This is a genomic window from Methylobacterium segetis, assembly GCF_004348265.1.
GTDB classification, from domain to species: domain Bacteria; phylum Pseudomonadota; class Alphaproteobacteria; order Rhizobiales; family Beijerinckiaceae; genus Methylobacterium; species Methylobacterium segetis.
On sequence record NZ_SMNT01000014.1, the window covers coordinates 1 to 55,079 of the forward strand.

The following is a 55,079-nucleotide window of genomic DNA, read 5'->3' on the forward strand; positions in this document are numbered from 1 at the left end:
CCTCTGGGCCGCCGCGCCGCGGGCGCTGTCCGTGCGCTTCGGCGCCTCGGCCATCGCCTGCGGGGCCGCCTGCCTCTGGCTCGGCGAGCGCGACGGCGGCCTCGCGCGCCGTCTCGAGACCCTGGCGGCCGCAGCGCTCGCGATCGACCTCGCGGGCGATGCCGTCTCGGCCGCCGCGTACCGGCGCGCGGGCGTCGCCCCGGCCCTGTCGGGGCCGGGCGGAACGCTGGAGAAGGTCGTGGGCACCGGCCTCGGCGCGGCGTTGCCGCTCGCCCTCTACGCCGCCTCGCGGCTCGCCGGGAGGTCGCCGCCGCGCCTCGGAACGCTCGCCGCGCTCGCGGTTCTCGGCGGCGGGCTGGCCTTCCGCATCGGAATCCTCAAGGCGGGGGCCGAATCCGCCTCGCGCCCCGACGTCAGCTTCCGCTTCATGCAGCCGGACAACCTCTGAGGGTGGTCTCGATCCAAAACGCCGGGTTCGGCTCTACTTCTCCGTGCAAGGGCCGGGGCAAGGGCCGGGGAGAGACCCTTTGGAGGACGATATGAGCCAGGGCAGACGGGATTTCCTGAAGGCGGCGGCGACGGGGCTGGCCTCCGCCACGGTCGGTGGTACGGCCACCGCCGCGACACGAGCGACGGACAGGCCGGACAGACCCATGAACCCCACGATGCCGCGGGGCCTCACCCTCCTCAACATGCGCCGCGGCCCGGGCTACGGCCTCGGCGTCAAGCTCGAGCGCGGCGTCCTCGACGTGAGCGCGGCCTCCGAGGCCCTCGGGCTGCCGGCCCCCGCCGACATGGACGACCTGCTCCAGAACGGGCGGGGGGCGGAACTCACGTCCCTCGTCGAGGCCGTGGGCAAGGACCGCGAGGCCGTGTTCCTGCTGCGCGAGGAGAAGATCGCCTACGCGCCCCTCGTCACCCGGCCCGAGAAGATCGTGATGATGGGCTTCAACTACCGGCAGCATGCCGAGGAGACCGGCACGCCGATCCCCAAGAACCCGCCGCTCTTCAACAAGTACAACAACGCCCTCAACCACCACGGCGGGACCATCAAGCTGCCGACCGCGGTGGCGCGGGAATTCGACTACGAGACCGAGCTCGTGATCGTGTTCGGCAAGACCTGCCGCGACGTGTCGGAGGAGGAGGCCCTCGACTACGTGGCCGGCTACGCCACCGGCAACGATTTCAGCGCCCGCGACCTGCAGTACCTGACCTCGCAGTTCATGATCGGCAAGACCTCGGACGGCTTCGCCCCGCTCGGCCCCCATCTCGTCTGCGCCGACCTCGTGAAGGACCCGAACAACCTCAAGCTGAAGACCGTGGTCAACGGCGTGACGCGCCAGGACTGGAACACCAACGACATGATCTTCAACTGCCGGCAGCTGATCAGCTTTGCCTCGCGGATCATGACCCTGAAGCCCGGCGACATCTTCTACACGGGCACGCCGCAGGGCGTGATCTTCGGCGAGAAGACGCCCCGCGCCGAGCGCGCCTGGCTGAAGCCCGGGGACGAGGTGGTGAGCAGCCTGGAGGGTCTCGGCGAACTCCGCTTCACCCTGACCTGAGCCGGGCGGTCCCGTCCGGATACGCGCCGGGCGGGGCTATTCCTCGTCGTCCTCGACCTCGTAGGGCCGGTAGGTGCGCAGCGAGCGGCCGTCCGGGAACACCACGGAGCGCTGGCGCAGAACGATGTAGCCCGCCGATTGCGCCTCGCGGATCCGGCGCAGGCGCTCGTCTGCGACGGTGTAGCCGTAGGCGGCCGGGACCGGCCCCGAGGCTGCGTAGGGATAGCGGACGGGGGTCGCTGCGTAGGGAGCGAACCGGGGTGCGCGGGCGACCCGGACCGGCGCGCGGGTCGGGTGCAGCACCCGAACCACGGGCGTCCGCTCGCGGAGCCGCGCCGTCCGGACGGGGCGGTGCGCAGGGGCTCCGACCCGCAGGGCGGCTCGGCTCGGCCCGGCCTTGCGCTGCGCCACGGCCGCCCGGCCCGCGGGCCGGGACGGAGCGGACGGCTCGGCAGCCTTGACCGGATTCTCGGCCTGGGGTGCGGGCGCCGGGGTCGCGGCGCTGCCGCGGGCCGGAGGATCGGTCCAGGGACGGGCCGGCGGCGAGGCCGCCTCCTCGGCCCGGACCGGGAGGATCCCAGCGAGGCCCAGAAGCAGGGCCGCACCGAGTGAGCAACGTGCACCGCGCGGCATGACGACCTCCCGGCTCCCGCGATTCTCGCATCGCGACGCGATCGGGTGCGCCGCACGCAGGGTTCCGCCGCGGCGCAAGGCGAACCTTAGCCAAGCACGGGGGAGCCGTCCACAACCGCGCGTCCCTGCTACCCCGTTTCGCACCGAAACCGCCGATTGCGCGCCCGAGCGACAACAGGACCTGTGCCGCGTCGCGGACAGGCGGCAACTGCACAAATTATCATCTTTTGAAACTGTACAAGTCGAAACACAGAGAGAGAAAGAAGTACTAAGGCGGAAACTCGAATCACTAGTACCATCATATGTTATTGGCGTAGCGGTCCCGCTGCGCCGAAATCCCGCTCGTTAAGGATCGCAAGGTTTCTCGAAAAGGGTGGGGCCGATGGGGCTCGAACAACGAGGATCTGATCCAGGGTAGCCGTGCGTGCTCTGCGGATGCTTGCTAGCATTCCATGCGTGCCTGTGCGTCGAGGGGAGTCGCGACGATGAGCGAGAATTCCATCCGGGTGCGAATCCCCGAATCCAACGCCGCTTTCCTCAACGGTTCGGGGCTCGTCTCGCCCCTCGAGGCCCAGTCGCTCTCGCCCCGGTCCGTGCCCGCAGGTTGCAATCCGCTCCTCGACGGGCTCCTCGCCGAGGCGCCGGTCGGCTGGGCGGACGAGCTGGAGCTCGTTTCCCTGACGCCCGGCGAGACGCTGTTCCCGGCAGGGGCCAGCCCGACCCACATCGTCTTCCCGATGGGCGGCCTGATCTCGCTCCTGGTGCGCAGCGGCCCGGCGGCGAATGCCGAGGTCGAGGTCGCGATGGTCGGCCGTCACGATCTCGTCGGTGCCGCCGCCCTTCTCGGCGCGGAGCCCTCCGCGCACCGGGCCGTCGTCCAGGTCGGGGCGCCGGGCTACCGCGCCTCCGCCGCCTCGGTGCGCCGCCTGATCGAGACGGTGCCGGCGATCCGCTCGCTCCTCCTGCGCTACGTGCGGATGAGCCTGGAGGAGGCCTATCAGCTCGCCGCCTGCAACAGCCGCCACTCGCTGGAGAAGCGCCTGTGCCGCTGGCTGCTCCAGGCCCATCAGCGCCTGGAGAGCGACACGCTGCCCTTCACGCACGATCACATCGCCCAGATGCTCGGGGTGCGCCGGGCGAGCGTCACGGTCGCCCTCCACATCATCGAGGGCGAGCGCCTGATCCGCTCGACCCGCGGCCGGGTCGACCTCCTCGACCGGACGCGCCTGCAGATGGCGGCCTGCGAGTGCTGCGGCGCCATCGCCCAGAACCGCCGCGCCTTCAGCTTCGGCCCCGCGGCCGAGGGGGTGGAGCGGGCCACGCCCGCCTGCGCGACCTGCTGAGGCGGCTCCCGACGCGGACCGGGGGCGCGGTGCCTGCGACCACGCTTCCGCTTGCGCGAAGCGGGACCGCTCCTGACATCGGGCGGGCATGTCCGCCGCCCTCCTCGTCGCCTTCCGCCTCCTCGTCCTCGGCGTCCTCGTCCTGTTCCTGGTCCCGCTCGCGTCCTACGCCCTCTGGTGGACGGCGCGGGGCGGGCGCTCGGCCGACTGGCGGGCGGCGGACTGGTCGAGCAGCGGGCTCCTTCCCTCCGCGCGGAGTTCCCCCGAGGCAATGGTGCGGATCTACGCGGCGCGGGTCGGGCGCTGGCGAGGCATCGTCGCGCACCATTCCTGGATCGTCGTGAAGGAGGCGGGCGCCGGCCGCTACACCCGCTACGACGTCGTCGGCTGGGGCACGCCCCTGCGCACCGACGCCTTCGCCCCGGACGGGCGCTGGTTCGGCAACGCGCCGGAGACGGTGCTGGCCCTCGACGGCGAGGCGGCCGCGCGGGCGATCCCCGCGATCCGCGCCGCGGTCGCCGATTACCCGCACCGCTCGCTCGGCTCCTATCAGGCGTGGCCGGGGCCGAACTCGAACACCTTCGCGGCCCACGTCCTCGCCCGGATCCCGGAAAGCGGCATCACCCTGCCGCCGACCGCGCTCGGGAAGGATTGGACGCCGCCCGGGCGCTACGCCGAACGGACCCCGAGCGGCACCGGCATCCGCCTGAGCCTCGGGGGCTATGCCGGCCTCACCCTGGGCTGGGTCGAGGGCGTCGAGATCAACCTGCTCGGCGCGGTGGCGGGGTTCGATCTGCGCCGCCCGGCCCTGAAGCTGCCGGGCTGGGGGCGTCTCGGCCTGCCCTTCACCCCCTCGTCCTGAGGTGCCGCGAAGCGGTCTCGAAGCGGCCCTTCGTCGGGGTTCCTCCCTCGCTCCGAGGGAATCGGGCGGGAGGGGCGCTGCGGCGCCCCCCCGAGGCCGCCCTCGGACCTGATCCGCGCCTTGCCCCGAGCGGCACCGAATGGCACCTCGCGGGAACCGGGGCCGCGGCCGGAGCTTTCCGCATCCATGCCCGAGACCACTCCCGAACCGGCGCCCGGCCCGACCGCGAGCGCCCTGCGCGTCAGCGTCGACCTCAACCGCTGCCAAGCCTACGCCCAGTGCTGCTACGCGGCGCCGCGCCACTTCCGCATCGAGGGGCGCGAGGCCCTGTACTACGACCCCGCCCCCTCCGCCGCGGACCGGGACGCGATCGAGCAGGCCCGCATCGCCTGCCCGGTCCAGGCGATCCACGTGGAGGACCCGGAGCGGAGCGCGCCATGACGGACGCGGCCTCGTCTGCGCACGCCGTCGTGGTCGGCGCCTCGCTCGCGGGCCTGCGCGGGGCCGAGGCCCTGCGCCGGGCGGGCTTCGCCGGCCGGCTCACCATCGTCGGCGCCGAGCCGCACCCGCCCTACGACCGGCCTCCGCTCTCGAAGCACGTGCTCACCGGCGAGGTGCCGGCCGAGGCGACCCGCCTGCCGGGTCTCCTCGCCCTCGACGCCGAGTGGCGCCTCGGCTGCGCCGCGAGCGGGCTCGACCGGGCAAGCCGCACGCTGCGCCTCGCGGACGGGACCGAGCTTTCCTACGACCGGCTCCTCGTCGCCACCGGAACCCGGGCGCGGCCCTGGCCGAACCCGCACGAGGGGCGGCTCGGCGGCGTCCACACCATCCGCGACCGGGACGACGCGGCTTCGCTCCGCGCCGCCCTCGCGGCCCGGCCGCGCCGGGTCCTCATCATCGGCGGCGGATTCATCGGCTGCGAGGTGGCCTCGGCCTGCCGCAGCCTCGACCTGCCCGTCACCCTGGTCGAGCCCTCGCCGACGCCGCTCGCCCGGGTGCTCGGCACCCATCTCGGCAGCGTGGTGGGCGCGCTGCACGAATCCCGCGGCGTCGACCTGCGCAGCGGCGCCGAGGTCGAGTGGCTGGAGGATGACGGCGCGGGCCGCGTCGCGCGGGCGCATCTCGCGGGCGGCGGCAGCGTCGAGGCGGACATCGTGGTCGTGGCCCTCGGCGCCGTCCGCAACACCGACTGGCTCGCCGGCTCCGGCCTCAGCGCCGATCCGGGCGGCCTCGATTGCGACAAGCGGGGCTACGCCCTCGACGAGGCGGGGCGCCCGGACACGCGCATCGCCGCCGCGGGCGACGTCGCGCGCTTCCCGCACCCGCTCTACGACGGGCGCCGCGTCGCCCTGGAGCATTGGGGCCACGCGGTCGAGCAGGCCGAGCATGCCGGCCGCCTGCTCGCCGGGCACGAGGCGGCGGCGCCCTACGCCGCGCTGCCGACCTTCTGGTCGACGCAAGGGGGCATCAACATCAAGTCGGTCGGGCTGACGCAGGGCGCGGACGGCCTCGCGATCGTGCAGGGCTCCCCCGCCGAGGGCCGCTTCCTCGCGCTCTACGGGCGCGAGGGCCGCTGCATCGCGGCCGTCAGCGTCGATTGCGCCCGCTGGCTCCCGGCCTACGCCGCGATGATCGAGGCCCGCGCGCCCTTCCCGCCGATCCGGCAGGGGACGGACCAGCCCGGTCACCTGCCCGTCCTGCCGCCGGGCTTTCCGGAGAAGCCGCGGCGCTAGGCGCGTCAGGCCGTCCGCAGGAGCAGGGCGATCGCCGCCACCGCCGTCACCCCGAAGGTCGCGATGATGCCGCCGCCGCGGCAGGCGAACTGGCGGGGCGAGTTCTTCGGCGCCAGCATGCCGAACGGGTGCAGCAGGCGCGCGACGAGGAGCACGATGAGGAGGCCGCGCACCAGCGCGAGGCTCCCTCCCGAGGCTTCGAGGAGCGCAATCAGCAGAAGCGCGAAAGGCACGTACTCGGAGAAATTGCCCTGCGAGCGGATGCGCTTCTGCAGCGCGTTGTTGCCCCCGTCGCCGTGCAGCACGTCCGAGCCGAGGCGTCCCGCGACGACCCAGCCGGACAGCCCGACGAAGAGGAGGGCGAGCAGGGCGGCGTAGAAGGCGGTGATGGCCGGGAAGATCACGTCGGGCTCCGGGAAGGCGGTGCGGGAGACGGGCCGAGCGGCCCGCACGCCAACCGGCTCCACCCGCACCGCGTTCCCGCGCCGGCGCCTGACGTGCTCGTGAGGGGGCCGCGCGTCCTCGCCTCGGGCGCAAGCTGCGCCATGTTCAGGTTCGGGCGCGGCGCGGACCGGGCCCGAGCGGGGAATCCTGTCCGATGAACCTCGTGATCTGCCTCGCGGCCCTCGTCTTCCTGATGGCCATCGCCTACCGGGGCTTCAGCGTCATCCTGTTCGCCCCGGTGGCGGCGATGGGGGCGGTGCTCGTCACCGATCCGGCCGCGGTGCCGCCGATCTTCAGCGGCCTCTTCATGGAGAAGATGGTCGGCTTCCTGAAGCTGTACTTCCCCGTCTTCCTGCTCGGCGCCGTGTTCGGCAAGCTCGTGGAGATCTCGGGCTTTGCCCGCTCCATCGTCGGCGCGGTGACGGGGGTGCTCGGCAAGGGCCGCTCGATCATCGCGATCGTCCTCGTGGGCGCGATCCTCACCTATGGCGGCGTCTCGTTGTTCGTCGCGGTCTTCGCGGTCTACCCCTTCGCCGCCGAGCTCTTCCGCCAGAGCCGCATCCCGAAGCGCCTCATCCCCGGCACCATCGCGCTCGGCGCCTTCACCTTCACGATGGACACGCTGCCCGGCACGCCGCAGATCCAGAACATCATCCCCGCCTCCTTCTTCAAGACGGACGCCTACGCCGCCCCCTGGCTCGGGGTGATCGGCGCGATCTTCATCTTCGTGCTCGGCGTCGCCTATCTCGAGTGGCGCCGCCGCGCGGCCGCTGCGGCCGGCGAGGATTACGGCGAGGGCCACGCCAACGAGCCGGAGGCGCGCGACGACACGGCGCCCGTCCATCCGCTGATCGCGCTCCTGCCGCTCCTCATCGTCGGGATCGGCAACCGGCTGCTGCTCTCGGCGATCAACGCCTTCTACGGCGCGGAGGCCAAGGTCGCGCTCTCGCCCGAGATGGCGGCCAATCCGGTCACCGTGCAGGTGAAGACGGTCGCGGCGATCTGGGCGGTCGAGGGCGCGCTGATCCTCGGCATCCTGGCCACCGTCATCCTCGGCTTCCGCAACGTCCGCGCCCGCTTCTCGGAGGGCAGCAAGGCGGCCGTGGCGGGCTCGCTTCTCGCGGGCATGAACACCGCGACCGAGTACGGCTTCGGCGCCGTCATCGCGGCGCTGCCGGGCTTCAAGGCGATCTCGGACGCGCTCTCGGCGATCCCGAACCCGCTCGTCAACGAGGCGGTCACGGTGACGGTGCTGGCCGGCGTCACGGGCTCGGCCTCCGGCGGCCTCTCGATCGCGCTCGGAGCGCTCGCCGACCGCTTCGTTCAGGCCGCTCAAGGCGCCGGCATCCCGCTCGAGGTGCTGCACCGGGTCGCCTCGATGGCGAGCGGGGGCATGGACACGCTGCCCCACAACGGCGCCGTGATCACGCTGCTCGCCGTCACCGGGCTGACGCACCGGCAATCCTACGGCGACATCTTCGCGATCACGCTGATCAAGACCGCTGCGGTGTTCTTCGTGATCGGCGTCTACTACGCCACCGGGATCGTTTGAGGCGGCTCGCCGGTTGACGCCCGCTCCCCGACTTTCCAGACAGGGTCTCGAGACAGGCATGGCCGACCCGACGCTCCTCGACCAGGTGAAGGATCAAAAGAACCGGGCGGACCCCTATCCGCTCTTCGCGCGCCTGCGCGAGAGCCCCGTCTCGCGCCAGCACGACGGCACCTACGTGGCCGCGACCCACGGCGCGATCGCCAGCCTTCTCGGCGACCCGCGCATCAGCTCCGAGACCCTGCCGCCCGCCGACCGGCCGCTGACCGGCAACCCGTTCACCGACTGGCTGGTGAAGCCGATCCGCGACCGCGTGACGGATGCCCACCGGCCCTTCATCTTCCGCGACCCGCCGGACCACGACCGCCTGCGCGGCTGCGTCATGCACCAGTTCAGCTATGAGCGCGTGCAGCGGATGCGCGCCCGCTCGGACAGGCTGGTCGCGGATCTTCTCGACAAGACATGCGGGGCGCGGGAGATCGATATCGTCGACGACCTCGCCTACCCGCTCCCCGTCACGGTGATCTGCGAGCTGTTCGGCATCCCGCGCGAGGACGAGCCGAGATTCCACGGCTGGGCGACGCAGCTCGCCACCGCGCTCGAACCCGACAGCCTGGAGGACGACGAGATCCGGGCGAAGAACAGCCGCTGCTTCGACGAGATCTCCGCCTACATGGCGGACCTGATCAAGGAGAAGCGCCGCCACCCGGGGGACGACATGCTCTCCGGCCTCGCCAACGAGGAGGCGCCGGGCGCGGGGCGGATGAACGATTACGACCTCATCGCCACCTCGATCCTGATGCTGGTGGCGGGCCACGAGACGACGGTGAACCTCATCACCAACGGCACGCTGGCGCTCCTGCGCCACCCCGAGGCGCTGGCGCGGCTCGGAGCCGAGCCGGCCTGGGCGCCCCACGTCGTCGAGGAGATGCTGCGCTACGACCCGCCGGTGCAGTTCCGGACGCGGAAGGCGCTCGCCGACATCGCGATCGCCGGCACCACGATCCCGGAGGGCGCCAACGTCGTCCTGCTGCTCGCCTCCGGCAACCGGGACGAGGCCGTCTTCGCGGATCCGGACCGGTTCGACCCGGACCGCACCGGAACCCGCCATCTCGGCTTCGGCGGCAGCCTGCATTACTGCCTCGGCGCCCCGCTCGCCCGCTTCGAGACGGCGGCCGCGCTGACCGCGCTCGCGCGTCGCCTGAAGAACCCCCGCCTGATCGAGGACCCGCCGCCCTACCGGCCGGGCTCGGCGCTGCGCGGCCCGGAGCACCTCCGGCTGGCGATCGACGGGATCGCCTGAGGGGAGGGGCGCCCCCTCTCCCGTTCGGGAGAGGATCGGGGTTGAGGGATGCCACCACTCCGGAGAGGGCGCACCCCTCGCCCGGTGCGCTGACGCGCTCTCGACCTCTCCCGGACGGGAGAGGTGAGGGCGCTCGTCACTCCGCCGGGACGCGGTGCGGCTCCGGCCCGTGGGCGGCCTCGGCCTCGGGCCGCGTCTCCGCATCGGCCGCCTTGCGCTTGAACAGCCGCATCACGACCACGAAGAAGACGGGCACGAAGAACACCGCGAGCACGGTCGCCGAGATCATGCCGCCCATCACGCCGGTGCCGATCGCCTGCTGGCTCTTCGAGGCGGCGCCCGTCGCGATGGCGAGCGGCACCACGCCGAAGATGAAGGCGAGCGAGGTCATCACGATCGGCCGGAAGCGCAGGGTCGCGGCCTCGATCGTCGCGTCGACGAGGCTCGTGCCGGGCTTCCAGAGATCCTTGGCGAATTCCACGATCAGGATCGCGTTCTTGGCGGACAGGCCGATGATCGTGATCAGCCCGATCTTGAAGTAGACGTCGTTCGGCATGCCGCGCAGGTACACCGCCGCCACCGCGCCGATCACCCCAAGCGGGATCACGAGCAGCACCGAGAACGGGATCGACCAGCTCTCGTAGAGCGCCGCGAGGCACAGGAACACGATCAGGACCGAGAGGGCCAGGAGCAGCGAGGCCTGGCTCCCCGCCTGCTTCTCCTGCAGCGACTGCCCGGTCCAGGTGAAGCCGAACCCCTTCGGCAATTGCGTCGCCAGCCGCTCCATCTCGGCGATCGCCTCGCCCGAGGTGTAGCCCGCCGCCGGCTCGCCCGTGATGCGCACGGACTGGTAGCCGTTGAAGCCGATGATCTGCGCCGGCCCGACGCTCCACTTGAGGTCGGCGAAGGAGGACATCGGCACCATGGTGCCCTGGCTGTTCTTCACCCCGTAATTCAGGAGGTCGGCGGCGTTGAGGCGCTGCAGGTCCTCCGACTGCACGATCACGCGCTGCATCTTGCCCCGGTTCGGGAAGTCGTTGACGTAGACCGAGCCGAGATTGACCTGGATCGTGTCGTTGATGGCGTCGAAGCCGACGCCGAGGGCCGCCGCCTTCTCGCGGTCGATCACGAGCTCGGCCTGCGGCGCGGGCGGCAGGCCCTCGACGTAGACCTTCTGCAGGATGGGGCTCTTCTTCGCGAGCGAGAGGAGCTGCTCCTGCGCCGCCATCAGGGCCGAGTAGCCCTTCTGGGCGCGGTCCTGCAGGCGGAAGGAGAAGCCCGACGCGTTGCCGAGATTGTCGATCGGCGGCGGCTCCAGCGCCTGGATCACCGCGTCCTTGTAGGAGCCCAGCGCCTTGTTGGTGCCCTCGACGAGCTTGGCCGCCGAGCTCTCCGCATTGCGCTCGGCCCAGGGCTTCAGGGTCACGAAGGCCTGGCTCGTCATCTGGCCCTGGCCGGAGAAGGAGAAGCCGTTGACGATCGTCACCGTGGCGACGCCGGGCTGCGCCATCAGGTGCTCCTCGACCGCCTTCACGGCGGCGAGCGTGCGGTTGAAGGACGAGCCCGGCGGCGTCTGGATGTCGACCGTGAAGAAGCCCTGGTCCTCCACCGGCAGGAAGCCCTCGGGCAGGCGCACGAAGGCGTAGGCCACGCCCATCACGAGGGCGAGGTAGACGAGCATCACCCGGCCGGACTTGGCGATGAGGGCGGAGACGCCGCGGCCGTAGCGCGCCGTCTCGCGGTCCACCATCCGGTTGAACCAGCCGAACACGCCGCCCTTGGAATGGCCGTGGCCCTTCTCGATCGGCTTCAGGAGCGTGGCGCAGAGCGCCGGCGTCAGCGAGAGCGCGAGGAAGGCCGAGAAGGCGATCGAGGTTACCATCGCGATCGAGAACTGGCGGTAGATGATGCCGACCGAGCCGGGGAAGAACGCCATCGGGATGAACACGGCGATCAGCACCAGCGTGATGCCGATGATGGCGCCCGTGATCTGGCCCATCGCCTTCCGGGTCGCCTCCTTCGGGGGCAGCCCCTCCTCGTTCATGATGCGCTCGACGTTCTCGACGACGACGATCGCGTCGTCGACGAGGATGCCGATGGCGAGCACCATGCCGAACATGGTGAGCACGTTCACGGAGAAGCCCGCGAGCAGCATCACCGTGCAGGTGCCGAGCAGCGCGATCGGCACCACGATCGTCGGGATCAGCGTGTAGCGGATGTTCTGGAGGAACAGGAACATCACCACGAAGACGAGCACCACCGCCTCGATCAGGGTGTGCAGCACCTTCTCGATCGAGGCCTCGACGGCCGGGGTGATGTCGTAGGGGATGTCCCATTTCAGGTTGTCGGGGAAAAACTGGGACAATTCCTCCATCTTGGCGCGGATCGCCTTGGCCGTCTGGAGCGCGTTGCCGTCGGGCGCGAGCGTCACCGAGATGCCGGCCGCCTCGCCGCCGTTGAGCCGCGTCGTGAACTTGTAATCCTCGCCGCCGAGCTCGATCCGGGCGATGTCGCGCAGCCGCACGTTCGAGCCGTCGGGGTTGGCCCGCAGCACGATCGCGCCGAACGCCTCGGGCTCGGTCATCTGGCCCTTCACGACGATCGGGAAGTTCATCGCGCTCGTGGACGGGCTCGGCTGCGCGCCGACCGCGCCGGAGGCGATCTGCACGTTCTGGTTCTGGATCGCCTTCGTCACGTCGGACGGGTTGAGGGAGAGGCCGCGCAGCTTGTCGGGGTCGATCCAGACGCGAAGGCTGCGCTCGGTCGAGTAGAGGGTGGCCCGGCCGACGCCGGGGATGCGGCGGATCTCGTTGATGACGTTGCGGATCAGGAAGTCGCCGAGGCCGACCTCGTCCATCGAGCCGTCGGTGGAGACGAGCGTGATGATGTTCAGCGTCGCGGCCGAGGCCTCCTCGACCAGGATGCCCTGCTGGCGCACCTCGGCGGGAAGCCGCGCCTCGACGCGCTTCAGGCGGTTCTGCACCTCGACGCCGGCATAGCCCGGATCCGTGCCCGGCTCGAAATTCGCCGTGATCTCGACGACGCCGAAGGAATCGGAGGCCGATTCGAAGCTCTGGATGTTGGCCGCGCCGTTCAGCTCGTCCTCGATGAGGCGCGTCGTGCCCGTGTAGAGATTCTCGACGGACGCGCCCGGATAGGCGGTCGAGAGCGCGATCGAGGGCGGCGCGATGATCGGGTATTGCGCCACCGGCAATTGCGGGATGGCGAGGGCGCCACCCAGGCAGATGAACAGGGCGACGACCCAGGCGAAGATCGGCCGGTCGATGAAGAAGCGAGCCATACGGAATTCTGGACCCTGAGAGGACACGCCGCCGCGCGGGCCATGCGGCCGCGCGGCGGGATGGTGTCGGGCTGCGCGGTCAGCGGACCTGCGCGGCGGGCTGCGCGGGGGCGGCGACGTCCGCCTCGTCGGCGTCGCGGGGCTTCAGCTCGGCCTGGTCGGCGGGCGGGCTGACGTCGACCGGCTTCACCTGCATGCCGGCATTGATCTTCTGGAAGCCGGCGGTCACGACCCGCTCGCCGGGCTTCAGCCCGTCGCGGATCAGCCAGTTCTGGCCGACCACGGGGCCGACCTCGACGGGCTGGAGCATGACCTTGTCCTCGGCCTTCACCACCCAGACCTCGGCCTTGCCGTCGTTGGTGCGCTGGATCGCCTGCTGCGGGACCGCGATCGCGTCCGAGTCGATGCCCTGCTTGATGCGGGCGCGGACATACATGCCGGGGAAGAGCTCGTCGTGCGGGTTCGGGAATTGGACGCGCAGCGTCACCTGGCCGGTGCTCGGGTCGGCGGTCACGTCCGAGAACAGGAGCCGGCCGGCGAGCGGATAGAGGGCGCCGTCGTCCATGATGAGATGGACGTTGGCCGCGTCCTTCTCCAGCCGCGAGAGCTCGCCGCTGGCGAGATCCCGGCGCAGCTTGTTCAATTCGCCCACCGACTGGGTGATGTCGACGTAGATCGGGTCGAGCTGCTGGATCGTGGCGAGCACCCCCGTGGTGCCCTGCTCGATCAGCGTGCCCTCGGTCAGCAGCGCCCGGCCGATCCGTCCCGAGATCGGCGCGCGCACGTCCGTCCAGCTGAGGTTGAGCCGCGCCCGGTCCCGCGTCGCCTTGGCGCCCGCCACCTCGGCCTCGGCCTGCTTCCGGGCGGCGAAGGCGGTGTCGTACTGGGCCTGGCTCGCCGTCTGCTTGGTGAGCAGGGTCTCGAGGCGCTCGGCCTGCTGGATGGTGAGCGTGAGCGCCGCCTCCTGCCGGGCCAGAGCCGCCTCGGCGCTGGCGAGCTCGACCTCGTAGGGCGCGGGGTCGATCTTGTAGAGGATGTCGCCCTCCTTGACCTGGCTGCCCTGCTCGAACAGCCGCTTCACCACGAGGCCGGAGACGCGGGAGCGCACCTCGGCCACCCGCACCGGGGCGACGCGGCCGGGCAGGTCCCGGACGTAGGGGATCGGCTGCGGCGCCACGGTGACGACGCTGACCTCCGGCGGGGGGAGGGGGACGGGAGCGGCCGCCTGCTGCTTCTGGTTGCAAGCGGAGAGGGCGACCAGCACGGCGCCGGCGACGAGCGAGGCCGGCAAGCTCGGCACGGTCCGCGCGCGGCGGACGGGTCGGGGGGAAGACGTCACGATCAACTCGCTCCTGAGACACGGTGCGCGGTCTCGGCCGCGACGGCGCGTTCGCGCTCTGACGGCCGGCACGGCTCGAACGGGCCACGCCCGGACCGCCCGTGGCGACGGGCTGCGTGCGGCGTGGCAAGCGCCGGGCCAGCGGCAGGATGGGACCCGGCGGTGAGGATGCAGGATGGTGCCGCATCGGGCGCGCGGCCGCGCTGAGGGCGGTCCGACTCGCGCCGGAGGCGAGTGTACGCCGGTCGCTCCGGGCGATCCAACGGCGGGCGCTCGCGGGCCGCCCCGTCCGATCTCACGTCCCCGTGAGACCCCGTGGGAGCCCGGACCCGATCAGGCGAATTTCGGAGGCCGATCGAGAAGCGAGGCCGCCGCCGGGGGCAGGGCCGGGGAGGTCCGCGGCGGGTAGGATGCGGCGGGCGACAGGCGCTCCACCACGACCGCGTCCGGAACGAGCCGGCGGTCGTCGCTCGGCGGGTCGTCGGCATCGGCGGAGGAGAGGATCGTGAGGACGTGCCGGTCGGGCGTCCCGACATGGCGCTTGGCGCCGGGGGCTGCCGGCGCCGTGCTGAGCGCGGCGACCGCCTCGGTGCGGGGCATCAGGCCGGCGTAGCGATCGTCGGGCAAGCCGGCCAGGACGACGATGAGCACCGCGAGGAGGGCCGCGAGCAGGCCCATCCGCCCCGACCGGGGGGTGCCGGTCGCGCGGGTGCGGGCCGCCTTCCGGCGCTGCCTGTCGTTCGCGGTTTGAGACATCACGGGGCGGACATAGGGGCAGATGAGGTTGCGCCGCAATCACCTGCGACAACCTGTCAGGCTTAGCCGGGGAACCGTCCGAGCCCGGAAAATCCGTTCTTTTCCCAGGCCCGCCGGAATCTTAACCCTGCTCCCGGCCCAATCGATTCGGCGTGGACTTTCTCCTCCGCGCGCCCTGTCAAGACCGGCGTTGCCCAATTCCCACAGCTTCCGGTCGGTCCGCCCGGCACCGCTTGACCGGCCCCGTCGCCCCGGCCAAGCCTCGCGTGCAGAGTCGGACTGCGCGCAACCGGACCGAGCCGTGCTCCCGCCGGTCACCCCGCGCCGGCCGTCGTCGCAGAAGGACACGACCCATGACGAGGCGCCGCGCCGCCGCTTTCCTCATCGCCAGCGCCCTCGCGGCCGGCGCCGTGACGCTCGCGCCCCGGGGCGCGCAGGCCGGACCGTTCGACAGCGGGCCGCTCGCCGACTTCATGAACATCTTCCGGACGCAGGCGATCCCGCGCGAGACGGTGGCGTGGTCGGGGCCTGAGAAGGCCGGCACGGTCGTGGTCTCCACGAGCCAGCGCCGGCTCTACTACGTGCTCGGGCGCGGCGCGGCGATCCGCTACGGCGTCGGCGTCGGCCGCCAGGGCTTCTCGTGGTCGGGCACCAAGACCGTGACCATGAAGAAGGAATGGCCGGATTGGCGCCCCCCGGCCCAGATGCTCGCCCGCCGGCCGGACCTGCCCCGCTACATGGCCGGCGGCCAGGACAACCCGCTCGGCGCCCGCGCCATGTATCTCGGCTCGTCCCTCTACCGCATCCACGGCTCGAACGAGCCCGAGACGATGGGCGCGGCGGTCTCCTCCGGCTGCATCCGGATGACGAACAAGGACGTCGTCGACCTCTACGACCGCGTGAAGGTCGGCACCAAGGTGATCGTGCGCTGACGAAGCCCCGGCCCGGCGGGGGCGTCCCCGTCCGGGCCGCCCTCACCGTTCGGTCAGCACCACCTCCAGGGCGCGCTCGCCGCGCCAGACCACCGTGCAGGGGCGCGGGGTGAATTCGGGCCCCAGGCCGAGGCTGAACCGGTCGGGGAGGCTTCTGGCGAGCGCGATCGAGATGAAGGCGCGGTCCCGGTTGGTGAGGACGGCCTTGCACCCGAGCGGGCGCGGCCAGAACTTGAGATTGATCCGCGCCTCGATCGGCGGCATCCGCACGATCTCGTCCGTCGATGAAGTCGGGGCGGAAGGCAATTCGGTCGGCCAGTTGGTCGGCAATTCGGTCGGCATGTCGCTCGGCTCGTTTACCTGGGGTTGCGTGAGACTGGCGAGCCGGCGGTAACCCGTTTCCTGCCGGGATCGCTCGAATGCGACGCATCGGCCGGGAAGCATTTTCTCAGGGGCGGAAGGAACCGGGTGGAAGGAACCGGGCGGAAGGAAGCGGGCGCCATCGACGGAGCGACACGGATCTCCGGTCCGCGCGAGGGCGCTTGCCGGATCGAGAATCGGGCGCGTTGCGCGGGGGTGGCGGAGCCTGTCCTAGCGGGCGAGCCCCGGGAATAGCGCCTGCAGGCTCGCCACCATCATCTCCATCGCGACCGCGGCGAGGATCATCCCCATGAGCCGGCGGGTGATGGCGGTGGCATTCGGGGTCAGGTGGCGCCCGACGAAGGGCGCCGAGAGCAGCGCCGCGGTCAGCAGCGCGAGGAACGCCCCGAGGCCCGCCGCGAGTTCGGCGATCCGGCCCTGCGCGCGCGCCGTCTGCGCGAACACGATCAGGGTCGCGATCGTGCCCGGGCCGACGAGGAGCGGCACCGTGAGGGGATAGAGGGCGACGCTCGCCGGATCGAGATCCTCCGCCGTCTCGTGCGGCGTGGCGGCGTGGGCGTGGCTCGCCGTGCCCTGCAGCATCGAGAGCGCGATGAGGAGGACGAGCAGGCCGCCCGCCAGCCGGAAATGATCGACGTCGATCCCGAACAGGTCGAGGATCGGCCGGCCGGCCAGGACCGCGATCAGGCAGCCGGTCGCGGTCCCGATAGCGGCCAGGAGCGCCACCCGCCGCTGCGCCTGCGCCGACGCCCCCTCCGTGAGCGACAGGAACACGGGCACGTTCGCGATCGGGTTCATGATCGCGAAGAGCGCGGCGAAGACCTTGGTCACGAAGGCGAGATCGAACCCCATCGCTGCCCGTCCCCCTGCCGATCGGATCGGCTCCCGCCGCGCTCCGGCGGCGTGCCACGGCAAACCTCGCATGGCGGGCGGTCAGAACGACAGCCTCATCCCGCCGACGACGTTGCGCGGCGCGCCCGCGAACACGGACCCGTTGGTGTTGGCGAGCACGGCGGCGCCGTTCTGCAGGCCGGTCGCGGCGCTGATCGAGTTCGCGAGGTTCTGCGCCGAGGCCACGTAGGTCCGGTCGAAGAGGTTGCGCACCTCGACGAACAGGTTCAGCCGCTTCGCGTAGCCGACGAGATCCGTGGCGTAGTGCAGGTTCAGGTTGACGAGGCTGTAGCCCGGCGCCCGCAGCAGGTTGGCGTTGTCGATGAAGAAATCGTCCTGGAACACCGTCTCGACATAGGCGCCGAGCCCGGCGAGCGGGCCGGTCGTGTGCTCGTAGCCGACCCGGGCGAGGAGCTGGTTGGCCGGCACGCCGGGGATGCGGTTGCCGGCCCGGTCGAAGCGGGCGGTGCGGACGCCCGCGCTCAATTGCTCGACGTAGCGCGTGTAGAGCTGGTCGTCGTAGGTGTAGGCGGCGGTCGCGCTCCAGCCCGGCGCGAAGGCCCAGGTCGCCCCGACCTCGACGCCGCGGTGCTCGGAGGCCGGCGCGTTGAAGGTGAAGTTGAGAAGGCCCGCACCGGGCGACTGGGTGATCAGCTCGTTGCGGAAGAACTCGTAGAACCCCGTCACGCTGAGGCGGAGGGTCTCGGTCGGCGTCCAGTCGACGCCGAGGTCGAAGCCGAGATTCTCCTGCGTCCTCAATTGCAGGTTGCTGCCCGGCACGCCGGCCGGCGTGACGAACAGGTTGGCCGCGGACGGTGTGCTGTAGCCCGTCGCGACCCTTCCCCGGATCTGCCACGCCTCGCTCGGCCGGTAGAGCAGGGCGAGTTCCGGCGCGACGTTGAGGAAGCTCCGGTCCACGTCGGCGATCGCCCGCGTCGAGCCGGCCGCGCTGTAGGTGAAGGTCGTGTTGCGTCCCGTGATGGTCGTGGTCTCGGCGCTGATCCCGGCCACGGCGATGACGCGGTCGCTCAGCTGCACCTCGGCTCGGGCGCGGCCGCCGAGATTGGCCTGCACCGTGTCCTGGTCGGCGATCAGGGCGCCGAGCGCCGGCCCGGCCCCGAGCACCCGGTTGTAGGTCCGGCTGAGACTGTCGAGCGTGTTGTAGGCGAGCGCCACGTAGCCGGTGGCGGGCAGGCCGAACAGGTCGCCCCGGCGGGTCACGTCGGTGAGGAAGTTGAACCCCGGGAAGTCGCCGCGCGTGGACGTGGTGTAGAAGGGCTGGTTGATGTTGCGGTCGTCGAAGACGAGCTGCGTGCGCCAGGTCGTGAAGGCGTCGAGGTCGTGCTCCCAGCGCGCGCCGACGAGGGTGCGGCGATCATCGCGCAGGAAGGCGCCCTGGTCGGCCGTCACCGGCACCGTGGCGCCGAAGCGGCCATTCGCCAGCAGGTTGAAGGTGGTGCAGCCCGGTGCCGCATTGGCCGCCGTGAGGCAGCCGCGCTGGAAGGGGTTGAGGGCGAACTGGTTGAGCGAGGTCCGGCCCGGCAGCAGCGTGAAGAGCGTGTTGTTGATGATCTTCAGGGTGAAGCGGTTGTCGGGCGTCGGCGTGTAGGTGCCGAGGAAGTTCACGGTCTGCGTGTCGAAGGAATTGTGGCTGATGAAGCCGTTGCCGCGCGTGTCGCTGGCGAACAGGCTGTACTCGAACGGGCCGCTCACCCCGCCGATCGTGGTGTAGGTGTTGAGGTAGCCGAAGCTGCCGGCATCGACGCCGGCCTCGATGCCGTTGATCTCGGCGCCCCGCCGCGTGACGAAGTTCAGGGCGCCGCCGGTCGCGAAATTGCCGAAGAAGGGCGATTGCGGCCCGCGGAACACGTCGATGCGGTTGTAGGCGCGCGGGTCGGTCAGGTCGAAGCGCGAGGAGCCGTCCGCCTGCGTGACGGGGAAGCCGTCCTCCAGCACCACCATGTTGCGGGAGACGCCGGTCGCGCGGGCGTTGTTGCCGCGGATCGAGACGACGACGTCGCGGGGGCCGTTGCCCTGGCGCACGGTCACGCCGGGGCTGTTGCGCAGGATGTCGGCCACGGTCGTCGCCGCGCGGTTGTCGATCACGCCCTCGCGCCCGATGCTGGTGACGACCTCGCCCACGGGCCTGTCGAGGGGCGTCGGGGCCGCGGCGAGAAGAGGCGTGCCGGCGGGCTGGCCGGCGGCCGGGCCCGGGCCGCGGCCCTCGCCGGCGACGGAGAGCTCCTCCAGGGTGACGGTCTCGCCGGCCTTCTGGGCCTGGGCCGCGGAGAGGGCGAGGGGGCCGGCGGCGAGGAGGGCCAGCGGGGGGGTGCCGAGGATCCGGCGACGAAGCGAGGGCATCGGGAAGGCTCATCGAGGGAGTGCGGCCGCGCGGGGCTGCAGCGGCCAGGGCTGTCGGGGATCGGCGATCGCGGGCGCGCGGGGACGCGGCCCGCGCGTCAGCCGGCAAGGCGGGCGCGCAGGGCCTGCACGCCGAGGTCGGCGAGGAGCATGGCGAGGATGACGAGCCCCGTGAGCGGGAACAGCGCGCCGAGGCCGAGAACGAGCCCCGTCACGGTCACCGCGACGCGCCGGTCGCGCGGCCAGGGCGGCACGCCGAGGCGCCCGGCCGGGCGGCGCTTCCACCACATCACCGCGGCCGTGACGGCGAGGAGCAGCGTGGCGAGGCAGAAGGCGAGCATCGCGAACTGGTTGGCGCGGCCCCAATGCTCGCCCTTGTGGATGCCGATCCCGTACTGGATCGCCCGCGCGACGCCGCCGAGATCGCCGAACCGCACGTCGACGAGCGGCCGGCCGGTATACTGGTCGAGGGAGATCATCCGCTGGCGGGTGACGTCGTGCGGGTAGGCGGCCGCCGCGAACACGCCCCGGTCGCCCACCGGCAGCGACACCTCGAAGCCGCGCGGCATCCCGAGCTCCCTGAGGATCGCCACGGCCCGGCCGAGGCCGATGGCGGGCGCGGCCGAGGGCTCGGAGGCCGGGACGGGCGCGTCCTGCATCGCCCATCCGGCCGTCGTCAGCATCTCCCGCATCGGCAGGTCCGAGACGGCCTTGTCCGCCCAGAGGGCACGGGGCTGGCCGAGGCCCGCCTCGTTCGACCACGTGCGCAGCTGCTGCCCCCACCAGATCGACCAGGGCAGGCCGGTGGCGGCCAGGAACAGGAGGCCGGCCCCGGCGACGAAGCCCGTGACCGCGTGGAGATCGCGCCACCAGACCCGCCGGCGCGGCGTCTGCCGGAGCGTGACGACCCCCCCGCTCTGCCGGCGCGGCCACCACAGGTAGGTGCCGGTCACGACGAGGATGATGGCGAAGCCCGCCACGACCTCGATCACGCCGTTCGCGACCGGCCCGAAATAGGCGAGGCTGTGCAGCCGGCGCACCACCGTCAGGGCCTCGTCGTCGCGCGGGACGCGGTCGAGCACGTCGCCGGTGTAGGGATCGAGATAGACGAGGGTCTTGCCGGCGCCCTCGGCCATCGTCACCACCGCCGAGCCCGCCGGATCGGCGGGGTCGGTCAGGGCGACCGGCGTCGCGCCCGGCACGGCCTCGGAGGCGTTGAAGAGCAGCCGGTCCGGGCTGAGGGGCGGGGTGGCCCGCGGCGCCACGACCGTCCGGTGGGCGAACAGGGTGGCGTTGATCTCGTCCTTGAACAGGTAGAGCGAGCCGGTGACCGAGAGCAGGATCAGGAACGGCAGGCAGAGCAGCCCGGCGTAGAAGTGCCAGCGCCAGACGGCGCGGTAGACCGCGTCGCCCGACGGGCGCGCGGCGGAGACGGCCTGGAACGCGAGAGCGTCGCCGTCGAGGGAGCGTGACATGGGAGGGGTCCGGGTCTGAGCGATCGGGAGGGCTGATCGGTCAGAGGGTGGGCGGACCTCGCGGGCTGACGGACGGGTCGGGCGGCGCGCGCGCGCGGATCAGGTCGGCGGCGCGCCAGGGGGCCGGGGCCGCAATGCCGGGCGACCACAGCACCGCCGCGAAGGCGGAGGCCCCCGGCGGCAGAAGCTCCGCTGCCTGGGCGAGGGTGCAGCAGGCGTGCGGGTGGCAGAGCGCGGCCCCGCCCTCGGGCGAGCCCGAGCCGTCATGCGCGCAGATCGCATCGGTGAGCGCGGCGGGGGGAAGGGGGGCGAGGCCGCCCAGGAAGGCCTGCAGCAGCAGCGCGTAGAGCGCGATCACCCCGATGATCGCGCGACCCCGAGCCGTCAGAGGCAGGTTCCCACGCATGTCCCGTTCTTAGGGAGCCGGCCTCCGGCCCGTCAACGCGAGGGCGGAAACCGGCATGTCGATAACCGGCCCGCGCCCGGCAAAGGCTTGAGCCTGTTGCACAAAAGCCCGCCCGGATCGGTCCGGTGCCGTACGCGCCCGCCCGCCCGGACCCCGCCGGTCGCGTTGCCGCGCCGCGCTGCGGCGTCGGGCTTCCCGAATCGGGGCCGGGACATCCGGCGACGCGGCGGGAGGCCGCGATCCGGCCGATCCTCATGCGATCCTTATAAGAACGCCCCCCTCTCCCTCTCGAACCCTAACGCGGTTCCCCTCCACTATCCCGGCAGGCCGAGGCCGCCGGCGCGTGGCCCGGTCGACCCGGCGGACCGGACACGGGACGCACCATGCTCGACATCGTCTTCATCGCCGGCGGCCTCGCCTTCTTCGCCCTCGCCGCCGGCTACGCCTCGCTCTGCGAGCGCCTCTGAGGCCCCCTCCATGACCCTCGATCTCGCCCTCGGCGCCCTCGTGACGGCCGGGCTCCTCGTCTACCTCACCTACGCCCTCGTCCGCCCCGAGCGGTTCTGAGCGGCCGGACGGATCTCCCCCATGACCCTCAATGGCTGGATGCAGATCGCGCTCTACGGCGCGCTCGTGCTGGCGCTCGTGAAGCCGCTCGGTCTGTACATGACCCGCGTCTTCAACGGCGAGCGCACCTTGCTCTCGCCCCTGCTCGCCCCCGTCGAGCGCGGGCTCTACCGCGCCTCGGGCATCGACTCCGCCCAGGAGCAGACCTGGCTCGGCTACGCGGGCGCGATGATCGTCTTCAACCTCCTCGGCTTCGTGCTGCTCTACGCCCTCCTGCGCCTGCAGGCGGTGCTGCCGCTCAACCCGGCCGATCAGGCGGCGGTGGCGCCGGACCTCGCCTTCAACACCGCGACGAGCTTCGTCACCAACACCAACTGGCAATCCTACGGCGGCGAGACCACGCTCTCGTACCTGTCGCAGATGCTGGGGCTGACCCACCAGAACTTCGTCTCGGCGGCGTCGGGCATCGCGGTCGCGGTGGCGCTGATCCGCGGCTTCTCGCGCGCCTCGTCGCGCACGCTCGGCTCGTTCTGGGTCGATCTGACCCGCGCGACCCTCTACGTCCTGCTGCCGGCCTGCATGGTCCTCACCCTGGTCCTGGTCTCGCAGGGGATGCCGCAGACGCTCCGGCCGTCCGTCGAGGCGATCACGCTGGAAGGCGCCCGGCAGACCATCGCGGTCGGCCCCGTGGCGAGCCAGGTCGCGATCAAGATGCTCGGCACCAACGGCGGCGGCTTCTTCAACGCCAACGCCGCGCACCCGTTCGAGAACCCGACGGCGCTCTCGAACCTCCTGCAGATGGTCGCGATCTTCGCCATCGGCGCCGCGCTCACCAACGTGTTCGGCCGCATGGTCGGGGACGAGCGCCAGGGCTGGGCGATCCTCGCCGCCATGGGCGTGCTGTTCGTCGCCGGCGTCGCCGTCACCTACTGGGCCGAGGCGAATGCCCACGGCGTCCTCGCGCAGCTCGGCCTGACCGGGGGCAACATGGAGGGCAAGGAGGTCCGCTTCGGGATCGCCGCCTCCGCGCTCTTCGCGGTGATCACCACGGCCGCCTCCTGCGGCGCGGTGAACGCCATGCACGATTCCTTCACGGCGCTCGGCGGCCTCGTGCCGCTCCTCAACATGCAGCTCGGCGAGGTCATCGTCGGCGGCGTCGGCGCCGGCCTCTACGGCATGCTGGTCTTCGTCGTGGTCGCGATCTTCGTCGCCGGCCTGATGGTCGGGCGCACCCCGGAATATCTCGGCAAGAAGATCGAGGCGCGCGAGGTGAAGATGGCCATGCTCGGCATCCTCTGCCTGCCGCTGATGATGCTGGGCTTCACCGCGCTCGCCACCGTGCTGCCGGCGGGCCTCGCCGGGCCCGCGAATGCCGGCCCGCACGGCTTCTCGGAGATCCTCTACGCCTACAGCTCGGCCGCCGCCAACAACGGCTCGGCCTTCGGCGGCCTCACCGCGAACACGCCGTTCTACAACGCCACGCTCGCCGTCGCGATGCTGGTCGGGCGCTTCTTCGTGAAGATCCCGGTGCTCGCCATCGCCGGCTCGCTCGCGCGGAAGCCGACGCTGCCCGCCTCCGCCGGCACCTTCCCGACCCATGGCGGCCTGTTCGTGGGCCTCCTCGTCGGCGTGGTCCTGATCATCGGCGGGCTGACCTTCTTCCCGTCCCTGGCGCTCGGCCCCCTCGTCGAGCATTTCGCGGGCGCGGCGGGCCAGACGTTCGCGGCGGGCGGCTGAGCATGCGCCACGCCGTTCATCCCCGCCGTCACGGGCTGCCGCAGCGACCGCGCCTGCGCGGGGCGCCGCCCGCGCGCCTCTCCGACCTGATCCTGGCCCTCGTCGGCGTGTGGCTCCTCGGCGCCCTCGCCCTGATGGCCGCGGCCGCCGCCCTGACAAGCCGCGCGCCGACGCCCTGACACCCGACGGCCCGGCCCCGGCCCCGGGTCTCCCACCCCACCGGACATCGAACCATGTCGCGTCAGACCCGATCCCTGTTCAGCGCCGCCCTTCTCGGGCCGGCCCTCCTCGGCTCCGTCCGGAAGCTCGATCCGCGCAGCCTGATCCGCAACCCGGTCCTGTTCGTCGTCGAGGTCGTGGCGGCGCTGACCACCGTCCTGTTCGTCCGCGACCTGATCGCGGGCGGGGCCGACCTCGCGTTCTCCGGCCAGATCATCCTCTGGCTCTGGTTCACCCTGCTCTTCGCCAATTTCGCCGAGGCGCTGGCGGAGGGCCGCGGCAAGGCACAGGCGGAGGCGCTGCGCCGCACGCGGACCGAGATGACGGCCAAGCGCCTCACGGGCCGGGATCCGGGCCCTTCCGGCCGCGCCTACGAGACCGTCCCGGGCACGAGCCTGCGGGTCGGCGACGTGGTGCTGGTCGAGGCCGGCGACCTGATCCCCTCCGACGGCGAGGTGATCGCGGGCGTCGCCTCCGTCAACGAGGCGGCCATCACCGGCGAATCCGCCCCCGTCATCCGGGAATCGGGCGGCGACCGCTCGGCCGTGACCGGCGGCACGCAGGTGCTCTCGGACGAGATCCGGGTGCGGATCACGGCCGCCCCCGGCTCGACCTTCGTCGACCGCATGATCGCGCTCGTCGAGGGCGCCTCCCGCCAGAAGACCCCGAACGAGATCGCGCTCAACATCCTGCTCGCCGGGCTCACCCTGGTGTTCGTCTTCGCGGTGGCCTCGATCCCGAGCTTCGCGAGCTACGCCGGCGGGGCGATCCCGGTCATCCTCCTCGTCGCGCTGTTCGTGACGCTCATCCCCACCACGATCGGCGCGCTGCTCTCGGCCATCGGCATCGCCGGCATGGACCGCCTCGTGCGCTTCAACGTGCTCGCGATGTCGGGCCGCGCGGTCGAGGCGGCGGGCGACGTCGACACGCTGCTGCTCGACAAGACGGGCACGATCACGCTCGGCAACCGGCAGGCGACCGAGTTCCGCCCCGTGCGGGGCGTCCCGGAGCTGGACCTCGCCGATGCCGCGCAGCTCGCGTCGCTCGCCGACGAGACGCCGGAGGGCCGCTCCATCGTCGTGCTCGCCAAGGAGGCCTACGGCCTGCGCGCCCGCGACATGGCCGGGCTGAACGCCACCTTCGTGCCCTTCAGCGCCCAGTCGCGGATGTCGGGCGTCGACCTCGACGGGTCCTCGATCCGCAAGGGCGCGGTCGAGGCCGTCATCGCCTCCGTGACGGGCTGGCCCGCCGCCACGCGCGGCTCGGGCGCGGCGCTCGCCTACCGCCCGGCCGCCGAGCCCGAGGCGTCGGGCGAGATCCGGGCCATCGCGGAGGCGATCGCCAGGGCCGGCGGCACGCCGCTGGCGGTGGCCCGGGACGGCCGCCTGCTCGGCGTGGTCCATCTCAAGGACATCGTGAAGGGCGGCATCCGGGAGCGCTTCGCGGAATTGCGCCGCATGGGCATCCGCACCGTCATGATCACGGGCGACAATCCCGTCGCGGCCGCGGCCATCGCGGCGGAGGCGGGCGTCGACGACTTCCTCGCCCAGGCCACCCCGGAGGACAAGCTCGCCCTGATCCGCGGCGAGCAGGCCCAGGGCAAGCTCGTCGCCATGTGCGGCGACGGCACCAACGACGCGCCGGCGCTGGCCCAGGCCGATGTGGGCGTCGCCATGAACACGGGCACCGTGGCCGCGCGCGAGGCCGGCAACATGGTCGACCTCGATTCCGACCCGACGAAGCTCATCGAGATCGTCGGCATCGGCAAGCAGCTCCTGATGACCCGCGGGGCGCTGACGACCTTCTCGATCGCCAACGACGTGGCGAAGTACTTCGCGGTCCTTCCGGCGATGTTCCTGACGCTCTACCCGCAGCTCCAGGCGCTCAACGTCATGGGGCTCGCCTCGCCCCAGAGCGCGATCCTGTCGGCCGTCATCTTCAACGCGCTGATCATCGTGGCGCTGATCCCGCTGGCGCTCCGGGGCGTGGCCTACCGCGCGGTGGGCGCGGCCGCGCTCCTGCGGCGCAACCTCCTGATCTACGGCCTCGGCGGCGTCCTCGCGCCCTTCGCCGGCATCAAGCTCATCGACATGGCCCTCACCGCCCTGCACCTCGCCTGAGACCCGCCCGAGCATCCCCGTCCCGAGCATTCCCGTCATGAGGAGACCCGCCATGCCGAGCCAGTTCCGCCCCGCCCTCGTCCTGCTCGTCGCCCTGACGGCGCTCACGGGCCTCGCCTACCCCCTCGCCATGACCGGCCTCGCCGGGGCGATCTTTCCGGCCCGAGCCGCGGGCAGCCTGATCGAGCGCGACGGCAGGATCGTCGGCTCGCGCCTGATCGGGCAGGCCTTCACGGGCGCCGGCTATTTCCACGGCCGCCCCTCCGCCACGACGGCGCCCGACCCGGCCGATGCGGGCCGGACCGTCCCGTCCCCCTACAACGCGGCGAATTCCGCGGGCTCGAATCTCGGGCCGACGAGCGCGTCCCTCGCCGAGCGGGTGAAGGCGGACCTCGCGGCGCTGGGAGCCGAGACTCCGGGCCGGCCGATCCCTGTCGACCTCGTGACCACGAGCGGCTCGGGGCTCGACCCCGACATCTCGCCGGACGCCGCCCTGTTCCAGGTCCCCCGCGTCGCGCGGGCCCGCAACCTGCCCGAGGACAGGCTCCGCGCGCTGGTGGCCGGTCAGGTCGAGGGCCGCACCCTCGGCCTCCTCGGCGAGCCGCGCGTCAACGTGCTCGCGCTCAATCTCGCCCTCGACGATCTCGCTGGCCGCTGACCGCTTCGGTTAGGATCCGGCATGCCCGAGCCCGGCCGCGACCCGACCCGCCCCTCGCCCGACGCGCTGCTCGAAGCGGCGCGCCGGGAGGAGCGGCGGCGCGGCCGGCTCAAGGTCTTCCTCGGCGCGGCGCCGGGCGTGGGCAAGACCTACGAGATGCTGACGGTCGGCCGCGCCAGGCTGAAGGCCGGCACCGACGTCGTCGTCGGCGTGGTCGAGACGCACGGCCGGGCCGAGACCGAGGCGCTGCTGGAGGGCTTTACGGTGATCCCGAGGGCCTGCGTGCCCTATCACGGCACGGTGCTGGAGGAGATGGACCTCGACGCCCTGCTGGCCCGCCGGCCGCGGCTCGCCCTCGTCGACGAGCTCGCCCACACCAACGCCCCGGGCTCGCGCCACCCCAAGCGCTACCAGGACGTGGAGGAACTGCTCGACGCCGGCATCGACGTGCTGACCACGCTCAACATCCAGCACGTCGAGAGCCTCAACGACGTCGTCGCCTCGATCACCCGGATCCGGGTGCGCGAGACGGTGCCGGACGGGGTCCTCGACCGGGCCGACGACATCGAGGTGGTGGACCTCAACCCCGACGACCTGATCCAGCGCCTGATGGACGGCAAGGTCTACGTGCCCGAGAACGCGGAGCGAGCGCTCAAGCACTACTTCTCCCGCGGCAACCTGACGGCGCTGCGCGAACTCGCCCTGCGCCGCACCGCCGACCGGGTCGACGACGAACTCCTCAGCCACATGCGGGCGAACGCGATCGCCGGCCCCTGGGCGGCCGGCGAGCGGGTGCTCGTCTGCGTCAGCGAGGACCCGCGCGCGGGCGGCCTCGTGCGCTACGCCAAGCGGCTGGCTGACCGCCTGCACGCCCCCTGGACGGCGCTCTCGATCGAGGGCGCGCGCGCCGCCTCCTTCAGCGAGGCGGAGCGCGACCGCCTCGCCGAGGCGCTGCGGCTCGCCGACCGGCTCGGGGGCGACGCCGTCACCCTGCCGGGCGGCCGGCGCATCGCCGACGACATCCTGGCCTATGCCCGCTCGGCCAACGTCAACCACATCGTGGTCGGCAAGGCGACGCGCTCCTGGGCGTTCGAGCTCGTCAACGGCTCGGTGGTGCACGACCTCGTGCGCCGGAGCGGGAGCATCAGCGTCCACGTGGTGGCGGGCGAGGCGGCCCCGGCCGAGAGCCTCCCGCGCCGCGCGGTCGCCACGGCGAGCCCCGCCCCGTTCGCCGCGGGACCCTACGGCCTCGCGCTCATCGCGACCGCGACCGGGCTCGGGGCGGCCCTCCTGGCGGCCCCCTATGCCGGCATCGAGAATGCCGACCTGTTCCTGCTCACCGCCGTCGTGGCGGTCGCGGTCCGCTGGGGCCTCGGGCCCTCGCTCGCCGCGGTCGTGGCCGCCTCGCTCTCCTACAACTTCTTCTTCCTGCCGCCCGTCTACACCTTCACGATCGCCGACCCGACCAACATCGCCGCCTTCCTGCTCTTCACCCTCGTGGCCGTGCTGGTCTCGAACCTCGCCGCCCGCTCGCGGCGGACGGCTCTGATCAGCCAGTCCCGCGCGCGCTCCACCGAGCGGCTCTACGGCTTCTCCCGCAAGCTGTCCGGCTGCGGCTCCCTCGACGACGTGCTCTGGGCGACCTCCGCCCAGGTCGCTGCCATGCTGAAGGTCCGGGTCGTGCTCCTGCTGCCGGAGGGGCCGGCCGTCACGGTGCGGGCCGGCTACCCGCCCGAGGACCGGCTCGACGCGGCCGACCTCGCCGCGGCCCAATGGGCCTTCGACAACGACCGCCCGGCCGGGCGCGGCGCCGACACGCTGCCCGGCGCCAGGCGCCTGGTCCTCCCCCTGCGCACGGGCCGCGGGACGCTCGGCGTGATCGGCCTCGACGCGGACGGGACCGGCCCGATCCTCACCCCCGAGGGGCGGCGCCTGCTCGACGCGCTCTCCGACCAGGGCGCCCTCGCGATCGAGCGGGTCCGCCTCGTGGAGGATCTCGACCGGGCCGAGCGCGCCGCCGAGACCGACCGCCTGGCCCGTGCCCTCCTGACCTCGATCAGCCACGACCTGCGCACGCCGCTGGCCTCGGTGCTCGGCGCGGCCACCACCCTGCGCGACCTCGACGCGGCGCTGCCGCCGGACGCCCAGGCCGAGCTTCTGGCGACCATCATCGCGGAATCGGAGCGGCTGAACCGCTTCATCGCCAACCTCCTCGACATGACCCGCCTGGAGGCCGGGGCGGTGGCGCCGAACCTCGCGCCCCAGGACGTGGCCGAGACGGTCGACACGGCGCTGCGCCGCGTGGAAAGAGTGCTGGCCGGCCACCGCCTCGCCGTCGAGGTCGCACCCGGCCTGCCGACGCTCCGGCTCGATCCCGTCCTGGTCGAGCAGGTCCTCGTCAACCTCCTCGACAACGCCGCCAAATACGCGCCGGAGGGCTCGACCGTGACGGTGCGCGCCCAGGCCGAGGGAGGCCGCGTGCGCATCGAGATCCTGGACGAGGGCGAGGGCCTGCCGGACGAGGATGTCGAGCGGGTCTTCGACAAGTTCTACCGCGCCCGCAAGGGCGACCGCGTCCGGGCCGGGACGGGGCTCGGCCTCGCCATCGCCCGCGGCTTCGTGGAGGCGATGGGCGGGGCCCTGACCGCCGCCAACCGCCGCGACCGGAGCGGCGCCGTCTTCACCGTGAGCCTGCCGGTGCCGGGCCGGACCGCGCCGAGGGACATCGCCGCATGAGACCGTCCATCCTCGTCATCGAGGACGATCCGCCGATCCGCAAGCTCCTGCGGATGGGGCTCGCCACGCAGGGCTACGCCATCCTGGAGGCGCCGGACGGCCGGAGCGCCCTCGACCTCCTGGCGCGGGAGAGCGTGGAACTCGTCATCCTCGATCTCGGCCTGCCGGACATGCGCGGGCACGACCTCCTCCGCGCGATCCGGGCGAGCCATCCGGGACTTCCGGTGGTGGTCCTGTCGAGCCGCGACGACGAGCCCGGCAAGGTCGAGGCGCTCGACCACGGCGCGGACGATTACGTCACCAAGCCCTTCGGCATGGCCGAATTGCTGGCGCGCCTGCGCGCGGCCCTGCGCCACCAGCTCGCCGCGCAGGGGGAGCGCCCGGTCTTCGGGGTCGACCGCCTCAGCGTCGACCTCGTCCGGCGCATCGTGCGGGTCGACGGCGCCGAGGTGAAGCTGACGCCCCGCGAGTACGACTTCCTGCGGGTGCTCGTCCTGAACGCCGGCAAGGTGATGACCCACGCGCAGCTGATGCACGCGGTCTCGACCTCCTCCGACCCGCAATACCTGCGCGTCTACATGCGCCAGCTCCGGCAGAAGCTGGAGGCCGACCCGGAGCGCCCGCGCATCCTGCTCACCGAGACCGGGATCGGCTACCGCCTGCGGGCGCCCGACGACGAGCCGGCGCACGGGCCGCGCGCGTCCGGCGAGGCCGCGCCGCCGCCCGCGGAGAGCGGCGCCTGATGGCGGGCGAGCCACCGGTGCCGTCCGACGCGGCGAGTCTCGGCCGCATCCTCGCGCCGGACGGCGTGCTGCACGGGCTGCGCGCGGCGGGCAAGGCCGCCCTCCTCGGCGACCTCGCGCGGCGCGCCGCGCGGGCCCTCCCGATCGACGGGGCCGAACTCCTCGCCGCCCTCCTGCGGCGCGAGGATCTCGGCTCGACGGGCGTCGGCGACGGGGTGGCGCTGCCCCATGCGCGGCTGGAGGCGCTCGCGCGGCCCTTCGGCATCCTGGCGCGCCTGCGCGAGCCGATCGCCTTCGACGCGATCGACGAGGCTCCGGTCGACCTCGTCTGCCTGCTGCTGCTGCCGGCGGATGCGGGCGGCGAGCACCCGAACGCGCTGGCCTGCATCGCGCGCCGGCTGCGCGAGCCCGGCATCGCCGCCGCCCTGCGCGGCGCGCGCGACGCGGCCACCCTCCGGGCCGCGCTGTGCGGCCGGCCCTGAGCGGGAGCGCGGATCGCCGATCCCCGGCCTCGGCCCCGGTTCGGCCCGCCGGCCGGGCACCCTGGACAGCATTTCGAACGGGCTGGCAGCGCATCGCCGCGGCCGATCCTGCGTATTCCGATCAGATCCGGCCGCCGGGTGCAGTCGGACGCAAGCATTTGGATGCCTGAGACGGTCGATCAACTGGCAGCATTAACGGTTCCCTAGTTCCTCCCCGCGGAAGATCACGGCCGCTCGCGGGTCCGCGGCCGGGAAGACGTTTGAGATGCAGGGAACATCGATCGAAACGGCGGAGCACCCCGCATCCGAGGCGGAGCGTGGCCGCCTCGCCTCGCTGGCGCGCTGCCGGATCGCCGGCACGCCTCCGGAGGCCGCCTTCGACCGCCTCGCCGATCTCGCCGCCGACCTGTTCGGGACGCCGCTCTGCGCGATCTCGTTCCTCGACGCCGAGCACCAATGGGTGAAGGCCGGCATCGGCTTCGGCGGGCTCGCCGACTTTCCCAGGGCGGACGGGCTCTGCGCCACCGCGCTCGCGGGCGAGGGCGTGCTCGTCGTGCCCGACGCCGCCGCCGACCCGCGCTTCCGCGACCTTCCGGCGGTGCGCGGCCCCCTCGGCATCCGCTTCTACGCCGGCGTCCCCCTGGTGACGCGCCGCGGCCACCGCCTCGGCGTGCTCTGCGTCGCCGACCGGGTGCCGCGCCGCGCGCCGAGCGCGAAGGCCCGCGCCCGCCTCGCCCGGATCGGCAGCCTCGTCATGGAGGCGGTGGCCCAGCGTGGCCGGACGATGGCGCGGCGGGACGCGAACGGCTTCGTCGCCGCCACGGCCTGGGCGCTCATCACCACGGACGGGGCCGGGACGATCACCTTCGCCAACGCCGCCTGCGAGCGGCTTCTCGGCTACGGCCCGGGCGAACTCCTCGGGCGGGATGTCGGGATCATCGTGCCGGTGCGCCTGCGCGGCCACCATGCGGCGGGGCTCAAGGGCGTCGCCTCCGGGCGCGCCCCGCGGCTCGACGGCAAGACCGTCGAGGTGACGGCCCTCTGCCGGGACGGGAGCGAGATCCCGGTCGAGCTGTCGCTGACCCTCTGGGGCTCGGGCGACACGCTCGGCGTCGGCGCCGTGCTGCGCGACATCTCCGAGCGCCGCCGCCGCGACGCCCGCCTCCTGCGCCTCGCCCACCAGGACCCGCGCACCGGCCTGCCGAACCGGGCCCGCCTCACCGACGACCTCGCCGCCCACCTCGCCGAGGGCCGCCCGGCCGCCCTGCTCGCCATCGCCGTCGAGGGCCTGCGCGGCATCGGCGACGGGTTCGGCCAAGCGGTCGGCGACGCGCTGGTCGAGGCCCTGGTGGTGCGCCTCACCGGCCGGCTCCCGGCCGAGGCGCTGCTCGCCCGGACCGGCGAGGACGAGCTCGCCGTGCTGCTGCCCGGGCAGGACGACGCGGCCGCCGCGCGCGCGCTCGCCGAGGGCCTGATCCCCGCCGTCACGGACCCGCTCAGCCTCGGCGAGCACGTGCTGCATGTCGGCGCCCGCGTCGCCCTCGCCCACGCCCCCGCCCACGGCACCGACGCGGAGGAGCTGATGGCGAGCCTCGACCTCGCCCTCGACGGGGCGCGGCGGGAGCCGGCCGGCCGCGTCCGCGCCTACGAACCGGCGATGCGCGAGCGGGCCGCCGAGCGGCGCGCCCTCCAGGACGCCCTGCGCGGCGCGCTCCTCGCCGGGGAGATCGTGCTCGCCTACCAGCCGCAGATCGACCTCGCCACGGGCGCGATCCGCGGCGTCGAGGCGCTGATCCGCTGGCAGCACCCGGAGCGGGGCCTGCTGCCGCCCGCCGATTTCCTGCCGGCGATCGAGTCGAGCGCGCTCGCCCTGCGCTTCGGCTGGTGGACCATCGACGAGGCCTGCCGGCAGGCGGCCGCGTGGCGCGCGGCCGGCCTGCCGGACGTCACGGTGGCCGTGAACCTGTTCTCGGAGCAGGTCCGGGCCGGAACCCTGGCCGACGTGGTGCTCGAGGCCCTGGCCCGGCACGGCCTGCCCCCCGCGGCCCTCGAGATCGAGCTGACGGAGGTGATCGCGCTCCTCGACGACGCGGGCACCCGCGCGGCCCTGAGCCGCCTGCACGCGCACGGGGTCGGCATCGCCCTCGACGATTTCGGCACGGGCTACGCCTCGCTCTCGACCCTCAAGCTCTTCCCCCTCACCAAGCTCAAGATCGACCGCGGCTTCGTGCGCGACATCCTGGCCGACCCGCACGACGCGGCGATCGTGCGGGCGGTGCTGGAGATCGGCCGCGGCCTCGACCTCTCCGTCGTCGCCGAGGGGATCGAGACCCCGGAGCAGGAGGCCGCCCTCGTCGGCATGGGCTGCGCCTGCGGGCAGGGCTACCTCTACGGCCGGGCGGTCGGGGCCGAGGAGATCGCCCGCCGCCTCGCCCGGCCCGGCGCCCTCCGCCCGCAGACCCGCGTCGCCTGAGGCCCGCCGCGCCCGAATCCCGTGCGAAGGCGCGCGGATCGCCGCGGGCGCGTTGAGAGATTCCCGCTCCGATTGTATGGGCGGAGCCGGCCCGCCCTCCCGATTCCGGGCCCGGAGGTCGGCCCGCCATGTTCTCACCCCGCTTGTTCTCACCCCGCTTGCCCACACCCTCCTTGCCCGCGCCGCGCGTGCTCGCGAGCACGGACGCCGGTCCGCCTCCCGCGCCAGAAGCCGGCCCGCGCCCCGCCAGGCCGGCCTGACCCCGGGCGGCCGCGCGAGGCACGTCCCGGCAACCCGCCCTTCGACACGAGCCGCCCAGTGCCCATGCCCGGCGACAGGCCAGAGGATCCGCCCCGACCGGGCTCGTTTGTCCCCGGGCGGGCGTGTCCCCAACAGCGGACATTTCTCCAAGAGCGGGCGCCGCCCCGAGGGCGGGCCCGCGCCCTGCGCGCCGGCACGATCCTGGCCGTCATCCTGGCCCTCGCGGGCGCCCGGGCCGACGCATCGCCCGCGCCCGCCGACCTCTCGGGCGCGGTCTCGGCCTATCGGCGCTACGTGCTCGCCCAGGCCGACGAGTTCCTCGCCCGCACGGTGCGCCTCGCGGACGCGGTCAAGGCGGGGCGGCTGGCCGAGGCGCAGGGCCTCTACGCGCCGGCCCGCCAGCCCTACGAGCGGATCGAGCCCGTCGCCCTGATGGTACCCGAGCTCGCCCGCAGCCTGGACATGCGCGCCGACGCCTTCGAGCTGAAGGACCGCGACCCCGCCTTCATCGGCTTCCACCGGCTGGAGCGCGGGCTCTTCCTCGACCGCAGCACCGCCGGCCTGAACCCCGTCGCCGAGCGCCTCGTGGCCGATGCCGCGGAGCTGCGCGAGCGCGTCGCCGACCTCGCGATCCCGCCCGTGCGCATGGTCGGCGGGGCGGCGACGCTGATCGAGGAGATCGCCGCCACCAAGATCAGCGGCGAGGAGGAGCGCTACAGCCGCACCGACCTGTTCGACCTTGCCGGGAACCTGGAGGGCGCGCAGGCCATCTTCGCCCTGCTGCGCCCGCACCTCGCCGGGCGCGACCCCGCCTTCGTCGACCGGGCCGAGCGCGCCTTCAGCCGGATCGCGGGCCAGCTCGCCCGCCACCGGACGCCGGAGGGCGGCTTCGTCAGCTTCGACCGCCTGACCGACCGGGACCGGAACGCGCTCAAGGGTCCGGTGACGGTGCTGGCCGAGGAATTGGCGACCCTGCGCGGGCGCCTGGGGCTCGATTGATGGCGGGCCTGCCCATCCCCGCACCCGTCCGCATCGCGGCAGGCGGAGACGCGCCACCTCTCCCGTCCGGGAGAGGCCGAACCAGGACCGCGCGAACCGGAGACGAGACATGAGCGGGCAGGGAAGGGGCGGGTCCGGCCCGTCGCGGCGCGGGCTCATCGGGGCGCTCGGCGCGGCGGGCGCGCTGGCGCTGCCGGCGCGGGCGAGCGAGGGCCTGCCGCCGCAAGCCCCCCGCGGCGAGACGATGCCGGACGCGCGCAGCGACGGCACCCGCGACGCGCAGGCCTTCTACGGCTCCCATCAGGCCGGCATCGTCACGCCCCAGCCCGCGAGCGTGCTCTACGCCGCCTTCGACGTGCTGGCCGAGAACCGGGGCGAGCTCGCCCGCCTCCTCCAGATCCTCACCGAGCGCCTCGCCTTCCTGACCGAGGGCGGCCCGGTCCCCGAGATCGACCCGCGCCTGCCGGCCCCGGATTCGGGCCTGCTCGGCCCCGTCGTCTTCCCCGACAACCTGACGGCCACGCTCTCGGTCGGCGCCAGCCTGTTCGATTACCGCTTCGGCCTCGCGCGGCTCCGGCCCCGGCGCCTCGGCCAGATGGAGCGCTTCCCCAACGACGCCCTCGACGCCAGCCAGTGCCACGGCGACCTGATGCTGCAGCTCTGCGCCAACACCGCCGAGACCAACATCCACGCCCTGCGCGACGTGCTCAAGCACCTGCCGGGCCTCGCCACGGTGCGCTGGAAGATCGAGGGCTTCCTGCCCCCGCACGTGGTCAAGTCGATGGGCGCCGACACGGTGCGCAACCTGCTCGGCTTCAAGGACGGCACGGCCAACCTCGACGCCCGCAACGCCGAATTGATGGAGCGCTACGTCTGGGTGCGGGCAGGGGGGCCGGAGCCGGCCTGGGCGGCGGGGGGCAGCTACCAGGTGGTGCGGGTGATCCGCACCCTGGTCGAGCGCTGGGACCGCACGCCCTTGCGCGAGCAGGAGACGATCATCGGCCGCCACAAGGCGAGCGGCGCCCCACTGGGCCGCACCGACGAGCGGGCCGCGCCCGATTACGAGGCGGACCCCGACGGCGCCCGCATCGCGCTCGCCGCCCATATCCGCCGGGCGAACCCCCGCAGCGCCGAGACCCGGGCGAGCCTGATCCTGCGGCGCAGCTACAATTATTCCCGCGGCCTCACCCCGGCGGGCCAGCTCGACATGGGCCTCCTCTTCGCCTGCTATCAGGCGGACCTGACCGCGGGCTTCCTCGCGATCCAGACCCGGCTCAGCGGCGAGCAGCTGGAGGAGTACATCCGCCCGATCGGCGGCGGCTACTTCTTCGCGCTGCCCGGCGTGCCGGAACCCGGCGGCTGGCTCGGGCAGGGCCTGCTGGAGGGGGCCTGAGGGGGCCGCCCAAGAGACGCCAGGAATGCCCCGCGGAGGGCGCAGGCCCCCCGCGGGACGGGAGGGCCTACTTCGCCTTCTCGGAGATGCCCTTGAAGCCGGCCTCGTAGATGCCGCCGATGATCTCCTGGGCCTTGGCGTCCGGGGCGCCCTTGGCCTGGAACGAGCCCGTCCAGGTCAGCTTCGAGCCCGAGCCCTCCGGGGCGACGCTGAGCGTCGACCGGTAGCCGGAGACGGGCAGGGGGCTCTCCACGATGGTGTAGGTGTAGGCCATGCCCGTGTCGTCGCGGGACTGCTCCTCCTCGACGATGGTGCCGCCGCCCTTCAGGCTGAGGGTGCGCACCTTCTTGCCGCCCGTCTCGGAGAGGGCGCATTTCTCCACCGCCGGGTGCCAGTCGCCGATGCCGCAGAACTGGCCGATCGTCTTCCAGACGGTGGCGGGCGGCGCGGCGACGGTCGCGGTCTTGGTCACGTCGAGCGCCAGGGCCGGCGTGGCGGACAGGGCCGCGACGGCAACCGTCGCGAGCAGGAACTTCCTCGTCATCGTGTTTCCTCTCCTCTGGCGGACCCTTGCGTCAGGTCTCGCTCGCTGCGCACGAGGCCGGGCCGGTGGATCATCATGCCGTGAGCGGATGACCCGGCCGGTTGACAGCGTCGTTCACGCGTGGATCGTTAATGTCTGAAGGGAATGCCGGTCAATGGCGACGTCGATCAAGCACGGGATATTGAGGCTGGACGACCAGCTCTGCTTCGCCCTCTACGCCGCGACGAACGCGGTGGTGCGCGCCTACCGGCCGCTGCTCGCCGAAGTCGGGCTCACCTACCCGCAATATCTCGTGATGCTGGCCCTCTGGCAGGACGGCGTGACCCCGGTCCACGAGCTCGCCGCGCGGCTTCAGCTCGGGCCGAGCGCGATCACGCCGCTGGTCGACCGACTCGAGGCGGCCGGCCTCGTCACCCGGGCCCGCGCCGCGGACCGGCGCCTCGTCCTCGTCGCGCTGACGGAGGCCGGGCGCGCGCTGGAGGACAGGGCCGCCACCGTGCAGGGGGCCGTGGTCTGCCGCACCGGCCTCGCCGAGGGGGACCTCGCCGCCCTGCGGCAGGAGCTGAAGGATCTCACCGACCGCATCGCCACCTCGGGCGCGGTGCCCCGGAACGAGCCGCCCTGACGGCTCGTCGCGGCCCGCAACGACGGCCCGCGCGACAGGTCCGCCAACGGACCGAACAGGAGGAGACGACCATGACCGAGGTGATCACCGACATCCCGGAGCAGCTGACGGGCGGCGTGCCCCGGGAGGCCAGCCTCTACGAGCGGCTCGGCGGGGTCTACGGCATCGCCGCCGCCGTCGACAACCTCGTCGACCGGCTCTACGTGAACGGCGCGGCCAATGCCAACCCGAAGGTGGCCGAGTTCCACGCCCAGAACGGGCATGCCGGCTTCAAGTTCCTGGTCACGGCTTGGAGCGTGGAGCAGACCGGCGGGCCGAAATGCTACCCCGGCCGGGACATGCGCGAGAGCCACGCCCACCTGACCGTGAGCCCCCGCGAGTTCGACATCGTCGCGACCGAGATCCGGACCTCGCTCTACCAGCTGAACGTCCCCGACCGCGAGTTCAACGAGTTCATGGACATCATCGAGAGCTACCGCTCGATGGTGGTCCACCCGAGCCACCAGGGCGCCTGAGGCCGGGCGCCGGGATGGGGGGTTGTCGGCGGGGGGGGGGGGCGCCCCGGCCGAGTGCCTGGCCTACCCTGCCGCTGCCGGCCGCGCGGCAACCCGGTCGGGATGCCGCCTCAGCCGTGTCAGCCCCGTAGCCGGGAGGCTGCGGGGCTTCGCGGGAGCTTCCCGTCTTTGCGGAGGTTCAGCCGGGACGGCTGCTCGCCCGATCCTAGTGGAAGAAGGTGCCGTCGCTCACCGGGGTGCGACCCTCGACGGCCCCGTATTCCAGGTAATGCCCGAGCGGGTTGATGCCGGCTGCGGCCACATCCTGGTTCGCCGCGAGGTAGCCGCGGGTGTCGAACTCGGCCGAGGGATCGCGGCCCTCCTTCCAGCCATAGGTCAGGTAGTGCTCCAGCGGATTGATGCCGGCCGCCCTCACGTCGGCATAGGCGTTGAGATACCCTTCCGTGTCGAAGAACGCGTTCGGATCGCGCCCTTCCTTCCAGCCGAACGTGGCGAAATGCGCCTCCGCATCGAGACCCGACGCCGCCACATCCGGGTTGTGGCTGAGATAGAACAGGTCGTCCACGAGCGCGTTGCCGTCGCCTTGCACGACGGTGCGATCGGCGAACTCGAACACCTCGACGTTCTTCACGGTGTCCGTGCCGCTCGACCCGCCGACGACGGCGAGGGTGCCCCGCGCATCGATCGTTGCGCTGGCGAGGGTGAAGTCGAACACGGCGGTGTCGCGTCCGGGACCACCATCGAGGATGTCGTCGCCGGGGCCGCCGGTCATCCGATCGTCGCCGAAATCGCCGAACAGCGTGTCATTGCCGGCGCGGCCCAGGAGCGTGTCGTTCCCGAGGTCGCCGTCGACGAGGTCGTTGCCGGCACCGCCATCGACGAGGTCGTCGTCGTCGCCGCCCGCCACGAAGTCGTTCCCGTCCTCGCCGAAGACCTGATCGCGACCCGCTTCGCCGACGAGGAAGTCACGGCCGGTCCCGCCGTAGAGGATGTCGTCACCTGGATTGCCCGCGGCGTAGTCGTCGCCCGCCTGGCCGTAGATCGTGTCGTTGCCGGCCTCGCCGATGATCTGATCGTTGCCGTCCCGACCGTAGATCGTATCGTCGCCTGGCCCGCCCGCGATGTAATCGAGGTCGTTCCCGCCGGTGATCGTGTCGTTTCCACCCTGACCGTCGATCCGGTTGAAGCCGCCCGGATCCGTGATCGTGTCGTTGCCCAGAAGACCGAGGATGATGTCGTCGTCGTTGGTGCCGGTGAGCGTGTTGGGACCGTCCGTGCCCGAGATCGTCGCCATGTGAGCGTCTCCCTAAGCTGCGCATCTCGCATTCAGCCGATGTGCCAACCGGGCGCGCAGGGGAACGTATCCTTAACAAGGATTAAACCGTGAACTTTTCTGAAGCCGATCGCCAAGCTTGAAGCCCGGGACTACACCTGTGCTGAGGCAATTCTGCATTCGCACGCGGCACTCGGCCGCAGGGAGTGGATTTCTACTTGGATGAGCCGACGAGGCCCGGCCCCGAGCCGGGGCGGCCTCACCTGTCCCGGCGGCGTGCGGCGGCCAAGCTGAACCCGGAGGCCCTCGGCGGCCCCGTGCCGGGGCGCGCCGGCCTCGAAGGCAGGGACCCATAGGGCCGCCTCTTTTCAAGCCGGGCGATTGCTCCTACGGCATCTCCCTCCACGGCCGCCCGCCGCACCGGACGAGGCCGGGTCTCGCGCCCGCGCTCCGCTCCCGCACCTCGCCCTCCTCAGCCTCCGCATGATCCGGTTCGTGATGCAGTCCTGGCCCCTCATCGAGACGCCGATCCCCGGCCCTTGGCGCTCCCGCACCGTCCTGACCCGCGGCCGCACCGCCCGGACCCGCGGCCGCACCGCCCCGGCGGGCCGCCCCGCGGCGGCGCGCGCCGGGGGCGCCTGAGCGTGCGGGCCGGGCAGGGGGAGGGGGCATCGTGATCGGGGGCGTCGAGTGGGACTTGATCGCCGGCCTCTTCGCGGTCGCGGTCGCGGCGGGCTGCGTCGACGCGATCGCGGGCGGGGGCGGGCTCATCACCATGCCGGCGCTGATCCTGTCGGGGCTCGATCCGGTCAGCGCCATCGCGACGAACAAGCTGCAGAGCAGCGCCGGCTCCGGCTCGGCGACCCTCGCCTTCGCCCGGCGCGGCCTGATCGACTGGCCGCGGGCGTGGCCGATCGCCGTGATGGCGGGCGGGGCCTCGATTCTCGGCGCCCTCTGCGTCAGCCTCCTGCCCCGCGCCGTGCTCGATGCCGCGGTGCCCGTGCTGCTGATCGGAATGGCCCTCTACTTCGCCACCGCCAAGCGCATGTCGAGCGAGGACGCCACCGCCCGGCTGACGCCCGCGGCCTTCGCGCTCAGCCTCGCGCCCGCGGTCGGCTTCTACGACGGCGTGTTCGGGCCGGGGGCGGGGGCCTTCTACATGGTCGGCTTCGTCACGCTCCTCGGCCTCGGCGTGGTGCGCGCCACCGCCCACACCAAGCTCGCCAACGCCGCGAGCAACCTCGGCAGCCTCGCCCTGTTCGCCGCCTCCGGCCACGTGGTCTGGTCTATCGGCCTCGCCATGGCGGCGGGCGCCTTCCTCGGCGCGCAGGTCGGCTCGATGCTGGCGTTACGCCTCGGCGCCCGGCTGATCCGCCCGCTCCTCGTCACCATCGCCTGCGCGATGGCGCTGCGGCTCCTCTCGGACCCGGCAAACCCCCTGCGGCAGGCCGTGCTCGGCCTGCTCGCGCCGGGCTGAGGGGATGATCGCGATCTACGCGCGGGGGCCGCGAAACGCGATCGCGTCGCGAGCGCGATCATCCGGGCATCATCGCGTCGGCGCGATTATTTGGGCATGAAGGCCCAGTAATCGAGGTCGAGGATCACGGCCGGGTCGTAGCCCTCGCCCTGCCGGTCGGGGAAGGCGCCGCAGGGCTGGTTCTTGGTGGCGACCGTCCGCAGCCGCAGCAGGCCGACATCGTCGCGGCCCGGCAGGTCCGCCGTCTCCACCACCTCGCTCCAGGCATAGACCGTGTCGCCGGCAAACAGCGGCGCGACGTGGCGGCCCGCATTGATCCCGGCCATCGCGAACGCGTTGGCTAACCCGTTGAAACTCAAGGCGCGCGCCAGCGAGATGACGTGGCCGCCATAGATCAGGCGCCGGCCGAACCGGGTCTCCTTGGTGGCAAACGCGTCGAAATGCACCTTGGCCGTGTTTTGGAACAGCCGCGTCGCGATCTGGTGCTCGGCCTCCTCGACGGTCATGCCGTCGACATGGTCGATCCGCTCGCCCGCCGTGTAGTCGCCGAAGCGGTAGGGGCTGCCGGCGAGATCGACATCGTAGGCCGCGCGGTCGATCGGCGGCAGCGCCCCCGCGAGGTCGGCCGGATCCACCACCTTGGCGAGGCTCGGCACGTGCTCCTCGGCGACCTTCGCCTCGGGATCGCGCTTGCGCACCAGGACCCAGCGGCAATAGCTCAGCACCGTCTCGCCCCGGGCGTCCGAGCCCACCGAGCGCACGTAGACGACGCCCGTCTGCCGGTTCGAGCTCTCCTTCAGGCCGATCACCTCGGAGACGGTCGAGAGCGTCTCGCCCGGGTAGACCGGGCGCCGGAACCCGCCCTCGGCGTAGCCGAGATTGGCGAGCGCGTTCAAGGAGATGTCGGGCACGGTCTTGCCGAACACGACGTGGAAGGTCAGGAGGTCGTCCAGCGGGCTCTGCGGGTAGCCGACGGCGCGGGCGAAGGCGTCCGACGATTGCACGGCGAAGCGCGGCCCGTAGAGCGCGGTGTAGAGCGCGACGTCGCCCGTGGTGACGGTGCGGGGCGTCGCGTGGCGGATGGTCTCGCCGAGGCGGAAATCCTCGAAGAAGCGGCCGGGATTGGTCTTCATGGGGCGGGTCGTCTCGTCCTTCGGGGATGCCGGCTCAGCGGGTGTAGACGGTGGTCTGCGTCGGCACGAACTCGTGCAGCAGCCGGCTCGCGAAGAGCAGCAGCAGGATCAGGATGATCGGCGAGATGTCGATGCCGCCGAGGTTCGGCAGGAGGTTGCGGATCGGCCGCAGCACGGGCTCCGTGATGCGGTAGAGCACCTCGCCGATCTGGGCGACGATCGGGTTGCGCACGTTCACCACGTTGAAGGCCACGAGCCAGCTCAGCACGGCACTGGCGATGAGGACGTAGATGAAGAGCTGAACGACGGTGTCGAAGAGCCAGATGAAGGCGTTCATGCGGGGATCTGATGTCCTCGTCGGCCCGCACCCGAACCGCGCGCGGCGGGAGGGCAGCGAGATTCGGGAATTGACAGGCTGAGGGGCCCAAGCCTACAAGGCCGGCGCCTCGACGGGGCTGTAGCTCAGATGGGAGAGCGCCGCAATCGCACTGCGGAGGTCAGGGGTTCGAATCCCCTCAGCTCCACCAAACCCTCCACAAGGGATTGGTAGGTAAGAAAGTTCTTTACTCGCAAGGGTTTCTCAGCGCTCTCTGGTACACAGAGATGGTACACTGAGGCCCACGATTTTGTCGCGCCGATCAGAACACCTCCAGCGCCGCGGGTCGGTCTACTGGCTCCGTGTTCGCGTGCCTGACGACCTCCGGCCATTGATTGGCAAACGTGAGGTGCGCCGATCACTGCGAACTTCCGACCCTGTCGAAGCGAAGCGCCGCCTCACACTCGAACGGCTCAAGACACAAGCGGAGTTCGATGAGGCCCGGCGCAAATCGCCAAGCGCGATTGGGGGTAGACCTGCCGCGCTGCAGAACGAACTGAACGACGCCGACCTATGGTCTCTCGTCACGCTGTGGTTCGTTCGATCACAGAAGCAGGATGCCGTCATCGGTCCGGCTGAAGCAGCCGCGGAGAACCGGCTTGAAGATTTCCGGGCTCTCACCGATCCCGACGATACAAACACCTCCGGGTACGTCGTGAGCATCACCCGCAGGTTTCTGACCGAACAGGGGCTCGCCTACGAGGTGAATTCTGAGGCGTTCCGACGTCTGTATCAGCTCATGCATGAGGCGCTGATCGAGCGTGACAAGCGCCTCATCAACCGGTTCACGGGTACGCATCTTGGACAGAACCCGCGGTTCGACCAATTGACCGCCGAAACGGCATTGCAACCGGGTGCAAACGTGACGCTCTCAGATTTGCTCGATCGGCGAGAGCGCGACCTTTCTAAGGCACCCGGTTCACCCAAGACGAAGCTGAAGCGGGCTGCTCAGGCGCGGCTCTTCAAGGATGTGCTCGGGGCTGAGACGCGGGTATGCGAGATCGACCGAGAACGCGCGCGGTTGCTACTCGACGCGGTGTCTCGACTGCCTGCCAACATGACCAAGCGGTTCAAGGACATGCCCGTGGCAACCGTCCTGAAGCTGCCACCCGAGAAGCTTGGCCGGCCGATGTCCGCCTTGACGGCCAACTCCTACCTAAACGCATTCACGGGCTTGATGGAGTTCGCGGTTCGGGAGCACCTGATCGCGCGAAACCCGTCGGCCGGCCTCAGGCTCCCGTCCGATAGATTGAGGGCTAAGGACCGGCGCCTTCCGTTCAACGACGAAGACCTAAAACGGATCTTCTCGGCCCCGCTCTATTCCGGTTGTGAGAACGACGAGCATGGCTACGCGGAGCCGGGACCGAACCGACCACGCCGAGGACGCTTTTGGGTGCCGCTCATCGCCCTGTTCTCGGGTATGCGTCTGAATGAGATTTGCCAGCTAGACGAGTCCGACGTGGCCGAGATTGGGGGCTACCTGGTCTTTCGCGTTCAGGCGACTAACGACGGCACAAAGCGCGTCAAGACCGAAGCAGGCCAACGGCTTATACCACTGCATCCCGAATTGGTCCGGCACGGCCTCGATAACCTCGTATTTCGCGTCCGCCAAGCCGGCCCTGGGTCACGCCTTTTTCCTGAGATCGCGGTGGCTAGCACCGGCTACGCCAGCGACAACTTCTCAAAATGGTTCGCGCGCTTCCTCGACCACATCGGCATCAAACACGCCCGCAAGAACTTCCACTCATTCCGTCACAATTTCCGCGATGCGATGCGCCTCGCGGGAGTATCGGATGAAGCGGCGCGCCTCCTAGGTGGCTGGGCCAACGGGGGTACCGAGGCTGCCTATGGCGGTTCGCAAGAGATTGAGGCTGCTATATTATACCGCGAGATCGTGAAGGTTCGTTACACCAGCCTTGACCTCGAAAAGCTTTGGTCCACTGCAAGCAGGCATTGCTAAACATCCAGCCCTTAATTCGTACTTTCAGATCGGATGCTGTGAAGCGTCCAAAGCCGCTGAAGCTGTGAGCAATGTCATGGCAGCGCGCAATCGAAAGGCGCCTAAGGGCAGGTGCCGAGCGGTATATGGCCGCTCAGGAGCATGTACGCCCACGGTCGCCATCGGGCCTCCCACGGATGAAGCATCGTGAAAGCGGATGCCGCAGCAGCCCGGGCTATGGATCTGGGTCGCGCCCATTGCCCCGTCCGGCCAACTCAAAAAGCACCCGGGAAACTGACCTCGCAGAACCCCAAATCATAGGTCTGGATCGCGCCAATTCCGGACCTTCTACGATAACCGCTCAAATGGCCGCTCTTCGCTCTAAAGCGGTCGCTGCGCGGAATTGTCGAGCCGGGAGGCTACATGATCCTGAGACCGAAGCCGCCCGCGTCTAGGCTCGCCTCCGGAAGGTCGAGAACCAGTTCGACCGCTTCCGCGCCCAGGAATTCTGGGACCGCGTCATGCAGGAGATAGCCGACCTCCTCGTCGAGCGGGGCCTCCTGACGCCGACCGAGATCCTGCCGGAGCTCCGGGCCGTGACGCTACGCGGCGCCACCCTGCACAAGGAGCCCCTCACGCCGGGTACGTTTAAGAAGAAGATGGACGTACGCGTCTTTCACGGCCGGTATTTCGTATCGCGGGACGAGGGGCGGTATGCCCGCAAAGCCGGCTGAAGCCGGGATCGTCGACTGGCTGAAGGGCCGGCCGAGCGCCTGCCCGCTTCCAACGATGGCCGCCCCTGCAGGCCCTGCCGCTTGTCCCGCGCGATGCCCGATCTCACCTTCGGCGCATGCACAACGAGTACGATGTCATCATCGTGGGGGGAGGCGCTGCCGGGATCGGCGCGGCGCGCCGGCTCACGGCCAACGGCAAAGCGGTGCTGCTGCTTGAGGCGTCAGCGCGCCTTGGCGGCCGCGCCTTCACGCAGGATCTCGCCGGGTATCCGCTCGACCTAGGCTGCGAGTGGCTCCATTCGGGCGACCGCAACGCCTGGGTCAGCATCGCCGAGGCGTCCGGCTTCCCGGTCGACCGAAGCGATCCGCCGTGGGGGAAGGCGCATCCCGGCATCGCCTGGGACGAGGACGAGGAGGAGGCGGCCCGGAAGGCGTTCGGCGAATGGGAGGAGCGGCTCCGGGCGGTCGCGCAGGGCAGCGACCAGGCGAGCGATGCCCTGGAGCCCGGGGGTGAGTGGAACGCCTACGTGCGGGCCATCGCCGGCTTCATGAGCGGGCTCGCGCCCGAACGCATCTCCGCCACCGACTACATGGCCTACGACGATGCCTCCACGGGTCGGAACTGGAACCTGCCGCTCGGCTACGGCACCCTGGTCGCGGCCAGCCTGCCGCCTGCGGCGGCGCTGCGCCTGGCCACTCCCGTCGAGCGGATCGACCTGACGGTCGACGGCGTCGCCGTCTCGACGCGGGCCGGCACCGTTCGCGCCCGAGCCGCCATCCTCACGGTCTCGACCGGGGTCCTGGCCGGCGACGCCATTCGCCTTCCCGCCGGGGTCGACCCCTGGCGCGAGGCGGCCGCCTCACTGCCGCTCGGGCGGAACGAGAAGGTCTTCTTGGAGATCGGGTGCGACGCCGCATTCGAGCCGGCCGCACATGCCTACGGCAACCTGCGCGACCCGAGGTCTGCCTCCTACTCGATCCGACCCAACGGCTGGCCGATCATCGAGGCGTTCCTCGGGGGTGACGGTGCTCGCATTCTGGAGGAGGAGGGCCCGGCCGCCGGCTTCGCGTACGTGTCGGCTCAGTTGGTCGCCCTGTTCGGCAGCGACGTGTCGGCGGCCATCCGGCCGCTGGCGGCGACGTCGTGGAGCCGGATGCAGGCCATCGGCGGCGCGTATAGCTGCGCCTTGCCGGGCCGATCCGATGCGCGGGCACGTTTGGCCCGGCCTTTCGAGGACTGCCTCTTCTTCGCCGGCGAGGCGACGCACCCGTTCGACTTCACAACGGCGCACGGCGCCCACGACAGCGGGCAAAGGGCCGCCAACGAGGCCATGGCGGCGCTTGCGGATAGGCACCGGCTCGGACGGCGGCACAAGCTCGCCGCAGCCGGAGCATGAGGCGTCAGATTGCGACCTAAGCCACGGTGGCGCAGCGCGTCGACCGGCACGGCTTGGGCCGATTCTGGCTCACGGCATCTCGATATGGGTAACTAGGCGACGCTTCGAACAGAGGGGTCGCGCCCCTCGAACGCGTCCGACGGAGCACGTAGTGTCCGCCCACGTTCGAGCATGTTGAGGACGTCCTCCGCGTCCGCGGTCCGGTCACGCCGTCCCCGTCCGGCGAGCAGTCGCAGGCCTCGCGAAAGGGTACGTGCTTCCCAGTTCGCGCGCCGCTTGCCCGATGCGCCTCCGGCAAGTTCGGCCAAGTCGCCCGCGAGCGCCTGGCGCAAGCGCCGCTTCCTCCGCTCGATGTCCAGCGGCATGACGAGGTGGAGGGCCAGGGCGGCCACCCCGATGCCGACGAGCATGGCAAGGCCCTGATGCGCCAGAGGCGGGCCGAGGGGCGTCAGATGCGTCGGCTGGCTCATCATGAGGAAGAAGTTGTTGAACTCGACGGTGCTCACCGCCGTCAGCCTGAAGGTGAGCCCGGCCGCCGTGACGCAGAGGACCGGCACGAGGGCGAGGAGGAGAACCGTCAGACCGGCCGGGTGCGGCAGCACGAACGCGCGGAACGCCAGGGCGAGGCCGATGCCCGCAAGCACGCCGAGCACGATACGTCGGATCATCGCGGCCCCGAGCTCGTTCGCCGAGAGCAAGGTCACGAACACGCAGGTGCCCAGCAGCATGAGCGAGCCGGCGGCCCAGCCGGTCGCGAGCCACGCGAGGCCCATCGGCAAGACGCAAAGTGTCGTCCGGGTCGCGGCACGCGCCGCCCCCTGCCAATCCAAGGGCGTTTCGAGGCGGGCGGGTCCATTCCCCACGACCGGCGCCCGCTCAAGGTCGCGGAGATCCGCAAGGGCCGCGGTCAGGGCGGCTCGGGTGTCGGCCACGGCTGGTCGGCCATCGGCGGACGCGAGAGGGACCGACCCGGGAAAGTCCTTATACCGGAATCGGAGGGCGGCTTGACCCAGGAGGGCTTTCAGTTCCGGCGGCGCCTGCGCCTGTACCGGATCGTCGGACCGCGCGAGCGCCCGGGTACGCGAGGCCACGAGGAGGAGCGAGGCCAGGAGGTTGCGCAGGCGTCGCTTGCGCCAGCGTGCGCCCGGAGCGCCGTCGAGGACTTCGTCGGCCTCCACGTCGAGGTCGCCGAGCCGGGCTACGACGGCCAGCAGCGCGCCCTGGTCCGCTGCGCCCAGGGAACCCGTGAGCAGACCTGAGCAGCGCTCCAGAAGCTCGGCGCCCGACTGCCGTGCGCGGTCGAGGAGCGAGCGCCGCCCCGAGCGCGGCATCAGCAGGCCGGTCACGGCGGTGGCCGCAAGGACGCCGCGATGACCGTGCAGGCGATGCGACCGAAGGCGATGTGCTGAACCGAGGCCGGATGGTCGAAGTCGATCAGGGCGACGATGGCGCAGGTATAGCCGGCCAGCACCGCCCCGTAGCTGCGGAAGTGCCGGACGAGGGCGGACATGCCCGCGCAGCACGCAAGCCAAGCCGTCAAGCCGACGAGCGCCGCCGCCGGGTGGGTCGCGAAGGCGGCGAGCAGGCCGATGCCGACCAGCGCGCCCGCGGTCGTGCCGACGAGGCGCCAGAGGCACTTCTCGAAGAGCAGCCCTCGGGTCGGCTGCGAGACCGTGAGCACGGTCACGCCGGCCCAGTGCCCGTTCGGCAGGTCGAGCGCAGCCGCAAGGACGATGGCGAGCCACGCCGCGGCCGCCGTGGCGAGGCCGAACCGCAGGCGCGGCGGGTCGCGCTCCAGGAAACTCCGGAGGCCGGTCGGGAGCATGGTCGGTGTTTACCCTGGGTCCCGGGGCCGGGGCGAAATCGCCGATGTCTTCCGTAGCCACTCGCGTCCGGTCGACCTATGAGCCGGACGAGGGGCGGCCCATGCGCATCCCGCCGGGCCTGTCCCCTCGGCGCCTCCCGCTCAGGCGGTGACGACGATCTTGCCGACCTGCTCGTTGCTCTCCATGAATCGGTGCGCCTCGACGATCTGGTCGAGCGTGAAGGTCTTGGCGACCACCGGCTTCAGCGCGCCCGAGGCAACCCCCTTCACGATGTAGTCCTTGGCCCTCTCCAAGCGCGCCGGGTCCTTGGTGATCTCGAAGAGCTGGTAGCCGCGCACCGTCAGGTCCTTGCCTAGCAGCGGCATGACCGGGACCGCCAACGGCGTCGTGTCGAGGGCGCCGTACTGGAAGAAGATGCCGAGGTAGCCGAGCGCGTCGAGGATCTTGGCGACCTCCGGTCCGCCGACCGGGTCGAAGGCGACGTTGGCGCCCTTGCCCTCGGTGATGCGGTTCACCTCGGCGACGAGGTCCTGCTCCTCGGTGGCGATGACGTGGGCCGCCCCGTGCTTCAGGAGTTCGTCACGCTTGGCGCTCCGACGGGTCAGGGCGACCGGGGTGGCCCCGAGGGCGTTGACGATCTGGATGGCGGCCAAGCCCACGCTGCTGGAGGCGGCGCGGATCAGCACGGTCTGGCCGGCCTGGACGTTCGCGATGTCGACGAGCGCGCCGTAGGCGGTCACGAACATCATCCAGGTGGCCGCAGCCTCCTCCCAGGACAGGTTCTCTGGGTGCTTCACCACGCCGAAGGCCGGGGCGTTCACGAGCTCGCCGTGCAGACCGTAGTCACCGAGCATGAAGCAGGGCACGACGCTGACCGCATCGCCGACCGCGAAGCCGGCGACGTCGGGCCCGACGGCCTCGACGGTGCCGGCGGCCTCGTAGCCTAGGATGGCCGGGAAGGTCGGCCGGGTGACGTACTGGCCGGTGCGGAACATGACCTCGGCCCGGTTCAGGCCCATGGCCTTCACCCGGATCTGGACCTCGCCGGCCTTGGGCGCGGGGACCGCGACATCCTCGACCTTGAGGACCTCGGGACCGCCGGTCTCGTGGAAGCGTACGATGCGGCTCATGGTCGTTCTCCTCGATGGTGTACGCCCCGGGAAGGGCGCGGAAACCTCCCGCCGGGGATGCCCGGCGGGAGGACGTCTGGACGGGAGCCCTCAGGCGGCGGCCTTGATCCACGCGGGGGCGGCGCTCGTGCCGTCCCCTGAACCTGATCCCGTGCGCGTCTCCGGCTTACCTGGAGCGGCACGGGCGGCCTCGGCACCCGAGCGACCTCGCCCGGCATGCATGCCTCGGCTTCTCCGGCTCGGCGCTGGAGGAACGCTGGACGTTCCACGGCGACGAGGGCGAGGTCGTCGTGCCCATCGGGTCGCGGTTCTCCGCCAACAGCGGCCACGCCCTGCGGCAGGCAGCCTTGGCCGGGATGGGCGTGATCCATCATGCCGAGGAGCTCCTCGCGGACGACCTCGCATCCGGCCGGCTGGTCCGCGTCCTGGCGGAATGGCGCTCGGAACGGCCCCTCCATATCCTGTACGCGCCGGACCGCCGCATCACGCCGAAGCTCCGCTCGTTCCTCGACTTCACGACGTCCCGGTTCAGCCGTGAACGCGGGTCCTGAGGCGGGGGCAGCCGTCACGGTGCGTCCCCGCCCGGAGGCTCAAGCCGCCACGTCCTCGCCGTTCGACCAGGCGCCGAGCCGGCGGAGCTTCCGTTCGCGCCCGTTCAGCCACCAGCCGAGTTGGGGCACCCAGCTCTCGTACGGCGCATCCTGCGGGGCGGCCCCGAGCGCCTGCTCGGCGTCGAGCGCGAAGTTCGGGTTGCGCAGCGCCTCGCGGCCGATGGCGACGAGGTCGGCGTGCCCCTCGGCCACGACCTGCTCGGCCTGGAACGGGTCGACGATCAGGCCGACCGCCATGGTCTTGAGGCCAGTGTCACGCCTGACCCGCTCGGCGTAGGGCACCTGGTGGCCGTAGCCGCTCGGGTGCTCGTAGGTGACGCCGACGCCTCCCGAGGAGACGTCGACCACGTCGACGCCGACCGCCTTCAGGGCCTCGGCGAAGGCGACCGTGTCCTCGATGGTCACGCCCGTCTTCAAGCCGTCGACCGCCGAGACCCGCACGAACAACGGCTTGTCGACCGGCCAGATCGCGCGCAGTTCCCGGGCGATCTCCAGCGGCAGCCGGAAGCGGTTCTCGCGGCTCCCGCCGTAGGCGTCCGTGCGGTGGTTGGTCAGCGGCGAGAGGAAGGAGTTTAGCAGGTAGCCGTGGGCGCAGTGCAGCTCCACGACCTCGAAGCCGGCCTTCAGGGCGCGCCGGGCGGCGGCGGCGAAGTCCGCCTTCACCTTATCGACGCCGGCGGCGTCGAGCGCCTCCGGGACCAGCCAGCCCTGGTCGACGGCCTGGGCGCTTGCGGACACGATGGCCCAGGGCCGGTCGCCGCGGGCGATGTCGGCCTCGTTCAGGGGACCGTCGCCGTGGTAGGGGCGCTGCATGCTGGCCTTCGGACCCGCGTGGGCGAGTTGGATGCCGGGTACCGCACCCTGCGCCTTCATGAAGGCCGCGATGCCGGCGAGCCCCTCGACCTGCTCGTCCCGCCAGAGGCCCACGTCACCGTGGGTGATGCGCGCCTCCGGCGAGACGGCGGTCGCCTCGACGATGACGAGGCCGAAGCCGCCGAGCGCGAGCTTTCCGTAGTGCACGGTATGGTAGGTCGTCACGAACCCGTCTTCGGCCTGGTACTGGCACATGGGCGGGACGGCGAGGCGGTTGCGCAGGTTCACGTCGCGCAGGGTCACGGGCTCGAAAAGCTTGGCCATCGGGCAAGGGTCTCCGTTGCGCCGGACCGGTGGTCACGACGCTGACATCGTCTCGGAATCGATTATTGTAACGGGCGTTACTGACGTTATATCTGTAACGGGCGTTACACGCCGTCAACCCGCAGCGGGCCCGTCCGAGGGCTCATGTGCGCCAGCACACCGAGGATGCGATGACCGCGATCACGTCGCACAGGAGCAAGGGACGGCCGCGCACCTTCGACCGGGCCCAGGCCCTGCACAGCGCACTGGAGGTGTTCTGGAAGCGTGGCTACGAGCCGGCGACCATGGGCGAGCTCTGCTCCGCCATGGGGATCAATCCGCCGAGCCTCTATGCGGCCTTCGGCAACAAGGCCTCCCTCTTCATGGAGGCGGTCGAGCATTACGAGACCACCTATTGGGCGGCCCCCTGGAGGCTCCTCGACGAGGAGCCGAACCTTCGCGTCGCGGTGGGGAGGTTCATGACCGAGGCGGCCGCCGTGTTGACCTCCCTCGATGCGCCCTGCGGCTGCATGGTCGTCCTGGGCACGGCGAACGTCTCGCCCGAGGCACAGGACGTCCACGACGCCTTGAGGGCGTTGCGGGAGGTCAGCCGAACCAACTTCCGCAAGCGCTTCGAGCGGGCCCTCGACGCCGGCGACCTGCCGCTCGGGACCGACGTCGCGACGCTGGCCTCGACCTTCAACACGCTGCTGCAGGGCCTGTCGGTCCAGGCGCGGGACGGTGCCGCGCGGGCGGAGCTTGAGCGCATCGCCGAGGCGTCCCTCGCGCTGTTGCCGCATGCCGGCTCGGGCGCCCCTGCCGATGGGCGCGGGCGACCATGACGGTCAAGCATCGCGACCTCGCCGGGATCGACCTCACCTGCTCGTGGCCCTCGACGCGCTCCTGACCGAGCGCAGCGTCACCCGTGCGGCGGGCCACCTGAACGTCGGCCAGTCGGCCATGAGCAGCAGCCTCGGCCGACTGAGGAAGCTGCTCGGCGACGAGTTGCTGACGCGGGCCCCGGACGGCATGCGGCTGACCCCGCGGGCGGTCGCCCTGGTCGAGCCCGTCCGGTCGGCGGTCCGCCAGTTCCAGTGCATCGTCCTCCGCGAGGATTCCTTCGATCCTGCCACGGTCGAGCGCGGTTTCACCCTCGCGGTGCCGGGCAGCGTCGAGGCGTATCTCATCCCCCGGTTGCTGGCCCTCCTGGGACGCGAGGCGCCCGGCATCAGCCTCAGGCTGCGCGCCCTCGACTACGGCAGCGTGCTGGGGGAGCTCGATGCGGACCAAGTCGACCTGGCGGTCGGGGTCCTGACGGAGGGCCAGGCGCATCACAAGGTCCGCGCCCTCTACCGCTTCGGCTACCTGTGCCTGTTCAACCCGGAGCTGCTCGGGGTCGCGCCGCCGCTCTCGCTCGACGATTACCTGCGCTTCCCGCACATCATGACGAGCAAAACCGGTGCGGATCACGGGGTGGTCGACATAAATCGACGGACAAAGGTGAAGGCATCGCCATCCTCCTTCACCCCTCAACGTCCCGACCCTCCAGCCGTCCCAAACCGCTCGGGCACGGCTCTAATCCTGCACTCCTAAATGGTTCGTCCGGCGAATTTCTGAGGCGGTGCGGCCAGTCTTACGACGTAGCAGAGTGCGGAGAGTGGCTGCATTATCATAGCCGGTGCGGGCTGCGATCTCATCCATTCCCAATTTGGTCGTCCTCAGGAGATAAGCCGCTCGTTCAACGCGCAGGCTCTGGAAATAAGACAATGGAGAGCGGCCCAGCACCATATTGATTCTGCGGGACAGAGTTCGTTCACTTGTCCCGACAAAGGCCGCGGCCTGCTCCAAGGAAAAGCCCGTATCGAGGTTTTCACGCGCCCACTTCTCGAAGAGCATCACCAGGTGGTCGGCGTGGCGCAAATGATCCGGGATGGCATAGGTGGCTTGAGGCGAGCGAGGATCGAGCATTAGGTAGCGAGCGACGGTGTCGGCCAGTTCGGGGCTCCGCTGACGAACGAACCAGAGCGCCAAATCGAAATGTGCGAGCACCGCGCCTGCGGTAACGACCCTGTCGTTACCCACCAGCGCACGGCTGTCATCGAGTGCAACGCTGGGATACCGGGCTCTAAAGAAAGGTGCGAGCCACCAACTGGTGGCGGCCTCTTGTTTGTCTAACAATCCCGTCTCAGCGAGGACGAATGTCCCCGTACAAGCAGCAGCGATAGTCGCACCATTTGCCTGCCAGGTTCGCAATAGTTCGACAGCTCGCTTTACATCGGGATGAGCAAGGGCGTCGGCAATGCCTTCCTCCGTCTTCGCTCCCAATGCCGGCACGAAGACAAAGCCGGGAGTCGGGAGGGCGTCGGCCCGAACCGTAGGGATTGCGAGGCCGTGCGCTGTACGTGTTGCGCGACGAATGCTGGAAACCGACGAGTTCAAACTTTCACGCAAGGCGGGGGGCGCCAAGTCGCGCGCCGTCGCTAAGGTGTCCTGAAACGCCGCAAGCCCAGTATCGAACACCCCATCAAGCGCTAAAATTGTCGTGGCTGTGCTCATGGCGAGAATGGTATCAGGTTTGTCAATTCTGCCAAGCGCTAACGCTCCGCTGCGATGATAGTCTAGCGACGCGGCCGACGATGGCGCGATCAAATAGGGAACAAAATGAGGACCATTAAAGTGTTCCTGCTCACGGCGGCCCTCGTTGTCGCCACCGGCGCGACAAGCGCAATGGCGGATACGACAGGCAGCTCGAAGTCAACCCAACCACACCCAAAGATGGAGACGATGAAGATGACACATATGGGCTTATTCGTGCGGCTCGACGCCAAGCCTGGCAAAGAAGCGGCTTTGGAAAAGTTTCTGAAGGACGCGCTGCCGTTGGCACAAGCCGAAACAGGTACTCCGGTCTGGTATGCTGTAAAGTTCGGACCAAGCAGTTTCGCGATCTTTGACGCCTTTCAGAATGATGGCGACAGAACCGCACATCTCAACGGTCCGATCGCGGCAGCACTCATGCAGAACGCCGATGAGCTTCTGGCCACGCCGCCGGTCATCGAGCGCTGGGATGTTCTCGCGGTCAAGTAAGCTAGACAGAGCGGTATGTGGCATCGCTGCGACCGCTCTGCCGCCATCGTCGTGGTGAGTTTCTTCTTCCACGTAAGCGATGTCGCGCTAGATGTTCAGTCCCCTTGTGTGGTGGTACGCTTGAGACCGCATGGAGGGACGCGCTATGGGACAGGTTCTCCACGGCAGCGCCACAACGACGGAGGCGATCCGTCGGGCAATCCAAGCTCGTCAAGAGAGCGTGAGAGCGGCAGCCAAGCGCTACGGCGTCAGCCCGACCACCGTTCAGAAGTGGCGTGGTCGAGAGACGTCAATGGACGCCCGCATGGGACCGAAGGAAGCGCGGTCCACCGTCCTGAGCCCGGAGGAGGAGGCCATCGTCGTGGCCTTCCGGCGGCATACCCTTCTGCCGTTGGACGACTGCCTCTACGCGCTTCAGCCCACCCTTCCGCACCTGACCCGCTCGTCGCTGCACCGCTGCCTTCAGCGCCACGGCATCAGCCGGCTACCCGACGTGGACGGCGACAAGCCGAAGCGTTCGCGCTTCAAGGCCTATCCGATCGGATACTTCCACATCGACATCGCACAGGTCAGCACGGAACAGGGCAAGTTGCACCTGTTCGTGGCCATCGACCGCACGAGCAAGTTCGCCTTCGTTCAACTGCACGACCGGGCCACTCAGCGGATCGCAGCAGACTTTCTTCGTGATCTGGTCACAGCCGTGCCCTACACGATCCACACGGTGCTGACCGACAACGGCATCCAGTTCACCGACAACACGCCGGTGAACGAGGAGGCCGAAGCTGCAGCCGCCGCCTACTGGGCCGAGCGCGACGAGCCACGCATCTACCGCTGGCATGCGTTCGACTGGGCCTGCGAGCAGACCAAGATCGAGCATCGTCTGACCAAGCCACGCTGTCCGTGGACGAATGGCCAAGTCGAGCGAATGAACCGCACGATCAAGGACGCCACGGTCAAGCGCTACCATTACGTCAGCCATGACGAGTTGCGCCACCACCTGCAGCTGTTCGTCGAGGCCTACAATTATGGTCGTCGCCTCAAGACCCTGCGCGGCCTCACTCCCTATGAGTTCATCTGCCAAGCCTGGACCAAACAGCCCGAACGGTTCAGGCTCGATCCGTCACACCACATGCTGGGACCGAACATCTAGCCGCCGGTGACACGCTCGTCGGCGATCTCGGTCTGACGAGCGCCCGGTGGCAGGTGTTGGGAGCCATCGCGCTCTCGCCCGTGCCGCTGCCGGTCGCCCATATCGCCCGCAACATGGGCCTGACGCGGCAGGCAGTGCAGCGCTTGGTCGACGAGATGCGGGCGGACGGCCTCGTCCGCCTGGAGCCGAACCCCCATCACCGGCGGGCCATGCTGGTCGTAGCGACGGAGCGCGGTGAGGCCGCCTATCGCGTCGCCATCGAGCGGCAGGAGCGCTGGACCGATACCCTCGCCGCCGGCCTATCGCCCGAGGCGTTCGAAGCTGCCAGCACCCTGCTGCGCGAGATGCGGGAACGGATCGAAAGGTCCGAGCCGGCGGCCGCCATCGGAACCCGAACCCAGACGCAAGGAGCCTGACATGCCCAAGTTCATTGAGATGGACCAGACCGTCACCCTGGCGGACCAACTGAAGGACGAGGGCGGCGCGG

At 71.1% G+C, this 55,079-nt stretch carries 52 protein-coding genes, 1 tRNA gene and 1 pseudogene (1 of these 54 running past the window's edge); 35 read left to right on the forward strand and 19 right to left on the reverse strand.

Going from position 1 to position 55,079, the window contains the following annotated elements; genetic code table 11:
- Positions 1-448: pseudogene (locus E1J50_RS27145) on the forward strand (NrfD/PsrC family molybdoenzyme membrane anchor subunit); the annotation flags it as partial.
- A 91-nt stretch (positions 449-539) separates the two neighbouring features.
- Positions 540-1,565 carry a fumarylacetoacetate hydrolase family protein gene (locus tag E1J50_RS05595; protein ID WP_132251250.1) on the forward strand — a complete coding sequence of 342 codons (1,026 nt, stop codon included), beginning with the start codon at positions 540-542 and terminating at the stop codon, positions 1,563-1,565.
- A gap of 36 nt (positions 1,566-1,601) precedes the next feature.
- Here the strand turns inward: E1J50_RS05595 and E1J50_RS05600 are convergent, their stop codons facing one another.
- Positions 1,602-2,198, reverse strand: a complete 597-nt coding sequence (locus E1J50_RS05600; protein WP_132251252.1) for a hypothetical protein — start codon at positions 2,196-2,198, stop codon at positions 1,602-1,604.
- Positions 2,199-2,683: 485 nt separating this feature from the next.
- On the opposite strand from E1J50_RS05600, the gene E1J50_RS05605 reads away from it, so the two are divergent.
- The 4 genes from E1J50_RS05605 to E1J50_RS05620 all read left to right on the forward strand — a co-directional run bounded on the left by E1J50_RS05605 (position 2,684) and on the right by E1J50_RS05620 (position 6,136).
- The gene (locus E1J50_RS05605) at positions 2,684-3,541 is read left to right on the forward strand and encodes a Crp/Fnr family transcriptional regulator (protein WP_132251254.1); all 858 of its coding nucleotides are present in this window, start codon (positions 2,684-2,686) and stop codon (positions 3,539-3,541) included.
- Between the two features lie 88 nt (positions 3,542-3,629).
- A complete protein-coding gene (locus tag E1J50_RS05610) occupies positions 3,630-4,403 on the forward strand; it encodes a DUF3750 domain-containing protein (RefSeq protein ID WP_132251256.1) in 774 nt (257 codons plus the stop codon).
- Positions 4,404-4,589: 186 nt separating this feature from the next.
- The gene (locus E1J50_RS05615) at positions 4,590-4,844 is read left to right on the forward strand and encodes a ferredoxin (protein WP_132251258.1); all 255 of its coding nucleotides are present in this window, start codon (positions 4,590-4,592) and stop codon (positions 4,842-4,844) included.
- Positions 4,841-6,136, forward strand: coding sequence for an NAD(P)/FAD-dependent oxidoreductase (locus E1J50_RS05620; protein WP_132251260.1), 1,296 nt, complete (start codon positions 4,841-4,843; stop codon positions 6,134-6,136). The genes E1J50_RS05615 and E1J50_RS05620 overlap by 4 nt, the downstream gene beginning before the upstream one ends.
- Positions 6,137-6,141: 5 nt before the next feature.
- On the opposite strand, the gene E1J50_RS05625 is transcribed toward E1J50_RS05620, so the two are convergent.
- Positions 6,142-6,540 carry an MAPEG family protein gene (locus E1J50_RS05625; protein ID WP_132251353.1) on the reverse strand — a complete coding sequence of 133 codons (399 nt, stop codon included), beginning with the start codon at positions 6,538-6,540 and terminating at the stop codon, positions 6,142-6,144.
- A gap of 194 nt (positions 6,541-6,734) precedes the next feature.
- Here E1J50_RS05625 and E1J50_RS05630 point away from each other — a divergent pair, with 194 nt between their 5' ends.
- The gene (locus E1J50_RS05630) at positions 6,735-8,132 is read left to right on the forward strand and encodes a GntP family permease (protein ID WP_132251262.1); all 1,398 of its coding nucleotides are present in this window, start codon (positions 6,735-6,737) and stop codon (positions 8,130-8,132) included.
- 58 nt (positions 8,133-8,190) lie between these two features.
- Entirely contained in the window at positions 8,191-9,432 is a 1,242-nt protein-coding gene (locus E1J50_RS05635) for a cytochrome P450 (RefSeq protein WP_132251264.1), read from the forward strand.
- A 136-nt stretch (positions 9,433-9,568) separates the two neighbouring features.
- Here the strand turns inward: E1J50_RS05635 and E1J50_RS05640 are convergent, their stop codons facing one another.
- From E1J50_RS05640 to E1J50_RS05650, 3 genes are all read right to left on the reverse strand, one after another.
- Positions 9,569-12,733, reverse strand: a complete 3,165-nt coding sequence (locus E1J50_RS05640) for an efflux RND transporter permease subunit (protein WP_132251266.1) — start codon at positions 12,731-12,733, stop codon at positions 9,569-9,571.
- A gap of 79 nt (positions 12,734-12,812) precedes the next feature.
- On the reverse strand, positions 12,813-14,072 hold the full coding sequence (locus E1J50_RS05645; protein WP_245516446.1) for an efflux RND transporter periplasmic adaptor subunit: 1,260 nt from the start codon (positions 14,070-14,072) through the stop codon (positions 12,813-12,815).
- A 333-nt stretch (positions 14,073-14,405) separates the two neighbouring features.
- The gene (locus E1J50_RS05650; protein ID WP_132251270.1) at positions 14,406-14,828 is read right to left on the reverse strand and encodes a hypothetical protein; all 423 of its coding nucleotides are present in this window, start codon (positions 14,826-14,828) and stop codon (positions 14,406-14,408) included.
- A gap of 353 nt (positions 14,829-15,181) precedes the next feature.
- On the opposite strand from E1J50_RS05650, the gene E1J50_RS05655 reads away from it, so the two are divergent.
- Entirely contained in the window at positions 15,182-15,760 is a 579-nt protein-coding gene (locus tag E1J50_RS05655) for a L,D-transpeptidase (RefSeq protein ID WP_132251272.1), read from the forward strand.
- A 42-nt stretch (positions 15,761-15,802) separates the two neighbouring features.
- Here the strand turns inward: E1J50_RS05655 and E1J50_RS05660 are convergent, their stop codons facing one another.
- The 5 genes from E1J50_RS05660 to E1J50_RS05680 form a co-directional block, all read right to left on the reverse strand.
- On the reverse strand, positions 15,803-16,102 hold the full coding sequence (locus tag E1J50_RS05660; protein ID WP_132251274.1) for a hypothetical protein: 300 nt from the start codon (positions 16,100-16,102) through the stop codon (positions 15,803-15,805).
- A 249-nt stretch (positions 16,103-16,351) separates the two neighbouring features.
- Entirely contained in the window at positions 16,352-16,993 is a 642-nt protein-coding gene (locus E1J50_RS05665) for a MarC family protein (protein WP_132251276.1), read from the reverse strand.
- A gap of 81 nt (positions 16,994-17,074) precedes the next feature.
- Positions 17,075-19,393 (reverse strand): TonB-dependent receptor family protein, encoded by a 2,319-nt coding sequence (locus tag E1J50_RS05670; protein WP_132251278.1) that lies wholly within the window; start codon positions 19,391-19,393, stop codon positions 17,075-17,077.
- Positions 19,394-19,491: 98 nt separating this feature from the next.
- Complete coding sequence (locus tag E1J50_RS05675) at positions 19,492-20,868, reverse strand: PepSY-associated TM helix domain-containing protein (protein ID WP_132251280.1); 1,377 nt, start codon at positions 20,866-20,868, stop codon at positions 19,492-19,494.
- Between the two features lie 40 nt (positions 20,869-20,908).
- Complete coding sequence (locus E1J50_RS05680; protein WP_132251282.1) at positions 20,909-21,274, reverse strand: hypothetical protein; 366 nt, start codon at positions 21,272-21,274, stop codon at positions 20,909-20,911.
- 477 nt (positions 21,275-21,751) lie between these two features.
- On the opposite strand from E1J50_RS05680, the gene E1J50_RS05685 reads away from it, so the two are divergent.
- The 11 genes from E1J50_RS05685 to efeB all read left to right on the forward strand — a co-directional run bounded on the left by E1J50_RS05685 (position 21,752) and on the right by efeB (position 35,662).
- Positions 21,752-21,841 (forward strand): K(+)-transporting ATPase subunit F, encoded by a 90-nt coding sequence (locus E1J50_RS05685; RefSeq protein WP_017484418.1) that lies wholly within the window; start codon positions 21,752-21,754, stop codon positions 21,839-21,841.
- A 21-nt stretch (positions 21,842-21,862) separates the two neighbouring features.
- Positions 21,863-23,578 (forward strand): potassium-transporting ATPase subunit KdpA, encoded by a 1,716-nt coding sequence (gene kdpA / locus E1J50_RS05690; RefSeq protein ID WP_132251284.1) that lies wholly within the window; start codon positions 21,863-21,865, stop codon positions 23,576-23,578.
- A gap of 2 nt (positions 23,579-23,580) precedes the next feature.
- A complete protein-coding gene (locus E1J50_RS27150; RefSeq protein ID WP_165937795.1) occupies positions 23,581-23,757 on the forward strand; it encodes a hypothetical protein in 177 nt (58 codons plus the stop codon).
- A gap of 54 nt (positions 23,758-23,811) precedes the next feature.
- Complete coding sequence (gene kdpB / locus E1J50_RS05695) at positions 23,812-25,917, forward strand: potassium-transporting ATPase subunit KdpB (protein ID WP_132251286.1); 2,106 nt, start codon at positions 23,812-23,814, stop codon at positions 25,915-25,917.
- A 52-nt stretch (positions 25,918-25,969) separates the two neighbouring features.
- A complete protein-coding gene (locus E1J50_RS05700; RefSeq protein WP_132251288.1) occupies positions 25,970-26,575 on the forward strand; it encodes a K(+)-transporting ATPase subunit C in 606 nt (201 codons plus the stop codon).
- Between the two features lie 21 nt (positions 26,576-26,596).
- Entirely contained in the window at positions 26,597-29,311 is a 2,715-nt protein-coding gene (locus E1J50_RS05705; RefSeq protein WP_132251289.1) for a sensor histidine kinase, read from the forward strand.
- Positions 29,308-30,054 (forward strand): response regulator transcription factor, encoded by a 747-nt coding sequence (locus E1J50_RS05710; RefSeq protein WP_132251291.1) that lies wholly within the window; start codon positions 29,308-29,310, stop codon positions 30,052-30,054. Before E1J50_RS05705 ends, E1J50_RS05710 begins: the two co-directional genes overlap by 4 nt.
- Entirely contained in the window at positions 30,054-30,536 is a 483-nt protein-coding gene (locus E1J50_RS05715; protein ID WP_132251293.1) for a PTS sugar transporter subunit IIA, read from the forward strand. Before E1J50_RS05710 ends, E1J50_RS05715 begins: the two co-directional genes overlap by 1 nt.
- Before the next feature lie 265 nt (positions 30,537-30,801).
- Positions 30,802-33,009: a putative bifunctional diguanylate cyclase/phosphodiesterase gene (locus E1J50_RS05720; protein ID WP_132251295.1), complete on the forward strand. Its 2,208-nt coding sequence runs from the start codon at positions 30,802-30,804 to the stop codon at positions 33,007-33,009.
- A gap of 324 nt (positions 33,010-33,333) precedes the next feature.
- Positions 33,334-34,269 (forward strand): iron uptake system protein EfeO, encoded by a 936-nt coding sequence (gene efeO / locus E1J50_RS05725; protein WP_132251297.1) that lies wholly within the window; start codon positions 33,334-33,336, stop codon positions 34,267-34,269.
- Positions 34,270-34,378: 109 nt separating this feature from the next.
- Positions 34,379-35,662, forward strand: a complete 1,284-nt coding sequence (gene efeB / locus E1J50_RS05730) for an iron uptake transporter deferrochelatase/peroxidase subunit (RefSeq protein ID WP_132251299.1) — start codon at positions 34,379-34,381, stop codon at positions 35,660-35,662.
- Positions 35,663-35,729: 67 nt separating this feature from the next.
- On the opposite strand, the gene E1J50_RS05735 is transcribed toward efeB, so the two are convergent.
- Positions 35,730-36,206: an SRPBCC family protein gene (locus E1J50_RS05735; protein WP_132251301.1), complete on the reverse strand. Its 477-nt coding sequence runs from the start codon at positions 36,204-36,206 to the stop codon at positions 35,730-35,732.
- 154 nt (positions 36,207-36,360) lie between these two features.
- Here E1J50_RS05735 and E1J50_RS05740 point away from each other — a divergent pair, with 154 nt between their 5' ends.
- Together E1J50_RS05740 and E1J50_RS05745 are read left to right on the forward strand one after the other, a co-directional pair.
- Positions 36,361-36,831: a MarR family winged helix-turn-helix transcriptional regulator gene (locus E1J50_RS05740; RefSeq protein WP_132251303.1), complete on the forward strand. Its 471-nt coding sequence runs from the start codon at positions 36,361-36,363 to the stop codon at positions 36,829-36,831.
- A 71-nt stretch (positions 36,832-36,902) separates the two neighbouring features.
- Positions 36,903-37,346 carry a group I truncated hemoglobin gene (locus tag E1J50_RS05745; RefSeq protein WP_132251305.1) on the forward strand — a complete coding sequence of 148 codons (444 nt, stop codon included), beginning with the start codon at positions 36,903-36,905 and terminating at the stop codon, positions 37,344-37,346.
- Positions 37,347-37,551: 205 nt separating this feature from the next.
- On the opposite strand, the gene E1J50_RS05750 is transcribed toward E1J50_RS05745, so the two are convergent.
- Positions 37,552-38,640: a calcium-binding protein gene (locus tag E1J50_RS05750; protein ID WP_132251307.1), complete on the reverse strand. Its 1,089-nt coding sequence runs from the start codon at positions 38,638-38,640 to the stop codon at positions 37,552-37,554.
- Positions 38,641-39,117: 477 nt separating this feature from the next.
- Here E1J50_RS05750 and E1J50_RS27155 point away from each other — a divergent pair, with 477 nt between their 5' ends.
- Complete coding sequence (locus E1J50_RS27155; RefSeq protein WP_165937796.1) at positions 39,118-39,261, forward strand: hypothetical protein; 144 nt, start codon at positions 39,118-39,120, stop codon at positions 39,259-39,261.
- A 31-nt stretch (positions 39,262-39,292) separates the two neighbouring features.
- Entirely contained in the window at positions 39,293-40,096 is an 804-nt protein-coding gene (locus E1J50_RS05755) for a TSUP family transporter (protein ID WP_132251309.1), read from the forward strand.
- Between the two features lie 86 nt (positions 40,097-40,182).
- Here the strand turns inward: E1J50_RS05755 and E1J50_RS05760 are convergent, their stop codons facing one another.
- On the reverse strand, positions 40,183-41,229 hold the full coding sequence (locus E1J50_RS05760) for a MaoC family dehydratase (protein WP_132251311.1): 1,047 nt from the start codon (positions 41,227-41,229) through the stop codon (positions 40,183-40,185).
- A 34-nt stretch (positions 41,230-41,263) separates the two neighbouring features.
- A complete protein-coding gene (locus E1J50_RS05765; RefSeq protein ID WP_132251313.1) occupies positions 41,264-41,566 on the reverse strand; it encodes a YggT family protein in 303 nt (100 codons plus the stop codon).
- A gap of 114 nt (positions 41,567-41,680) precedes the next feature.
- Between E1J50_RS05765 and E1J50_RS05770 the strand changes: the two genes are divergently transcribed.
- The 4 genes from E1J50_RS05770 to E1J50_RS05785 all read left to right on the forward strand — a co-directional run bounded on the left by E1J50_RS05770 (position 41,681) and on the right by E1J50_RS05785 (position 45,675).
- Positions 41,681-41,756 (forward strand) — tRNA-Ala (locus E1J50_RS05770).
- A gap of 99 nt (positions 41,757-41,855) precedes the next feature.
- Positions 41,856-43,565 carry a DUF6538 domain-containing protein gene (locus tag E1J50_RS05775; protein WP_342635887.1) on the forward strand — a complete coding sequence of 570 codons (1,710 nt, stop codon included), beginning with the start codon at positions 41,856-41,858 and terminating at the stop codon, positions 43,563-43,565.
- Positions 43,566-44,065: 500 nt separating this feature from the next.
- Positions 44,066-44,278: a hypothetical protein gene (locus E1J50_RS05780; protein ID WP_132251318.1), complete on the forward strand. Its 213-nt coding sequence runs from the start codon at positions 44,066-44,068 to the stop codon at positions 44,276-44,278.
- A 116-nt stretch (positions 44,279-44,394) separates the two neighbouring features.
- Positions 44,395-45,675 carry a flavin monoamine oxidase family protein gene (locus E1J50_RS05785; RefSeq protein ID WP_132251320.1) on the forward strand — a complete coding sequence of 427 codons (1,281 nt, stop codon included), beginning with the start codon at positions 44,395-44,397 and terminating at the stop codon, positions 45,673-45,675.
- Positions 45,676-45,767: 92 nt separating this feature from the next.
- On the opposite strand, the gene E1J50_RS05790 is transcribed toward E1J50_RS05785, so the two are convergent.
- The 3 genes from E1J50_RS05790 to E1J50_RS05800 all read right to left on the reverse strand — a co-directional run bounded on the left by E1J50_RS05790 (position 45,768) and on the right by E1J50_RS05800 (position 48,631).
- Entirely contained in the window at positions 45,768-47,021 is a 1,254-nt protein-coding gene (locus tag E1J50_RS05790) for an FUSC family protein (RefSeq protein ID WP_132251322.1), read from the reverse strand.
- Positions 47,018-47,500 (reverse strand): FUSC family protein, encoded by a 483-nt coding sequence (locus E1J50_RS28310; protein WP_132251324.1) that lies wholly within the window; start codon positions 47,498-47,500, stop codon positions 47,018-47,020. Before E1J50_RS28310 ends, E1J50_RS05790 begins: the two co-directional genes overlap by 4 nt.
- A gap of 141 nt (positions 47,501-47,641) precedes the next feature.
- Positions 47,642-48,631, reverse strand: coding sequence for a zinc-dependent alcohol dehydrogenase family protein (locus E1J50_RS05800; protein WP_132251326.1), 990 nt, complete (start codon positions 48,629-48,631; stop codon positions 47,642-47,644).
- Between the two features lie 146 nt (positions 48,632-48,777).
- On the opposite strand from E1J50_RS05800, the gene E1J50_RS05805 reads away from it, so the two are divergent.
- Entirely contained in the window at positions 48,778-49,182 is a 405-nt protein-coding gene (locus E1J50_RS05805; RefSeq protein WP_281024546.1) for a LysR substrate-binding domain-containing protein, read from the forward strand.
- Between the two features lie 39 nt (positions 49,183-49,221).
- Here E1J50_RS05805 and E1J50_RS05810 read toward each other — a convergent pair whose 3' ends face one another.
- The gene (locus tag E1J50_RS05810) at positions 49,222-50,379 is read right to left on the reverse strand and encodes an NADH:flavin oxidoreductase/NADH oxidase (RefSeq protein ID WP_132251328.1); all 1,158 of its coding nucleotides are present in this window, start codon (positions 50,377-50,379) and stop codon (positions 49,222-49,224) included.
- A 170-nt stretch (positions 50,380-50,549) separates the two neighbouring features.
- Here E1J50_RS05810 and E1J50_RS05815 point away from each other — a divergent pair, with 170 nt between their 5' ends.
- Together E1J50_RS05815 and E1J50_RS05820 are read left to right on the forward strand one after the other, a co-directional pair.
- The gene (locus E1J50_RS05815) at positions 50,550-51,200 is read left to right on the forward strand and encodes a TetR/AcrR family transcriptional regulator (protein ID WP_132251330.1); all 651 of its coding nucleotides are present in this window, start codon (positions 50,550-50,552) and stop codon (positions 51,198-51,200) included.
- 43 nt (positions 51,201-51,243) lie between these two features.
- Positions 51,244-51,951 carry a LysR family transcriptional regulator gene (locus E1J50_RS05820; RefSeq protein WP_342635888.1) on the forward strand — a complete coding sequence of 236 codons (708 nt, stop codon included), beginning with the start codon at positions 51,244-51,246 and terminating at the stop codon, positions 51,949-51,951.
- Here the strand turns inward: E1J50_RS05820 and E1J50_RS05825 are convergent.
- Complete coding sequence (locus E1J50_RS05825; protein WP_003601689.1) at positions 51,934-52,914, reverse strand: GlxA family transcriptional regulator; 981 nt, start codon at positions 52,912-52,914, stop codon at positions 51,934-51,936. The genes E1J50_RS05820 and E1J50_RS05825 overlap by 18 nt on opposite strands.
- A gap of 120 nt (positions 52,915-53,034) precedes the next feature.
- Between E1J50_RS05825 and E1J50_RS05830 the strand changes: the two genes are divergently transcribed.
- From E1J50_RS05830 to E1J50_RS05845, 4 genes are all read left to right on the forward strand, one after another.
- Entirely contained in the window at positions 53,035-53,442 is a 408-nt protein-coding gene (locus tag E1J50_RS05830; RefSeq protein ID WP_243695625.1) for a putative quinol monooxygenase, read from the forward strand.
- A gap of 145 nt (positions 53,443-53,587) precedes the next feature.
- The gene (locus tag E1J50_RS05835) at positions 53,588-54,592 is read left to right on the forward strand and encodes an IS481 family transposase (protein ID WP_165937797.1); all 1,005 of its coding nucleotides are present in this window, start codon (positions 53,588-53,590) and stop codon (positions 54,590-54,592) included.
- A 32-nt stretch (positions 54,593-54,624) separates the two neighbouring features.
- A complete protein-coding gene (locus E1J50_RS05840; protein WP_132251334.1) occupies positions 54,625-55,008 on the forward strand; it encodes a MarR family winged helix-turn-helix transcriptional regulator in 384 nt (127 codons plus the stop codon).
- Between the two features lies 1 nt (position 55,009).
- Positions 55,010-55,079, forward strand: the 5' portion of a protein-coding gene (locus E1J50_RS05845; RefSeq protein ID WP_092043569.1) for an antibiotic biosynthesis monooxygenase family protein. 299 nt of this gene lie beyond the right edge of the window; only the first 70 of its 369 coding nucleotides appear in the window; it begins with the start codon at positions 55,010-55,012; its stop codon lies beyond the right edge, outside the window.

What these genes read in the sequence shown, in the direction of transcription:
- E1J50_RS05595 (WP_132251250.1), top strand. Translation starts at nt 540, where the DNA reads ATGAGCCAGGGCAGACGGGATTTCCTGAAGGCGGCGGCGACGGGGCTG.
- E1J50_RS05600 (WP_132251252.1), bottom strand. Translation starts at nt 2,198, where the DNA reads ATGCCGCGCGGTGCACGTTGCTCACTCGGTGCGGCCCTGCTTCTGGGC.
- E1J50_RS05605 (WP_132251254.1), top strand. Translation starts at nt 2,684, where the DNA reads ATGAGCGAGAATTCCATCCGGGTGCGAATCCCCGAATCCAACGCCGCT.
- E1J50_RS05610 (WP_132251256.1), top strand. Translation starts at nt 3,630, where the DNA reads ATGTCCGCCGCCCTCCTCGTCGCCTTCCGCCTCCTCGTCCTCGGCGTC.
- E1J50_RS05615 (WP_132251258.1), top strand. Translation starts at nt 4,590, where the DNA reads ATGCCCGAGACCACTCCCGAACCGGCGCCCGGCCCGACCGCGAGCGCC.
- E1J50_RS05620 (WP_132251260.1), top strand. Translation starts at nt 4,841, where the DNA reads ATGACGGACGCGGCCTCGTCTGCGCACGCCGTCGTGGTCGGCGCCTCG.
- E1J50_RS05630 (WP_132251262.1), top strand. Translation starts at nt 6,735, where the DNA reads ATGAACCTCGTGATCTGCCTCGCGGCCCTCGTCTTCCTGATGGCCATC.
- E1J50_RS05635 (WP_132251264.1), top strand. Translation starts at nt 8,191, where the DNA reads ATGGCCGACCCGACGCTCCTCGACCAGGTGAAGGATCAAAAGAACCGG.
- E1J50_RS05640 (WP_132251266.1), bottom strand. Translation starts at nt 12,733, where the DNA reads ATGGCTCGCTTCTTCATCGACCGGCCGATCTTCGCCTGGGTCGTCGCC.
- E1J50_RS05650 (WP_132251270.1), bottom strand. Translation starts at nt 14,828, where the DNA reads ATGTCTCAAACCGCGAACGACAGGCAGCGCCGGAAGGCGGCCCGCACC.
- E1J50_RS05655 (WP_132251272.1), top strand. Translation starts at nt 15,182, where the DNA reads ATGACGAGGCGCCGCGCCGCCGCTTTCCTCATCGCCAGCGCCCTCGCG.
- E1J50_RS05660 (WP_132251274.1), bottom strand. Translation starts at nt 16,102, where the DNA reads ATGCCGACCGAATTGCCGACCAACTGGCCGACCGAATTGCCTTCCGCC.
- E1J50_RS05665 (WP_132251276.1), bottom strand. Translation starts at nt 16,993, where the DNA reads ATGGGGTTCGATCTCGCCTTCGTGACCAAGGTCTTCGCCGCGCTCTTC.
- E1J50_RS05670 (WP_132251278.1), bottom strand. Translation starts at nt 19,393, where the DNA reads ATGCCCTCGCTTCGTCGCCGGATCCTCGGCACCCCCCCGCTGGCCCTC.
- E1J50_RS05675 (WP_132251280.1), bottom strand. Translation starts at nt 20,868, where the DNA reads ATGTCACGCTCCCTCGACGGCGACGCTCTCGCGTTCCAGGCCGTCTCC.
- E1J50_RS05680 (WP_132251282.1), bottom strand. Translation starts at nt 21,274, where the DNA reads ATGCGTGGGAACCTGCCTCTGACGGCTCGGGGTCGCGCGATCATCGGG.
- E1J50_RS05685 (WP_017484418.1), top strand. Translation starts at nt 21,752, where the DNA reads ATGACCCTCGATCTCGCCCTCGGCGCCCTCGTGACGGCCGGGCTCCTC.
- kdpA (WP_132251284.1), top strand. Translation starts at nt 21,863, where the DNA reads ATGACCCTCAATGGCTGGATGCAGATCGCGCTCTACGGCGCGCTCGTG.
- E1J50_RS27150 (WP_165937795.1), top strand. Translation starts at nt 23,581, where the DNA reads ATGCGCCACGCCGTTCATCCCCGCCGTCACGGGCTGCCGCAGCGACCG.
- kdpB (WP_132251286.1), top strand. Translation starts at nt 23,812, where the DNA reads ATGTCGCGTCAGACCCGATCCCTGTTCAGCGCCGCCCTTCTCGGGCCG.
- E1J50_RS05700 (WP_132251288.1), top strand. Translation starts at nt 25,970, where the DNA reads ATGCCGAGCCAGTTCCGCCCCGCCCTCGTCCTGCTCGTCGCCCTGACG.
- E1J50_RS05705 (WP_132251289.1), top strand. Translation starts at nt 26,597, where the DNA reads ATGCCCGAGCCCGGCCGCGACCCGACCCGCCCCTCGCCCGACGCGCTG.
- E1J50_RS05710 (WP_132251291.1), top strand. Translation starts at nt 29,308, where the DNA reads ATGAGACCGTCCATCCTCGTCATCGAGGACGATCCGCCGATCCGCAAG.
- E1J50_RS05715 (WP_132251293.1), top strand. Translation starts at nt 30,054, where the DNA reads ATGGCGGGCGAGCCACCGGTGCCGTCCGACGCGGCGAGTCTCGGCCGC.
- E1J50_RS05720 (WP_132251295.1), top strand. Translation starts at nt 30,802, where the DNA reads ATGCAGGGAACATCGATCGAAACGGCGGAGCACCCCGCATCCGAGGCG.
- efeO (WP_132251297.1), top strand. Translation starts at nt 33,334, where the DNA reads ATGCCCGGCGACAGGCCAGAGGATCCGCCCCGACCGGGCTCGTTTGTC.
- efeB (WP_132251299.1), top strand. Translation starts at nt 34,379, where the DNA reads ATGAGCGGGCAGGGAAGGGGCGGGTCCGGCCCGTCGCGGCGCGGGCTC.
- E1J50_RS05735 (WP_132251301.1), bottom strand. Translation starts at nt 36,206, where the DNA reads ATGACGAGGAAGTTCCTGCTCGCGACGGTTGCCGTCGCGGCCCTGTCC.
- E1J50_RS05740 (WP_132251303.1), top strand. Translation starts at nt 36,361, where the DNA reads ATGGCGACGTCGATCAAGCACGGGATATTGAGGCTGGACGACCAGCTC.
- E1J50_RS05745 (WP_132251305.1), top strand. Translation starts at nt 36,903, where the DNA reads ATGACCGAGGTGATCACCGACATCCCGGAGCAGCTGACGGGCGGCGTG.
- E1J50_RS05750 (WP_132251307.1), bottom strand. Translation starts at nt 38,640, where the DNA reads ATGGCGACGATCTCGGGCACGGACGGTCCCAACACGCTCACCGGCACC.
- E1J50_RS27155 (WP_165937796.1), top strand. Translation starts at nt 39,118, where the DNA reads ATGCAGTCCTGGCCCCTCATCGAGACGCCGATCCCCGGCCCTTGGCGC.
- E1J50_RS05760 (WP_132251311.1), bottom strand. Translation starts at nt 41,229, where the DNA reads ATGAAGACCAATCCCGGCCGCTTCTTCGAGGATTTCCGCCTCGGCGAG.
- E1J50_RS05765 (WP_132251313.1), bottom strand. Translation starts at nt 41,566, where the DNA reads ATGAACGCCTTCATCTGGCTCTTCGACACCGTCGTTCAGCTCTTCATC.
- E1J50_RS05780 (WP_132251318.1), top strand. Translation starts at nt 44,066, where the DNA reads ATGCAGGAGATAGCCGACCTCCTCGTCGAGCGGGGCCTCCTGACGCCG.
- E1J50_RS05785 (WP_132251320.1), top strand. Translation starts at nt 44,395, where the DNA reads ATGCACAACGAGTACGATGTCATCATCGTGGGGGGAGGCGCTGCCGGG.
- E1J50_RS28310 (WP_132251324.1), bottom strand. Translation starts at nt 47,500, where the DNA reads ATGCTCCCGACCGGCCTCCGGAGTTTCCTGGAGCGCGACCCGCCGCGC.
- E1J50_RS05800 (WP_132251326.1), bottom strand. Translation starts at nt 48,631, where the DNA reads ATGAGCCGCATCGTACGCTTCCACGAGACCGGCGGTCCCGAGGTCCTC.
- E1J50_RS05810 (WP_132251328.1), bottom strand. Translation starts at nt 50,379, where the DNA reads ATGGCCAAGCTTTTCGAGCCCGTGACCCTGCGCGACGTGAACCTGCGC.
- E1J50_RS05815 (WP_132251330.1), top strand. Translation starts at nt 50,550, where the DNA reads ATGACCGCGATCACGTCGCACAGGAGCAAGGGACGGCCGCGCACCTTC.
- E1J50_RS05825 (WP_003601689.1), bottom strand. Translation starts at nt 52,914, where the DNA reads ATGAGCACAGCCACGACAATTTTAGCGCTTGATGGGGTGTTCGATACT.
- E1J50_RS05835 (WP_165937797.1), top strand. Translation starts at nt 53,588, where the DNA reads ATGGGACAGGTTCTCCACGGCAGCGCCACAACGACGGAGGCGATCCGT.